This window comes from Pseudarthrobacter sp. MDT3-1 (genome assembly GCF_054510755.1).
Genome location: NZ_JBTNDX010000011.1, coordinates 1 through 56,783, shown reverse-complemented (window position 1 = coordinate 56,783; position 56,783 = coordinate 1). Strand labels below are relative to the sequence as shown.

Here is a 56,783-nt window from a genome sequence, read left to right as displayed (position 1 = left end):
GGCGCGGGCGAGCCCGCGCTTCTCCAGAGCCGCCGCTGCGGCCCGGGCCGTGTCGATACTGGTCCAGCTGATGTTCTGGATATCGGATACCCAGATTGCTCCGCCCGCGGTTCCCCAGTCCTCGTTGCCTGCTCCGATGTAGAAGGAGTCATCGAGTTTGCCCCGCACGATTCCGACGGCGGGAAGGTAGCGGCTGACCCCGGTGGCGTCAGCATGAGCGAAGAAGAAGAACCGGTAGCCGCCCAGCAGATGCTGCACGTTGTGTTTTGTCGTGGCGAGCAGGGCATCAATGCCCGCTCCCTCCATAAGGTCCTCGAGGTACTGCTCATCGAAAGGTACCGAAACTGCCATTGGATACTCCAGACTTCGTTTTGTTATTCGTCGCCGATGCGACCAATTATGTGAGGGAACTCGTGGACATCCCCGGGCCGGCATCCGCCGCCTGAACAGCGTCTCTGGCGCTGCCCACGGCGCCGCGGAATGCGTCGGCGAGGAGTTTGGTGGAGTTGAAGAGAATGATCCTGGCGCCGCGTTGTGCCCAGGAGGCTGCCTCTTCGGTCGAGTCCGCGATGACGCACAGGGCGCAGTCCGCTGAGCTGGTGACATTGTCGGCTATGCGCTCGATGGCGGCCGCGACGACCGGGTGGGCGGTCTGGCCCGGCAGTCCGAGGGACATGGACAGGTCGCTGGGGCCGATCCAGACGGCGTCCAGGCCCGGGACGGCGGCGATGGCGGCACTGTTGGCGGAGGCTTCTTTGTCTTCTGCCTGGGCGACGACGAAGGTCGTTGCCGCCGCCGCGTCGAGGTGGGTCTTCAGCGGCACCGTTCCGTGGTGGCCGGCGATGGTACTGACAGCCAGGCCCCGTGTGCCCATGGGCGGATAGTGTGCGGCGGCGACCGCGGCAGCGGCTTCCCCGGCGGTGGATACGTGGGGAACGACGACGCCGGTGGCGCCGGCATCGAGGGCGCGCAGGATCAGGAGCGGATCATTGTGGCCGAGGCGGACAAGCGTTGACACGCCGGCCAGCCTGGCCGACCGCAGATGGTTTTCCAGCGCCGAATCATCGGCCATGCCGTGTTCGGTGTCGATCATGACCAGGTCGAAACCGGTATAACCGGCCATTTCAACCATGGGCTGATTCGGCATTTTTACAATGAGCCCGTAGAGGCAGTCTCCGGCGGAAATTCTGTCCCGGAGGGAATGGTCTGCTGTCATAATCCTTCGATTCTTCAACGCGCGGGGGCGCCGTCGTGATGCACATACGTTTGGATGGAGATGATTTCCCGAAGGGCGTTACCCGCTCCGGATGCTGCCGGTGTCGGTCCGTTCGGGCTGTGCGCCTGCGGCCACGCAGTGCCGGGCCGCTCACATCGAGGACCCGGCACTGCGCGTACTCCGTTTCCGGGTTACTGGAAGGAGGTGAACTTTTGGGCGTTGTCCTTGGTGACAACCTCGGTTCCGGTGTCGATCCGGGCTTCGACCTTGTCCCCGCGCGCGGCAGCAGCGGCCGTCGTCACAGCCGTGGTGCCCATCTTCTTGGGGAACTGGGCAATGCTGGCCGTCTGCGTGCCCGCCAGAATGGCCTTTGCTTCATCGGGAAGGGCGTCGAAACCGACCAGAAGCAGGTTCTCCTTGAACGGGTCGGACTTTTTGCGGGCTTCGATGGCGCCCAGGACGGGCGGGCCGCAGGCGCTGTAGATGGCGTCCACCTCAGGGTTGGCGGATCCGAAGGCCTGCATTACGTCAACGCCCTTGGTCTGGTCACAGTTGGTGGAGAGGGTGTTGACGACCTTGATGTCGGTCGTTTTGAGGACGTCGAGGACTCCGTTGACGCGGGCGTCCAGTGCGGGTACTCCGGGGACGCCGGACATAATGGCGATCGTGCCCTTGCCCTTGAGCTGTTCGTTGATGTAATTGCCGGCTTTGGTGCCGCCGGCCAGGTTGTCGGTTCCGATGTAGCTGGAGGCGCCCTTCCAGCCCGGGAGGTCGTTGTCGATCAGGACGATCTTCACGCCCTGCGAGACGGCACGGTCCAGGGCCGGCTGGACCTGGGGCCCGATGGGTGCGATAGCGATGGCGTTGGCGCCGCGGGTGACCATGCCTTCAATGGCGGTGATCTGTGGCTGCGCGTCCTTGCCGTCGCCGGGGGCCTCCACGCCCAGGAAGTCGATGCCATCCTTGGGCATGGCGTTGATGCCATCGCTCATGGCGTTGAAGTACGCGTTGGCGGTCTTGAGGATGACGCCGACTTTGGGTTTGCTCTCTCCGCCGGGGCCTGCGGGACTTCCGCCGCAGGCGGTCATTGAGAGGGCGAGGGATCCGGCCAGCGCACTGGCGGCAAGCCATTTAAGTTGTTTCATGTGATTCTCCTGCTGACTAGTTGGTTGAGTCTGATTTTTCGCGGGCAGCTGTTGCATCAGCGCCCCCGACGATGAGGGAGACGAGCCGTTCATGGGTGGCGGCGCTGGGTATTTCTTCGCCGACGACCCGGCCCCGGCGCAGGACGATGGCGCGGTCGGCGACTTCGATGACGTCGTCGAGCTGGTGGGAGATGAGGATGACGGAGATACCGCGCGCGGGAAGGGTCTTGATCAGATCGAGCACCTTTCGGGTTTCGCGGAGGCCCAGTGCGGCGGTGGGTTCGTCGAGCAGGACGACCTGTTTGGCGAAGGCCACGGCCCGCGCCACGGCGATTGCCTGGCGTTGTCCGCCGGACATGAGCCCGACCGGCATGGTCATGCTGGGGATCCTGACTTTCAGTTCCTCGAGCAGCTTGGTGGTTTCGGCCTGCATGCCGCGGTTCTTCAGGAACCCCCAGCCGCGGGAGAACCGGCCGGGGCCGACGAGTTCCCGGCCGGCGTAGAAGTTCGCCGATGCGGGAAGGTTGTCGAAGAGGGCCAGGTCCTGGTAGACGGTTTCGATCCCGGCTGCCCGGGCGTCGGCGCTGCTGCGGAAGGACGCAGGCTCACCGTTGATGAGGATTTCACCGCCGTCGATCTGGTGCGTGCCGCTGATGCTTTTGACCAGCGTGGACTTGCCGGCTCCGTTGTCGCCGAGCAGGGCCAGGATCTCGCCGCGGCCCAGCGTGAGCGAGGCCCCGTCAAGGGCAACGACGTTGCCGAAGCGCTTGACGGCGTTGCGGACTTCGAGGACGGGGGCTTCGGTGGTGTTCATGCGCTGACTCCTTTGTCGGCCAGGATTGATTTCTCGGCCAGAATGGCCCGGAAGCGTCCTTCGGCGCGGGTGCGGTAGACATCGAGCAGGACAGCCAGGACGATGGTGACGCCGATGATGACGATCTGCAGGAAGGGATCGACGCCGAGGAGGTTCAGCCCGTTGCGGATGACCGCCAGAGTGAGCGCCCCGATGAGGGCGTTGCTGATTCCGCCGCGGCCGCCGGTGAAGCTGGCGCCGCCGATGATGACGGCTGCGATGGCGTCAAGTTCGGCCAGGGACCCGGCCGTCGGGTAGCCGGAGTTGGTGCGTCCGGAGACGATGATCGCTGCCAGCGCCGCGGACACTCCGGCAAAGACATAGACCGAGATGAGCACTTTGCGGACGGGGATTCCGACTCGGCGGGCCGCTTCCTCATTGCTGCCGATCGCGTAGATCCACCGGCCCCAGGTCATTTTGCGGGTCAGAACATATACGGCGGCTGCCAATGCGGCGACGAACAGCAGGGATACCGGGATGGGGCCGATGAAAGCACTTCCGAGCCAGTTCACCTCGTCCGGTACGCCGATGATCGGCTGTCCGCGGGAGATGGACAGGGCCAGTCCGCTGGCGACGCTTAGCATGGCCAGGGTCACGATGAACGGGCTGGGTATCTTGCCCAGCACGAACACCGCACCGTTAATCCATCCGGCCGCGGCGCCGACGAGGATCATCACGCCCATCACCAGCAGGCCGTTGCCGAGGCCGGTGACGAAGGCAGTGGCCCCGACGACGCTGCTCAGGGAGAGTATTGAGCCGACCGAGAGGTCGATGCCGCCGGTCAGGATCACCAGCAGCATGCCCAGGGCGAGAATGGCAATGGAGGCGGACTGCATCGAGAGATTCTGCAGGTTCCGGGCCGAGGCGAAGACGGGGTTGGCTATGGTCATTCCGATGGCCAGGACCACCAGGATCAGGACCGGGCCCAGTTTCATCAGCCACAAGGCTGCTGAAATGGCCGAACCGCCCCCACTGGGCCGTGTAGCCCTTGGCGGGGATATCGCTGTGGTATTGCTCATGACGCTCCTACAGATTCCGGTGGCCGGGTTGTCGTTCCCCACGAGGGGAATGTTGATTTGCGTGGCATAAATCACAGCCTACGCCCCAATGGTTCACCGGTCTACCATTTGCTCGAAATTGGTTAGCCATTGCAGAAATTAATGGTCGACCGGTTGCCCATTGCCTCGGATCGGCCTAGCATGAAAGCGTGTACGGGCAGCTGCCCGGCATGTTCACTCGACGAAGAGGCAGACCCATGTCCCACGAATCGCTTGTTTCACGTCTCGGACGCCGCGTCCGTTTCGGCATCATCGGAGGCGGCCTGGACTCCGTCATCGGTGAAACCCACCTCCTGGCCCTGCGCGTGGACGGCCTGGCCGACATCGTCGCCGGTGCGATGAGCATCGATCCCCAAGTTGCCGATGCGTCTGCCGCAGCGCTGCTGATCGACCCGACGCGGCGGTATCCCACCTGGCAGGACATGCTGGCCTCGGAGCTGGCCCGCGAGGACGGCATCGAAGCGGTCGTGGTCATCACCCCACCCCAGTTCCATGCCGAAATTTCCGCCGCTTTCCTGGAAGCCGGGATCCACGTTCTTTGCGAAAAGCCCCTGACCTCGACCCTGGAACAGGCCGAAAACCTCGCCCGCGTTGCGGAGGAATCCGAAGCGATGTTCACGGTCACGCACTGCTACACCGGCTACCCGATGGTCCGGGAGGCCCGCGAACTCATCCGTTCCGGCGCCCTCGGACGCATCACGCTCATTGAAGGCCAATTCGCCGCCGGCGACCCCGGGGTCCTGCGCGAGCCGGAGGATCCGACCAAACGCCACTGGCATTTCAAGCCATCATCCATGGGGAAGGCCGTTGTGCTCGGGGAGGTGGGCTCGCACGCCCACAACATTGTCGAGTACGTCACCGGCCAACGGGTCACCGAAGTATCGGCCCAGCTCACGACCGTCGCGGAGCGCCGCGAAATCTATGACAACGCCTATCTGACCCTGCGGTTCAGCGGCGGCGCCGTCGGCCGGCTGTGGGCAAGCTTCGTGGCCGCCGGCAATGACCACGGTCTGGCCTTCAGCATTTACGGGGACGAGGGTGCACTGAAGTGGGAGCAGGAATCGCCGGAATACCTGTGGCTGTACCGCCCGGGTCAGGCGGCGACGCGTATCGCACGCGCCCTGGACAGCACCAGCGAGCAGTCCCGGGGGGCCACCCGCATCCGCCCCGGCCACCCGGAGGGCTACCTGATGGCCTTCGCGAACATTTACCGCGACTTCTTCAGCGCCGTCCTGCTGAAACTGCTCGGCGAAGACCCGGGCGCCGCCCTCCAGGCGCTGCCTACTGCCCAGGACGGGCTCAGCACGATGCGCCTCATCGACGCTGCGGTCCGGTCCCACGACCAGCAGGTCCCCGTGACCTTCAATACCCAGCCGCTCACCGCCTCATTGGAGAACTGAACATGACTAAGACGACTGTGCGGGTCGGGCAACTCGGTGCCGGCTTCATCGGACAAATGCACTCCCTCGCTTTCAGCAACGCCGGATACTCGCGGCTGCAGCCCGAGGTGCGCGCCGATCTCGTGGCCATCGCCGACGTGAACCAGGCCGCAGCAGCCGACATCGCCGAACGCTACGGATGGGCCGCCACCCACAACGACTGGAACGACCTCCTCGGCGAGGACCTCGGCCTCTTCGTCAACGCCGGACCCAACGACCTGCACTCGGCGCCCACCATCGCCGCGGCACAGGCCGGAATCCCCGTTTTCTGCGAGAAACCCCTCGCGTCCTCCGGCGACGTTGCCTACAAGCTGTGGAAAGCCGTCGCCGCAGCCGGCGTCGAACACCGGTGCGCATTCATGCACCGGTTCATCCCCGCCGTCCAGTTCGCCCGCGAACTCATCGCCTCAGGCGAGCTGGGCGAAATCCGGCACTTCCGCTCCCGCTTCCTGATGAACATGCTCGCCCCCGACGGCTCCGTCAGCTGGCGCTTTGACCGCGGCCGCTCAGGAGCCGGCGCCATCGGCGACCTGGGCTCCCACCACATCGACCTCGCCCGGTTCCTGGTCGGAGAGGTCCAGGAAATCGCCGCACTCACAGGCACCTGGACCGTTGACCCGGCACAGCTGATCACCGACGTGAACGATGACTCGTTCATCGCCATCGGCCGGCTCGAAAACGGGGCAACAGCATCATTCGAGGCATCACGCGTCGTCGCATCCCACGCACTGACCGGTGAATTCGAGATCGACGGCACCAAAGGCTCGATCGCCTGGAACATGGAACGGCTCAACGAACTCACGATCCGCCGCCCCGGCCAGGGACCCATGACACAGATGGTGAGCCGCCCCGGACACCCGCTGGAAGGATTCTGGCTTCCCGGCGGCGTCCAGGGCTCCCACCCGCTCGGATGGAACGAATGCTTCGCCCACCAAGCCCACGACATGCTCGGACTGGCCAGCGGCCAACTCACCGATTCCGTCGCAGCAACCTTTGAAGACGGCTACCGGGTCGCCGAAATCGTCGACACCATCGAACGCGCCGCAAAAGAACGGCGCACACTCCCCGTCGCATTCAGCGCATAAGAAAAGCGGTGGAGGACCTTCAGGTCCTCCACCGCTTTTTCTGTCATTTCTACACTGGGAAACTGGCCTTCAGACGCTTGGTCGCCCGTTCCATATGGGCCGTCATGGCCGCGGCAGCCGCTTCCGGGTCCGAAGCCTCAATGGCCCTCAGAATGGGTTCATGCACGGCATACGAGGTCCGGGTTTCCCCCGCCGTCCTCAATACTCGCGAAGCCCAGGCCTGCAGGAGCGACCGGATATTCTCCAGGACCCCGCAGAGAACGATGTTGTGACTGGCACGGGCGATCTCCAGATGAAACGCGATGTCTGCCTGGACATAGGTGTCGATGTCATCCTCGGCAAGGCGCATCGTTTCAGCCAGGGCCTGGATGGTTGCCAGCTGCTCGGGAGTCCTGCGCGTGGCGGCGAGCCCCGCCAGCTGGACCTCTAGGATGAACCGCGCTTCCAGCAGATCATCAAAACGCTTCTCGCCGAGAAGAAGACCCCACTCGATGACCTGTGGCAGCAGATCCGAACTGGACTTGCTCAGGTACGTGCCGTCCCCGACCCTCTGCTCGAGCAGGCCGAGCAGGCTCAACGACTTGATCGCCTCCCGGATCATCCCCCGCCCGACCTTAAGTTCCTCGGCCAGCGTCCTCTCCGACGGAATTCGCGAACCGGGGGCAACATCCCCGGAAAGCAACGCATCCAGGAGGCGCTTGACTATTTCCTGGCTCGCCGGCTGACGGACCGGGGTATCCCTGCCCGCACCTTTCTCCGCAAGTGAAAAACTCATGCCTACTCCTCAGCCGACGGTCCCCAGTCTAATGGCAGACCGGTGAACCAATCCTATGTCGGATTAGCCATATTCCCAACACTTCCGGCCGTGCAATTTGGGTGAAGCCAGCATATACGGGCCCAATCTTTTCCTCGGCCTGGCCCGGATGTTTGCAGCGTTTCGACAATGCTCGACGCGCGGCACACAACTTTGGAACCGCGACGGCTTGCTGGTCACCAACCGCCCGCCTCCTGAACCGCGGACACTCACGTCACGTGCCGTCGCAAAAGAACTGGCCCAGGGGAACGCGATTCATGCCGCATGTCACCCAGCGGCAGCGGCTTTACCGGCTGGCGGCGGGGACCAGGACCCAGAGAACTTCGACGGCCTCGTCGGTGGGATTGACCCACGTATGCGGTTCGCGGCCCGGGAATGTCACGGTGTCGCCGGTGCTGAGCTCGTATTCCTCATTGGTCAGGATCAGCCGGATGCGCCCCTTGATCACATGGAGCACATCCACGTCGCAGTCCACGGCGTAAAGCTCAGCCTCGCCGCGGCCATGCGGCTCGATGACGGCCTGGATGATCTGGATGCGCCGTTCGGAACGGGCAGTCAGCAGCCGCTCCACGATGCCTTCGCCGCCCAGGGAGATCCGTGGGCCTTCGTCCCGCTTGGTCAGGTGGGTTTCCGGGGCCACAAACAAGTCGCCGATCGAGATGGACAGGACCTGGCACAGCGTCACCAGGGACGCGACCGACGGCGACGTAAGGTCACGTTCCACGCGGCTGAGGAAGCCCTTGGTCAGGCCGGTGGCGTCGGCAACCTGCTCGATGGTCAGCCGCTGCGACTGCCGGGCGGCACGGATTCGGGAACCGATGGCAACGGGAACGTTGCTCGGCTCAACTGGCAGTGCCTTCATGTGCAGACCTTTCGTGGCCGGCGGTGCGGCCCCACCTCTGGAGCAATCCTAATGGCCAGCCGGCCCGTGTGACGTGGCGGGCGCCGCGGCGAACAACAGATACTACGGCCGACCTTGACTGTTGCGTCGGTCACAGCATACGATTCTGGGCAACAAGTGTTGCCTGTGAGGCAATATTTGAGGAACTCTTCCTCCCAATTCCACAAGAGCAGCAGAATACCGGCTTCCCCAGCAGCGCCGCCGGGATTCCAGACACACTGCAGATCAGCTCCAAGGAGCCCCAAATGGACGCCAACTTCGTCAACATCGCCATCGTGGTGGTGTACCTCATCGCCATGCTGGCCTTCGGCTGGTGGGGCAAGTCCCGCACCAAGAACAACAGCGACTTCCTGGTTGCCGGCCGCCGCCTCGGCCCCCTGCTCTACACCGGCACCATGGCCGCCGTCGTCCTGGGCGGTGCCTCCACCGTCGGCGGCGTCGGCCTCGGCTACAAGTTCGGCATCTCCGGCATGTGGCTGGTGGTCGCCATCGGCGCGGGCGTGCTCCTCCTGAGCCTGCTCTTCGCAGGCACCATCCAGCGGCTGAAGATCTACACGGTCTCCCAGATGCTCAGCCTGCGCTACGGCCAGCGCGCCACCCAGACCTCCGGCATCGTGATGCTGGCCTACACCCTGATGCTCTGCGCCACCTCCACCGGCGCCTACGCCACCATCTTCGTCGTCCTGTTCGACTGGGAGCGCTGGCTCGCCATCGCAGTCGGCGGCGCCATCGTCCTGGTCTACTCCACCATCGGCGGCATGTGGTCCATCACCCTGGCCGACCAGGTGCAGTTCATCATCAAGACCGTGGGCATCTTCGCCCTGATGCTGCCGTTCACGCTCAACGCCGCCGGCGGCTTCGACGGCATCCGCAGCCGCGTTGACGCCAGCTTCTTCCAGCTTGATGGCATCGGGATGCAGACCATCATCACGTACTTCGTGGTCTACACCCTGGGCCTCCTGATCGGCCAGGACATCTGGCAGCGCGTCTTTACCGCCAAGACCCCCACCGTGGCCCGCTGGGGCGGCGCAACGGCCGGCGTCTACTGCATCCTGTACGGCGTCGCCGGTGCCCTGATCGGCCTGGCCGCCCGCGTGGCCCTGCCCGACATCGACGTCGCCAACCTCGGCAAGGACGTTGTCTACGCCGAAGTCGCCACCCAGATCCTGCCGATCGGCATCGGCGGCTTGGTCATGGCCGCCGCAGTCGCCGCCATGATGTCCACCGCCTCCGGTGCCCTCATCGCCGCCGCCACGGTGGCCCGCGCCGACGTGGTGCCGTTCGTCGCGAGCTGGTTCGGCAAGACGATCAACACCGACGACACCGAAAACCCCGAGCACGACGTCAAGGCCAACCGTTACTGGGTCCTTGGCCTGGGCATCGTGGCCGTGCTGATCTCCATGGCGGCACAGGACGTCGTCGTGGCACTGACCATCGCCTACGACATCCTGGTGGGCGGCCTGCTGGTGGCCATCCTCGGCGGCCTGGTCTGGAAGCGCGGCACCGGCATCGCAGCCGCCTGGTCCATGGCCGTTGGCTCGGTCCTGACCCTGGCCCTGCTGATCATGTACGCCGTCGGAGTCATCCCCAGCGTTGACGGCGTCTACGCCAACGAACCCATCTACTGGGGCCTCGGCGCCTCGCTGGTTTCGTACATCGTGATCTCGCTGCTCACGCCTCCCACGGACCCCGAGGTCCGCGAGGCTTGGGAGAAGCGGGTCGCAGGAGCGGTCACCGAAGAGCTGCCCATGGAGGCCCACCCGGTCGCCAGCCACCCGAGCCACTAATCTCGACAGGCTCGATCACCGGAGATAACAGGCTCAGTCACCGGCGGCCACTGAGCCCGCAGCTTCACTGAGTTAAGTACGACGGCGGCATTCCCCTTCGCTTCCCCGCGAACCGGAGTGCCGCCGTCGTTCGTTCTATTCGGTTCCGCGGAACTCGTCCTCGTCGAGTGGAACCACGCGCTCCTCGGCGTCGACTGCCACCGGGGGCGTGGGAACCACCACCTTGTCGGCGTCCAGGAATTCGTCCTCGGCGTCCCAGTCGTCCACGCTGATGGGGACGTCCTCGGCGTAGTCGTAAGCGGGATCCGATTCAACAGATTCCAGGTGCGGCATGTCCGGGTGCTGTCCGGTGGTGCTCATGATTCGACCTCCGTTTGTTCGCCTGACGTGCTTTGTTGATGGGCGCCGCCGGTGGGCGCGGGCGGACGCCACTCCTTCATCACAGCACCGGCGGTGGGCCCGGTCAAGAGCCGGCGCAACCCGTCCGGGCACACGCGGCAGACCGCCGAATTTTGAGGGAAACCTAAACTCCGCAGTGAGGGCAGCCAGCCGAAAATCCGCGGAATTCCGCGGTAGGCTGGGCGGTGCAATGGGGCCGAACCATGCCCATCCAGCACAGGAGCCTTGCGTGTCTCAGCACCCCAATCCCAGCCAAGCCCGGCCCGCGGAACCCAATCCATCCGCGCCGCAGCCCACACAGGCCGACATCCGCCGGTGGCGCCAGTACTTGGCGGACGAACGGGCAGAGGCCGCCGTCTACCGCGATCTCGCCCAGAACCGCGACGGCGAAGAGCGCGCCATCCTGCTGGCCCTCGCCGAAGCCGAAGGACGGCACGAGGCCCACTGGCTCACGCTTCTAGGCGACCACGCCCAAAAATCCCGGCCGGCGTCCCTCCGCAGCCAGTTCCTGGGCTTCCTGGCCCGCCACTTCGGCTCCGTTTTCGTTCTGGCCCTCGCCCAGCGCGCTGAAGGCCGCTCCCCCTACGCCTTGGATCCCAACGCCACGGATGCCATGGCAGCGGATGAACAGATCCATGAGGAAGTGGTCCGAGGCCTGGCAACCCGTGGCCGCAACCGGCTCGCCGGGACGTTCCGTGCCGCCGTTTTTGGCGCCAATGATGGCTTGGTCAGTAACCTCTCACTCGTTGTGGGCATGGCCGCTTCGGGAGTGGCGAGCGGGGTGGTGCTGCTCAGCGGTGTGGCAGGGCTCCTCGCCGGTGCCATGTCCATGGCCGCGGGCGAGTTTGTCTCCGTGCGGTCCCAGCGCGAGCTCCTGGCGGCCACGCGTCCCACCCAGATCACCCTCGCGGCGGCCCCGAAACTGGACATCGAACACAACGAACTTATGCTCGTCTACCTGGCGCGCGGGATGTCCCACGAAGCGGCCGCACACCGTGTGGCCGAACGCATGGGGCTGCTGAGCTGCGACTGCGATCCCAGCCTGTCGCTCCAGCCCGAGCTGCCGGAGGCAGTGGACCAGCACGAGGCCGTGGGCACCGCGTGGGGGGCGGCGCTGTCCAGCTTCTGCTTTTTCGCGTCCGGCGCCGTGGTCCCCATCCTGCCGTTCCTGTTCGGCCTGACCGGGGTGACCGCACTGGTGGTGGCAGCGGTGCTGGTGGGGCTGGCGCTGTTGGCGACCGGCGGAATCGTGGGCCTGCTGTCCGGGACGTCGCCGCTGACGCGCGGGCTGCGCCAGCTGGGCATCGGCCTGGGCGCCGCCGCCGTAACCTATGTGCTGGGCCTGGCCTTCGGCACCGTGGTGGGTTAGCAACGGCCGGACGCCGGAATAGTCAGCCGCCCAGCACCGCGAGCGCCTCGTCCACACTGTCCACCAGGAAGATCCGGTCCTCCATGGCCCGTCCGGCAGCCAGCCGCCGGAGCATGGGCCACGCGGGATACTCGTGCTCCCAGTGCTGCCGTCCCACCAGCACCATCGGCGTCACGGCTTCGCGGGCGCTGTAGTAGTTCTCGCAGGCGTCCTGGAAAATTTCCTGCACGGTACCGGCCGCTCCCGGCAGGAAGATGATGCCGCCGTCGCACAGTTCCAGCAGGATCGCCTCCCGGATGGCGTTGGCGAAGTACTTGGCGATGTGGGTGGCAAAGTAGTTCGGCGGCTCATGCCCGTAGAACCACGTGGGGATGCCCAGCGACGGCGCTCCGCCCGGATGGCGTTCGACGACGGCGGCCGCCTCGCGTGCCCACGCGGACACCGAGGGGCGGAAGCCGGGGACGGCTCCAAGGCCGGCGAGCGCCGCCGTGAACTCGGCGTGCGGAACGCGGCTCAGATACGCGCCGAGGTTTGCCGCTTCCATGGCACCCGGGCCGCCGCCGGTTGCCACGATCCGCCCGCTCTGCGCCAGGAGCCTGCCCAGCTCGGCTGCCTGAGCGAAGTCCGGGGTTCCCCGCAGGGCGGCATGCCCGCCCATCACGCCCACGGCGGTGCGGCCGGCGTAGGGGTCCGAGTGTGTGAACTCGTCCAGGGCGTCGCCGATGGCGTGGTCATGCAGCGCCGAGGCCAGTGTGGCGTCCAGCCGGTTGCGTTGCCCCGGGCGGATGCTCCACTGGTACACCAGGGCGTCAGGCAGCTCCTCATAGGGTGAGTTTTCCAGGCCGGCGTACAGTTCCTGCGGTGTATAGAGCCGGGCCCGGTAGGGATCGAACGGCACACCCTGCAGCCTGGGGAAGATCAGTGCGCCGCGGCGACGAAGCCCGTCTTCAACGCCCTGGTCGAAGGTGCAGCCCAGGAAAATGGCACCCTCCACGTCCAGCGTCTCAAGCGCTGCCTTGCGGCCGCGCAGGTCCAGTGACTGGGCGTGCCAGCCGTGCATGGCCACCGCGCCGGCGGCGACCAGTCGGTCGAAGGCGTCCAGGCTCTCAACCTCAAGGGTCCGAGGGCTGGGGACCAGGCCGCCGGAGGGGTTCATAGTGCCAGCCTAGACTTCGGCCGAGGCTCCGGCACGGCACTGCACGGCACGGCACGGCACGGCACGGCACGGCACGGCACGGCACGGCACTGCACGGCACGGCACGGCACGGCACGGCACGGCACGGCACGGCACGGCACGGCACGGCACGGCACGAGGGCACCCCCGCCGGAAAACCGGAGGGGTGCCCGTGCCTGGGTCTGGTTCCCGGTCAGGAAACCTGGAGGCCGCCGTTGATGTCGTAGGTGGCGGCGGTGATGTAGCCCGAGTCCTGGCCCAACAGGAAGGCGATCAAGGCTGCCACTTCCTCGCGGGTGCCCACGCGGCCCATCATGATGCCCTCGGACAGCTGCGCTTTGCGCTCATCGGTGAGGGTTCCACCCATGATGTCGGTGTCGATCGGGCCGGGGGCAATCGCATTGACCGTGATGCCGAACTCGCCGACTTCGCGGGCCAGGGCGCGGGTAAACCCGAGGATCCCGGCTTTGGTAGCGCTGTAGGCCACCTTCGAGAACGTTCCGCCGCCGCGCTGGGCGGAGATGGACGAGATGCTCACGATCCGCCCGAGCTTGCGCTCGATCATGCCCTTGAGGACCCGCTGGGAAACGATGAACGTACCGCGCATGTTGATGGCGAAGACGTTGTCCCACTCCGCCACGGTGGTTTCCATGAACGTCGTCGGGGAGCTGATCCCGGCGAGGTTGGCGAGCGCAACAATCGGGGGAAGAGCGTCTTCGATCTCGGTGATGGCCCGGTCAACGGACGCCTCGTCGGACACGTCGGCTCCAATGCCAATGGCCTTGACCGCACGGTTGGAGCCGATCTCCGCGGCGGCGGCCTTGGCGTCCTCCGCATTGATGTCGAGGATGGCGATTGACCATCCCTCGCTGGCCATCCGGTCAGCGGCGGCGCGGCCAATGCCGCGGGCCGACGCGGCGCCGGTCAGGACAACTGTGCGTTCGGAGGGGAAGTTGCTGGTGGTCATGAGGTTTTCCTTCAGTGATTTCGAGATCAGGAGATTTTGGCGGCGTGCGTGGAATCAGGGGTCACAGCGGCAGTCGCGGCAACTGCGGGATCCAGCGCGGCATCGCCTTCGGGGCGCTTGCGTGCGTAAAGGTAGGTGGCAACCGCCGTGACGCAGAGGCAGAAGGACAGGAACAGCAGGCCGCTCTGGTTGTTGCCCGTGGCGTCGTTCAGCAGGCCGACAGCGTAGGGGGCCACAAAACCGCCGAGGTTACCCAGTGAGTTGATCAGGGCGAGGCCGGAAGCAGCAGCTGCCCCGGTGAGCGCCGCGGACGGCATGGACAGGAACGGCGCGATGGCCCCGTAGATACCCATGGCCGCGGCGGTCAGGGCAATGAGGGCCAGTATGGGGTTGACCGGGAGCATGTAGCCTGCAGCAAGGAGGCCCATGCCGGCAAGGACCATGCTGACCGCACTGTGCCAGGCCCGCTTTCCGGTCTTGTCCGCACGCTTGCTCCAGAAGTACACAAAGACTGCGGCCACGGAGTAGGGAATGAGAACGATGAACCCGACCTGGGCGGTGGAGAACTTGCCCAAGGCGGCGACGATGGTGGGCATCCAGAGACCCAGTCCGTAGATGCCGCAGACCAGGCCGAAGTACAGGGCCGAGTAGGTCAGGGTGCGCTTGTCCTTGAGGCCGGATAGGAAGTTGTGGCTGCCGGAACTGGACTTGACGGCCAACTCTTTGTCCATGGTGGTGGCAAGCCATTCGCGCTCGTCCGGGTTGAGCCACTTGGCATCCCGCGGGCGGTCGGTCATGAGGATGGGGGTGAGCAGGCCAAGGATGATGGCCGGGATACCTTCGATGATGTACAGCCACTGCCAGCCCTGCAGGCCCATGACGCCGTCCATCTGGAGCAGCAGTCCGGAGACCGGGGCGCCGAGGGCGTTGGAGATGGGCTGGGCGAGGATGAAGATGCCCAGTACCGTGACGCGCTGAGCGGCGGGGAACCACAGCGTCAGGTAGAAGAGGATGGCCGGGAAGAATCCAGCCTCTGCCGCCCCCAACAGGAAACGGATGATGTAGTAGGTGGTTTCACCGTTCACCAGGCACATGGCCGTGGCGAAGATGCCCCACGTAATCAGGATCCGAGCCAGCCACTTGCGTGCGCCGAACCGGTACATGCCTGCGTTGCTGGGCACCTCGAGGAGCGCATAGCCGAGGAAGAAGATGCCGGCGCCGAGCCCGTAAGCTGCGGCATTCAGGCCTATGTCCTCGCTCATGGTGAGCTTGGCGAAGCCCACGTTGTTGCGGTCAAGGTAGGCAACGAAATAGAGCAGGACGATCAGTGGCATAACCCGGCGGCGGACCTTGCGGAGCGTACGCTCGCCAAGCTCGCCGAGCCCTGCGGATTTTAAGGAGAGTGAAGTCATCTTCGACCTTCTGTCTAACGGAGTCCGGCACCTGCGGTGGTGGCGGGAATCCGTGCGGATATCTTGGGAGGCCCAATCCAAATGGAACCGGGATCAATGCGATTTGAGTCAGATGTCAGACATCTGACCGAACAACTGAGAAAAAGCATAGATTAGTGATGCGGATTACGTCAAGACCGGCTTGGTGCGGGCTGCAACGTCAGGATGCTGCGTGGTGCACGTAGCGTTCGTAGTCCCGGTATGTCTGGTCCATATGCTCGTCCATGGTGCGGCGGGCCAGCTCGGCCTCGCCGCTGAGGATGCTCTCCATGACCTTTTGGTGGTACTCAATGGCGTGCAGTTGGATCTCTTCGACGGCGGACGTTTCACGCCGTTTTACGTATAGGAGCTGACCCAGCTGCGCGAACAGCGCCCGGACAAATGGATTGCCGGAAGCCTTCAACACGGCGTCGTGGAAGGCGATGTCTGCCGCCACGAAGGCATCGAGGTCGCCGGAATCATGGAAGCGCTTCATGTCCGCAATGCACTCGCGCATCTGCTGCGCATGCTCGGGTGTATGGCGTTTGGCCGCGAGCGCAGCGGCGCCGGTTTCCACCATGCGCCGCATCTCGATCAACCCCACTGCGACCTGCTCCGCCCCATTGTCGTGCGAAGCGGCCTTGAAGATCGCATCCAGACCGGTCCAGTTGTCGGTCGGGTTGACGAAGGTCCCGCGGCCGGCTTTAACGTAGAGGATGTTCTGTGCCCGCAGGGCCTTGAGTGCCTCGCGCACCGTGAGGCGGCTGACGTCGTAGGCTTTGGCGATGTCGGCTTCGGGCGGTAAGGCTACGTGGGGCTGCAGTTTGCCGTCCAGGATATCTTCGAGCAGGCCGTCGACAAGGTCGTCAACAAGTGTCCTGCGGCCCATCGCGCTTCCCACCTTTAGTCTTACCCCGTACTCCGGGTGCCATCCACATTACAGAAGCCGCCGTACGGACCGGGACCCCCGCCATCCTCACCGCCCGTTGAAGCGGCGTCTCAGGAAAGAAGCGGCGTCTCAGGAAATGCCTGTGTTGCCGGCCTCGCGCCGACCGGAGGCCGCAACGTAGGCCTCAAGATTGGCCAAGGTCTTTTCGATGCTGGCGGGGTGGCGGCGCAAGTAACCTGCCAGCCGAAGGAAAAACTTCCCACGGACCGCCCTAGCGTCCCATTGTTCGGTCACGCGCGTGCCGGCAGTACCGTCGGCGCCGGTGGCCGGTTCCAGGATGTAGCGCCAGATGTGGCCATAGAAATGGCGCCAGGCAATGTGCCGGCCTTCCTCGAATTCGGAGACCGTGTTCAGGATCTTGTAGTCCACGGCCATGTTCATTTCCATGCCAAAGCGGGCTCCGAGGCTCAGCCGTTCCGGGCCGCGCGGCTGGGCACCCTTCACGGTGCCGGAACCGTCGATCGCACTGTGCAGCGCCGGAGTGGCCAGGACTTCAAAGATCACTTCGGGCGGGGCAGCGATGAAGCGTTCGCGGGACACGAGGTATCGGTTGTTCATCCCCCCAGCCTAGGACCACGGGCACGAATGGCGGTGCGCCCGCCAGTGGCAGCCTTGACCGCTTAAGTTCGGCTGATATTATCAACAAAGGCAGTATGTCCTATCAAGCGAACATAGTAGGACATGGATTCCCTCCCGGGCCTCGGGCGGGTACCAGCTTCCGGCACGGAACGAGGAATATCTAATGGCGAATCAACTTGGTCTCATCATCGACCGCTCCTCGCCGGTGCCCCTGTACCACCAGGTGGTACAGGGTATCGAGGCTGCCATTCACAGCGGAATCCTGGAACCCGGCAGCCGGCTGGAAAACGAAATCGATCTCGCGGCCCAGCTGAACCTGTCCCGGCCCACCATGCGCAAAGCCATGGATGAACTGGTCCGCTCGGGGCTGCTGGTCCGCAAGCGCGGCGTGGGCACCCAGGTGGTCTCCAGCCAGGTCCGCCGCCCCCTGGAGCTCTCCAGCCTGTTCGATGACCTCTCCAATAACGGCAAGAAGCCCACCACCCAGGTGTTGACCTTCTCCCACGTGGAGGCCGACGCAGCGACGCTCGCCACCCTCGAATTGCCTGCCGGCTCCAAGGTCTACCACTTCACCCGCCTGCGGAAAGTGGGTGGCAAGCCCCTTGCCCTGATGGAGAACTGGGTCCGGGACGACATCGCGAGCATGGACGAAGCCATGCTCGCCGCTGAGGGCCTCTACGCCATTCTCCGCCGCGGCGGCGTCAACTTCCGCCTGGCCTCGCAAAGAATCGGCGCGATGATCGCCAACGACTACCAGGCGCGCCTGCTGGAGGCCGAGGTCAGTTCCGCCCTGGTCACCATGGAGCGCACCGCAACAGACGACGCCGGCCGACGGGTGGAAACCGGACACCACGTGTACCGGGCGGATTCGTACAGCTTTGAAATGACACTCGTACAGCGATAGCACAAGGAATACATCAATGACTAACTGGGTCTACCCACAGGGAACCGCCAACGACGGCGACTGGGATATCTCGCTCGGAACCTCCGATTCAACCCTGGCCGTGGACGGCTGGGCCCATACGGGCCTGAAGGTGGCTACCTTAACTGCAGGTGCCGCCGTCGTCCTCCCGGCAGCGGAAGAGGAGCGGATAGTGGTCCCGCTCAACGGCTCCTTCACCGTATCCGTGGACGGTGAAGACTATGTCCTGAAGGGGCGGGCGTCCGTGTTCCACGGCCCCAGCGATGTCCTGTATTCGGGCACCGGCAAGTCCGTCACCATCAGCTCTGCGGACGGCGGCAGGTTTGCCGTTGCCACAGCTCCGGCCAAGGCCTCCTATCCCACGCGCCTGGTCACGGCGGCGGAGACACCTGTGGAACTGCGCGGGGCCGGCAATTGCTCCCGCCAGGTCCATAACTTCGGCACGCCGGCGGCCCTTGAGGCTGACCGTTTCATCGTGTGTGAAGTCCTCACGCCCGCCGGAAACTGGTCCTCCTACCCGCCGCACAAGCACGATGAGGAAAAGGACGGCGAAACGAACCTCGAGGAGATCTATTACTTCGAGACGCAGGTGGCTGCGGGATCCGGGGCACCCGCCGACGCCGACGCCATCGGCTACCAGCGCGTCTACGCCTCGGATGAGCGTCCCATCGACGTTGCCGCCGAGGTCCGCACGGGCGACGTTGTGCTGGTCCCCTACGGGTGGCATGGCCCCGCCATGGCGGCCCCGGGCTACGACCTGTACTACCTGAACGTGATGGCCGGACCCGGCCCGGTCCGTGAATGGCTCATCAGCGACGACCCGCACCACGGCTGGGTCCGCCAAAGCTGGGACGGCCAGGACATTGATCCCCGGCTGCCGTTCGGCGCTTAGAGAGCAAGCGCTAGAGATCAAGAAAATGCCCCTCCGGAACGGATTCCGGAGGGGCATTTTTCATGGCAGCGGTATGCTCACCTGGCTAGGCTGATGGCCACCCTGACGGGGACGCCTGTGGCCAGTGATTCCTGGGCGGCGTCCGCCACGCGGGAGGCGGCCACGGCGTCCTCCGGGGTGCACGGATTCTCCCGGCGGCCCAGGATCAGCTCCACAAACGCGGCCATTTCGGATCGGTACGCCTGGTCGAAGCGTTCGGCGAAGGTCCTGTGGGGTTCTCCGGCGGGGAAATCAATCACGGCTTCGGCCGACGCCATGGCCGTGTGCTCATCGAGCCCAACCATCAGCGAACGGCTGGAGCCTTGGATTTCCAGGCGGACGTCGTGGCCGGCGCCGTTGTAGCGGGTGGCTGAGACGGTACCGACCGTGCCGTCGTCGAACGTGATCAGTGCCAGCGCCGTGTCCACGTCTCCCACTGCGCCGATGGCCGGGTCTCCGTTGTTGGAGCCCTTGGCGTAGACCTCCACGATCTCGCGGCCGGTCAGCCAGCGGAGGATGTCGAAGTCGTGGACGGAGCAGTCGCGGAACAGGCCGCCGGAACTGGCGAGGAACTCCACGGGCGGCGGCGCCATGTCGCAGGTGACGGCGCGCAGGGAGTGGATCCAGCCCAGCTCGCCCGCTTGGTAGGCACGCTTGGCCTCAAGGTAGCCGTGGTCAAAGCGGCGCTGGTGGCCGATCTGCACCACGCCGTTGTTGTCGCGGATATAGTCCAGCACCGGCAGGGCGTCCGCCACGTTCATGGCCACCGGTTTTTCGCAGAAGACCGGGATTCCGGCGTCCACGCCCGCCTTGATCAGTTCGGGGTGGGTTGCGGTCCCCGTGGCGATGACGAGTCCGTCCACGCCGGCGGCGATGAGGTCCTCCACCGAGGGCAGGAAGCCGGCACCGAGGCCGGCCGCAATGCCCTTGGCGTGGTCCTCGGCGACGTCGGTGAGCAGAAGCCTGACGTTGATGCCCTCCGGGTTGAGAACTCCGTTGAGCGCGGCGATGTTGTTCGCGTGCATCACGCCGATGCGCCCCACTCCGACCAGACCGAGAATGACGTCCTTCATAGTTCCCTCGCATGCAGTAGCGGCCCCGGAATCCGGGCAGACAAACAATGTTGGAACGTTCCATCATTGTCTTGCTAGAGTAGGTGAATCCGCATTCGGAGTCAACACTTTGTATTAACAAACTGGAGGACACTGTGACTGCCCCTGAACGCAAACGCGCGGCCACCATCCTGGACGTGGCCGCCGCCGCGGGTGTGTCCAAATCGGTGGTGTCCCTCGTGCTGCGTGGTACGGGCTACGTCAGCGCGGCCAAGCGCACCGCCGTCGAGCATGCTGTCCTGGAACTCGGCTACCGGCCGAACGCGGCCGCCCGGGCCCTCGGCGAATCGCGGAGCCGCACCGTGGGCGTGGTACTCAACGACATGCGGAACCCCTGGTTCGTCAGCGCGGTGGAAGGGCTCAACAGCACCCTCAACGAGCGCGGCCTGCAGATGCTGATGGGCGACTTCCGCCTGGACAGCCGCAGCGGCGAATCCCTGCTGAAGAAACTTCTGGAGATGAACATCGAGGCCCTGGTGCTGGTGGGGACCATGCCGGAGAGCCCCGGCCTGACGGCAGCAGCCTTGCAGGTGCCAACCATCGCGCTGGGAGCGCCCACCGGCCCGGGTGCCAACGTCACCGTCGTGACCAACGACGACGACGCCGGGGCGCGCCTCGCGGTGGCTCACCTGATTGCGCTGGGGCACCGCCGCATCGCCCATGTGGGGGCACCGGCCACCGCAGTCGGGATTGCCCGCCGTCGGGGCTATGAGGCTGAGATGCGGGCCGCCGGCCTGGCGGAGTTCATCCGGACGGTGCCGGGAGACCTGAGCGAAGAGGGCGGCCACCGTGCCGCCCTCGAGCTGCTGTCAGGTGGCGACCGGCCCACAGCGGTGTTCGCTGTCAACGACATGGCGGCACTTGGGGTTCTCTCGGCTGCCGAGGAATGCAGGCTCGCCGTTCCTGCCGATCTTTCGGTGGCCGGCTACGACAACACCCCGCTGGCGCGGTTGCGCCGGATCAGCCTGACTTCAGTGGACACGGCCAGTTTTGCCGCTGGGCAGCGGGCGGCCGAACTCCTGATCGCACGACTGGAGCCGGGCAGCACGCTGCCCCCACACGAACTGTTGGTGCCGACGCTGGAAGTGAGGGGCAGCACCGCCGCCCCTCACCCCTGAACGGCACGCCTATGCCGAGGCGATCTGGACGCTGGCGTCCTGCACCGTGAACGCCGCCCGGAAGGCCGCAAGGGCTTCCTCGTCGTCACCGCTAGCCCAGGCTTCCATACCCACCGTCCCCTCGTAGCCTGCGTCCGCGAGCGCCTTGGCCACGGCCCGGTAGTTGATCTCCCCGGTTCCGGGTTCGCAGCGGCCCGGTACGTCGGCAACCTGGACTTCGCCGATGTGCGGCAGCGCGGTCCGCACGAGCTCGATGAGGTTCCCCTCGCCCAGTTGTGCGTGATACAGGTCCAGCATGAGCTTCACGTTGGGGTGCCCGGCTGCTTCCACCAACGCCAGGGTGTCCTTGGCGCGGGCGAGCGGGATGCCGGGGTGGTCCAGGACCGTGTTGAGGTTTTCCAGGCAGAACGTCACGCCGTATTTCCCGCCCAGCCTGCCCAGCCGTTCCAAGGTCCGCGCCCCGGTGCTCCACATGCGGCCGGTGGACCGGTAGAGGGGGCGGGCCGCCTGGCCATCGATGAGCTCCGCGGAGTGCACCACCATGCGGCTGACGCCGAGCTCCAGAGCGGTCGGGATCAGCGACTCGGCCGTCCGCACCACGTCGTCGGCCGTGTCGGGGTCCACGAGGCTTCCGGAGGTGTACCCGGTCATGGAGGAGAACACCGCGCCGGTGGCCTTGAGCGCGGCCAGGTCCTTGCCCCTGGAGTCCCACATCTCGACGTCGAATCCGGCGTCGTGGATCCGCTGCACCCGTTCCACAAACGGCAGGTCCGTGAAGACCATTTCCGCGCAGACGGCCAGCCGCATCAGACGCCGGTCCGGGTGTGGTCACGGAGCGCCGGTACAGGGGCAGCAGCCACAGCCACCGGACCGCCCTGTTTGACCGCTTCGATGCACGCCAGCGCCATGGCCAGCGCGCGGCGGGCGTCTGCGGCGCCGGGGGTGAGGGTGAAAGCGCCCGACGGCGGCGGTGTGCCGTCCCGCTGCGCACGAACCGTGGCGGCGAAATCGGCGAGTTCGTCCGTGTAGGCCTGCCGGAAGAGTTCCACGTTGAGGCGAGGGGTGTCCGCGGACAGTCCCTCCGCCGTGTAACGCCGGGCCGCCGTCTCGGTGGCACGGCCGGCCTGGACCATGCCCTTGGAACCGAAAACCTCTCCGCGGATGTCGTAGCCATAGAGGGCGCTGAAGTTTGCTTCCGCCACGGCGATGGCGCCGTTGCTGTAGCGGATGGTCACCACCGCTGTGTCCAGGAAGCCCTGATCGCGCAGCTCCGGTTCCACGAGGGCGTCCGCCACGGCGTAGACCTCTACGGGCTCGGCACCTTCGTTGAACCAGTTGAGGGTGTCGAAGTCGTGGATCAGGGTCTCCAGGAAGACAGTCCACGCGGGGACTCTGGCCGCGTTCGGGATGCTTCCGTTGCCCGGATCGCGGGTCAGTGAGCGCAGGAGCTGGGGCTGGCCGGCGATGCCGGCCGCTAGGTCTTTCTTGGCGGCCTGGAAGTCATCCGCGTAGCGTCGGTTGAAGCCGATCTGGAAATGCACCCCCGCTTTTTCAACGGCGGCCAGCGCGGCGTCGAGTTCGTCCAGGCCTTGGCCCGCGGGCTTCTCGCAGAAGACGTGCTTGCCCGCGGCGGCAGCCTGGGTGATCAGGGCGGAATGGAAGCGGGCCGGGCTCGCGATCACCACGGCGTCGATCTCCGGATCGGCCAGGATGTCTGCGGCGTCGGCCGTGACCTTTCCGGTGCCCAGCGATTGGGCAAGGGCCTGCGCGGATTCCACATTGGGGTCGGCGATGGCCGCCAGGATAGCGCCGGGGACGCGGCGGGCAATGCTTTCGGCATGGAACGCCCCCATCCAGCCGGAGCCGATGAGCCCGATCCGGACGGGCGCAGGAACACCAGCGGGGTTTTGAGTAAGGTAGGCCATGAGCCGGTCCTTTCGGTAGTTGTATGCAGATGGATGAATCAGGGTCGGGCAGCGGCTTCGCCCGGCAGGGCAGCTTCTCCGGGGAAAACCACGCCTAGCTGCCGGCGGATCTCATCGGCAACCTCCAGGGTGCGGATGGAGGCCGCCAGGGTCCGTTGGCTGGCCTGGGTGCGGCCGGCGGCCACGGCACGCGCCACCGCGGCGGCCTCATAGTGCAGGCCCTCAAAGTGCGCACCGTCCGCTTCCTCGTACCGCACCCGGGTCCCGTCCTGGTAGCGGATGTCGAAGCCGCCCGGCATGTTGAAGGGTCCGTCGATGGTCAGCGTGGCGTCGGATCCTACGATCGTGGCGCCGGTGGGTGTGAAGTTGTGGACATGGGTGTTGACTACGGCCTGGGCGCCGCTGGCGAACTGCATCACGGCAGAGAGCTGGGCGTTGACCCCGGACGGGTGCGGCTGTCCGATGGCGTACAGCCGTTCGGGCCGGCCCAGGACCTCGGTGACCAGGGCCAGCGGGTACGTGCCGAGGTCCAGCAGGGGGCCGCCCGCCAGTTCCCGGTCGAAGATGCGGTGGGTGGGCTCGAAGTATTCACCGTATTCCGCGACTACCGTGGTGATGGCGCCCAGGGTCCCGGCGTCCAGGACCTGCCGGATCACATCGAACTTTGGCAGGAAAAAGCTCCACATGGCCTCGGCGGCAAAAACGCCCGCCTCTTCGGCACGAGCGGCGATGTCCCGTGCCTGTACGGCGTTGAGTGCGATGGGCTTCTCGATCAGCACGTGCTTGCCAGCGTCGAGTGCCAGGACCGCCGCCTGGTGGTGTCCGGTGTGCGGAGTACACACGTAGACGATGTCGATGCCCGGATCGGCCGTCAACTCCTCGTAGCTGCCGTAGGCCGTCGGAATGCCGAAGGATTCGGCGAAGGCCTTGGCGCGGCTGAGCGAGCGGGACGCGACGGCGGCGATCACCTGCTCCGTGTGCGCCTGGACCGACTCGGTGAACCGTTCGGCAATCCAGCCGGGCCCCATGATTCCCCAGCGCAGCACCGGGGCATCCCGGGAGGCGGGCACGGCGGACGCCGGCAGGTTCCGGACGCTCACGCGTAGCTGACCTTGGTGTAGGCGCCGTCGCCGTGCATGGAGCGGATCATTGCGTGCGCCACGAGCGAGGCGTGGAGGCCATCCATTGCCCCGGCCAGCGGCGGCTGATCACCCTGGCCGAGCGCCGTGATCCACGCCTGCAGCTGCAGCCTGTAAGCATCGGCAAACCGCGGCCGCCAGTCCGCGGGCACGGCGGTCCGCCGGATGCCATCCTCTTCGACACCCAGCAGAGCCGCGTCCATCAGCCCGGTGACACCGCGTTCGGAGACGACTTCGCAGCGCGTCGTGTAACCGTATTGGGCGTTCAGGAACAGCTCCAGGGTGGTCAGGGTCCCGTCGGCGGTGCGGAGCAGCATGAAGGCTGGATCCTGCAGGCCGCCTTCAGCGTTGCGGGAACTCTGCCCCGCCTGCCATGAGACTTCCGTGATGGGAGAGCCCAGCAGCCAGGGAATGATGTCCAGCTCGTGGACGGCCGAGTTGGTGATGGCCGATTCGGCAGTGGTACCCGGGCCGGCGGCAGCATTGCGGCTGGTGCAGTGGACCATCAGCGGTTCCCCCTGGGCGCGGCCCTGCACAGACTGGCGCAGCGCCACGTAGCCAGGGTCGAAGCGCCGCATGAAGCCTAGCGACAGCAGGGACGCCCCGGTGGCGGCGACGATGTCGGCGTCGGCCGCCACAACCTCCCGGCTTTCCAGCAGGGTGGGAGCCAGCGGCTTTTCACACAGCACGGGCGTCATCGCCTCGAAGCACTCCAGCACAAGTCCGGCGTGCGTGGAGTCATGCGAAGCAATAACGACGGCGTCCACCTCGCTGGAGTTGATCAGCTCCGACGGTTCCGTGGTGATGCGGGCGGCCGGCGGCGCAGCTGCTGCGGCACGTCCGGCGTCGAGGTCTGCCACGAAGGTCACCTCGGCGCCGCCGATGGTACCGGAGAGGTTCCTGATGTGGTCGGCACCCATGATTCCGGCGCCGATGACGCCTACCCGGATCGGCATACTGTCTTCCCGTCTACTTTTCGCTATCTTTGCCGTGACCTTCGCGCCGTGGCACGGCGGGCGGGGCCCGTCCGTTTTCCGGCGGGCCCCGCCTCGGTCCTGTTACACGTGCCGGGGGCTGCTTTCCGTTGACGTCTCTCGGTTGTGAGTAACGTCAGCGACCTCTGCCTGCACTTCCTTGACCACGTCGCCGTGTCCGCCGAGCTGCTCGAGCTCGTGGGCGAGTTCCGCCAGTTCCGCACCGCCGGCCATCTGGGCGGTGAGCTCGTCCAGGGTGATGTCCTTCTTGTCGTAGTAGCCGATCGACTTGCCGCGCTTGAGCAGGAGGAACCGGTCCCCGACAGGGAAGGCGTGGTGCGGGTTGTGCGTGATGAAGATGACGCCGAGTCCCCGGTCGCGAGCCTGCAGGATGTAGCGGAGCACGACGCCGGACTGCTTGACGCCCAGCGCCGCCGTCGGTTCGTCCAGGATCAGGACCTTTGCGCCGAAGTACACGGCGCGGGCGATCGCGACACACTGGCGCTCACCGCCGGACAGCTGGCCGATGGGCTGTTCCACGTCGCGGAGGTCGATGCCCATCTCGGCAAGTTCCTTGAGCGTGATGGCCTTCATCTTCTCGACGTCCATGCTTTTGAACGGGCCGAAACCGCTGGTCAGCTCCGAACCGAGGAAGAAGTTCCGCCAGATGGGCATCAGGGGCACCACCGCGAGGTCCTGGTAGACGGTGGCGATGCCCACGTCAAGGGCGTCACGGGGCGAACCAAACTTCCGTTCCTCGCCCATGATGTTCAGCACCCCGGCGTCGTGCTGGTGCAGTCCGGCGATGATCTTGATCAGGGTGGACTTGCCCGCACCGTTATCGCCCAGTACGCAGGTGACACGGCCGTTGTCCACGGCCATGGTCACATCGGAGAGGGCGATGATGTTGCCGTAGTGCTTGCCTACTCCGTCGAGGGAGAGCAAGTGGACGGGGGTGTGGGTGAGGGGATCTTTTTCATCCTTGAGCAGGGTCTGTTGGTCGATCTCTTTGGCGTTCATTTCTCCGGCCCCTTTACTTGAGTTCCGCGCGGCGCTTGACGATGAGGTTGATGATGGTGGCCAGCAGCAGCATCAGGCCCAGGAAGAACTTGAACCAGTCGGGGTTCCACTGGGCATAGACGATGCCCTTGTTGGCCATGCCGAAGATGAACGCGCCGATCGCGCCGCCCACCGCCGAACCATAGCCGCCGGTCAGGAGGCACCCGCCGATCACCGCGGCGATGATGTACAGGAACTCGTTGCCCACACCCTCACCGGACTGCACCGTATCGAAAGCGAAGAGGTTGTGCATGCCCAGGATCCAGCCGCAGAAGCCCACGCCCATGAACAATCCGATCTTCGTGGCCTTGACCGGCACACCCACGGCGCGGGCCGCATTCTCGTCCCCGCCGACGGCGAAGATCCAGTTCCCCACCCGGGTCCGCATCAGCACCCAGGTGGCCACGGCGACCAGCGCGATCCAGATGAACACCGTGATCTTGACATCGATGCCGCCGATGGAGACCGAGGACGCGAACACCGCGCGGGCGGAGGCGAAGCCGTCCATGCTGGAGATCGACGGCGACGACACGGAGCCGCCGATCAGCCGGGTCAGGCCCAGGTTCAGGCCGGTCAGCATAAGGAACGTGGCCAGGGTGACGATAAAGCTGGGCAGCTTGGTCTTCATCAAAATCCAGCCATTGATATAACCGATGCCCACGGAGACCACCAGGGCCAGGAGAACCCCGACCCAGATATTCGTGCTGAAGTACCAGCTGAACATCGACGCCGTCAGTGCCGATGAGATCACCGCGACACCGGTGGAAAGATCGAACTCCCCGCCGATCATCAGCAAAGAAACCCCCACCGCCATGATGCCGATCGTGGAACTGCCGTACAGAATGGTCGCCAAGGCATTGGGCTGGGTAAACGTCGGGGAAACCAACGCGAAGAAGACGAACAGGACCACCGCTCCTACAAGCGCGCCGACTTCGGGACGGCCCAGGAGCGTCTGGAGCGGGTTCCGCCGCCCAATTCTCTCATCGCCACGTGGCCCGGCTGCTGAAGCCGGTGCCGGGGGCAGGGTTGCTGTTTTTGCCATAGGAAGAACTCCTTGTTGGTCAGGCCGTGCGGCGGTTGCCCGCCGCACGGCCTGAGTCCCGGATCTAGCGGACGCCCTGCTGGGCGAATTTGAGAACGTCGGAAGCGTTGGACTGGTCAACGATGGTGGGACCGGTCAAGACCGGCTGGCCGCCGCCAAGCTTGAAGCCGCCACGCTTGGCCTGCCACAGCGAGTCGACCGACATGTAGCCCTGGGCCCACGGCTGCTGGTCCACGGTGAAGATCACGTCACCATCCACGATCTTCTGGGCGAGCTCTGCGTTCAGGTCGAAGCTGGCAACCTTCGCAGAGCTGCCGGCGTCCGCGACGGACTTGAGCAGCGTGAGGGTGATCGGTGCGCCGAGGCCAATGATGACGTCTGCATCCTTGGCTGCCTGGAGCTTCGCGGTGGCGGTGGACTGGACGCCGGTCATGTCCTTGCCGTCGACGTAGAGAATCTCCGCACCCGGAACCTTGGCCTTGACGCCTGCGCACCGTGCTTCAAGGCCAACGTGGCCCTGCTGCTGAATGACGCAGACCGGGTGCTTGAAGCCCTGTTCGGCGAGCTTGGTGCCCACCGCCTGGCCGGCAAGCTGCTCATTCGAGCCGAAGTGCGTAAATGCGCCGAGCTGCGCCGACACGGACTCGCCGGCGTTGAGGCTGACCACCGGAATGCCGGCATCGGTGGCCTTCTTCAGGACGTCCTTCAGGGCCTCCGGGGTTGCGAGGGTAACGGCGATGCCGTCGACTTTCTGATCGATGGCCTGCTGGACGAGCTGGGCCTGGCGTCCGGCCTCCGGGTCACTGGTGTAGAGCAGTTCCACGTTGTCTTTCGCTGAAGCCTCCTCGGCACCCTTGCGGACTATGTCCCAGAAGGTGTCGCCTGCCGCGGCGTGGGTGATGAGAGCCACCTTCATGCGGTCTGTGGTGGCCACCTGACCGCCGCCGGCGGCGCCGCCGCCCTCAACCGGCTTCCCGCCCGTGCTGGAGCAGGCGCTGAGTGCCATCATGGGAACAACTGCCGCCACGAGAGCCGCCTTGCGCCAAGAAAAATTAGCCACGTTAATCTCCTTTGATCTCAGGGTCCGGGCTGCCACTCTGCAACTGCCGGAGCACTGTCTACCTCGATCATGGTGATTCAACTCACGAATGTCAATAGTTTGTCCTGACATTAGGATGTTTTTACGTTAGGAGCCTACTGCGGCCGCCCTAAAATGCCGGCCGCGCCGTGGTCCCGCGAACAACCAGGGCCGGCTCAATCAGCTTGCGTTGCGGGCCAACCGCGGCGTCGCGAATGCGTGCAAGCAGCGCCTTGGCCACATCCACGCCCACCAGATCGCTTCGGTTGTCTACTGAGGTCAGCTCCAGATACCGCGACTTTGCCAGGGTTGAATTGTCGTATCCGATCACGGAGATGTCCGCAGGGACCGCAAGCCCGCGCGCCTTGATGGCACCCAAGGCACCCAAGGCCATGGTGTCATTGGCGGCGAAGATGGCAGTGGTGTCCGGATAGTGGTCCAGCAGCCAGCACGTCGAGGCGTAGCCATCCTCCTCGGACGTGCCGCCCGACTCCCCCGCAATCCGAAGTTCGGCGCCGGACACCCGGAGCCGGCTGAGGAAGCCCGCGCGCCGGTGCGCAGCGGCACCGCCGGATCCGGAAAGGTGGCCTATCCGGATGTGGCCGAGCCCCAGAAGGTGGCTGGCCGCCATGCCGCCGCCACCGTCGTCGTCGTTGGTAATCAGATCAGCGCCGGCCGGCACACCATCGCGCCACCCAGCCACGACCGTCGGAACCCCCGCCCCAGCCAACATTGACGCGCTTGGCTCCGCCGCTATCACCAGCCCGTCAACGTGCATGGCAAGCAAACCGTCGGCAGCTTCCTGGATGCGGTTCTCCCCGGGGCGGGAATCAGCCAGCATGACCTGGTAGCCATGTTCCGTCAGCGCAGACTCCATCCCCCGCAGCAGATCGACGAACCACAGGTTCCGGTAGTCGTCAATCACCAGCCCAATGCTCTTCGTGCGACTGCTGGCAAGCGTAGTGGCGGCGCGGCTGGGGCGGTACCCGAGCTCCGAGATGGCCGCCTGGACGGCTTCGCGGCGCTTCTCGCTCACCCTCGCGGGATTCTGCAGTACGAGTGAAACCAGCGACGGCGAGACGCCCGCCTGCTTCGCCACGTCATAGATCGTCGGGCGTCGTGCCTTGGGGCTGTGCAACGTCATCGGAGGTGCCTTTCGTGTCTGCCCTTGAGGATATCCGCCAGTTGATTGACAGGACATACATACATGGATACGCTCAGATCCAGTGCACTAAATTGTAGCGCTACAAAATGCCGTTGGAACTTCCCGCCGCGGCTGAATTTCAAAGGAGAAATCAATGGCTGAAAGCCTAGGCGTCGCCGTCATCGGTGCAGGCATGGCCGGCAAAGCCCACGCTGCTGCATACCGCACCGCGTCTGCCCTCTACAGCCCGGTACTTCCCCCGGTGCGCCTGGTCTCGATCGGCGACGTCAACGCCGAATTCGGCTCGTTGGCCGCCCGCCGTTTCGGATACGAACGCAACGACACGTCATGGCAGGCAATCGCCGAAGCCGATGACATCGACGTCGTCAGCGTGGTCATCGCCAACTCGCTTCACCGCGAAGTGGTGGAGGGCCTGCTCGCGGCCGGCAAGCACGTGCTGTGCGAAAAGCCGCTGAGCGACTCCCTGGCAGACGCCCGCGCCATGGCCGAGGCAGCCCGCGCGGCCGAGGCCGGCGGAACGATCGCCCGTATTGGCTTCACGTTCCGCCGCACCCCCGGCATCGCCTACATCCGGGACCTGATCCGCAACGGCGTCCTCGGTAATGTCCTGCACTTCAGCGGCCGCTACTGGACCGATTACGGCTTCAGCCCCTCCGCTCCCATGAGCTGGCGCTACAAGGGCGGCCCCGGCTCCGGTGCGCTCGCCGATGTTGGAAGCCACCTGACGTACATTTCCGAGTTCCTCTGTGGCGACATCAAGTCGATCACCGGCGGCAGCCTCAGCACCGTGATCGACAAGCGGCCCCTGCCGCTCGCGGCCGTTATGGGCCACGACCATGCTGCCGTCAGCGACACCTTCGAAGCCGTCGAGAACGACGACTACGCAGCCTTCAACGCGGAGTTCGGAACCGGCGCCGGCAGTTTTGAGGTCTCCCGGGTTGCGGCCGGGCACGCCAACAGCCTGCAGTTCGAGGTGTTCTGCGAGAACGGTGCCGCCAAATTTGACCAGCGCCGCCCGGCCGAGATCCAGCTGTTCCTCAACGACGGTTCCGGCAACGAGAACGGTTACCGCCAGGTCATCCTCGGCCCGGGGCACCCCTACATCGCCGGGGGTCTTGCCATGGACGCCCCCGAAGTCGGCTTCGGCCAGAACGACGCCTTCGGCTACCAGGCCCGCGCGTTCCTCGAAGAGGTCGCCGGTCTCAGCGAAGAAGAGTCCCTCCCCCGCTGCGCCACGTTCGACGAAGGCGTGCGCAACATGGAACTGCTCGGCGCAGTGGCCGAATCCGCCCTCAACAACGGAAAGAAGATCACGCTATGAGGCTCGGTATCTACAACGCAGTCCTGCATGACCGGCCACTTCCCGAAGCACTGAAGGTCATTGCCGAGCTTGGCCTCACCGGTATCGAGATCAACACTGGCGGCTTTCTCCCCGCCGTGCACGTCCCCACCATGGACCAGATCCTGGAAAGCGACGCCGCCCGCGACGACTACCTGGCCCTTTTCGAGGGCACCGGAGTTTCCATCGCAGGACTCAACTGCAACGGCAACCCGCTGCACCCCAACCGTGAGATCGGCGAGAAGCACGCCGAAGATATTCGTCGCTCCATCCGTCTGGCCAGCCGCCTCGGCCAGGACCGGGTAGTTACGATGTCCGGCCTGCCCGGCGGAGAGCCCGGAGCCACCACCGTCAACTGGGTGGTCAACGCCTGGAACTCGGCAGCATTGGACGTCTTGGACTACCAGTGGGGCGTGGCCGCAGCGTTTTGGAAGGAAACCGACCGCCTGGCCGCTGACCACGGCGTCAAGGTGGCTCTCGAACTGCACCCGCAGAACCTCGTCTTCAACACCGCCGACGTCCACAAGCTGATCGAGCTGACCAACGCAACGCATGTCGGCGTCGAACTGGATGCCTCCCACCTGTTCTGGCAGCAGATGGACCCGGTTGCCGTCGTGCGCGAACTCGGACCGCTCGTCTTTCAGGCGGCGGCGAAAGATGTCCGTGTTAACACCGAAAACGCTGCGCTGTACGGCGTGCTGGACAACAGCTTCCGCCGGCTCGCGCCGGAGGAAAACCGCACCAACCTCGGCGGCGACGAGTGGGCCAACGAGTGGCCCAAGAACTCTGCCTGGGACTTCGTGGCTCTGGGCCGCGGGCATAACACCGCCTATTGGACAGAGTTCCTCCGGGCCCTGCACGAGGTAGACCCGGAGATGCTGGTCAACATCGAGCACGAGGACGTCTCACTGGGCCGGATCGAGGGCCTGCAGGTGGCGGCCAAGGTGCTGCGGGATGCTGACGCCGCGCTCAGGTCTTCGCTGAACCTGACGGCTTAGCCAACCAATTCGTCAGGCAAAGGCCTGTGAACAGCAAGGGGGCGGCGCATATGCGTCGCCCCCTTGCTGTGACCGGAGGCAGGCCATCCCTAAAAGAGAAGGAAACGAACATGCGTATTGGCATTGTCGGATAGGGAGCAGGCGGCAGGTACTTCCATGCCCCGTTCATTGAAGCGGCCGAGGGAGTCGAGCTGGTGGGCATTGTGGCCCGTTCGGAAGCGAAACGGGCGCAGGCGGAAGCGGACTTCCCGGGCCTGCCTGTTTATGGGAGTCTGGCCGAGTTGCTCGACGCCGGCGTGGACGCGGTGACCATCACCACGCCGCCCCACACCCGCCGTGACCTGGTTATGGAAGCCATCACAGCGGGCGTGCACGTTGTGGCCGACAAACCCTTCGCCCCGAATGCGGAGGCTGCGCGTGAACTCGCCGAGGCCGCCTCCCGGGCCGGCGTTGTCCTGAACGTCGACCACAACCGGCGCCGCGACGCGGATATCCTTACGTTCGCCAACGTGCTGGCCTCAGGGGAACTGGGCGAGACGTGGCGGGTGCATTCGACCATGGACCAGGACAACGCCGACAGCCTTGAACTTGGTGCCAGCGGCGGGCTCCTGCGGGACCTGGGCAGCCACCTGGTTGACCAGATGCTGTGGCTGCTGGGGCCAGCGAGCCACGTGCACGCGACCCTGGACTGGACCGATCGTTTCGGCGAACGGACGGACTGCGGCTTTGTTGTCACCATGACGCATGCGTCGGGAACCGTCTCCACGGTGTCCGCCAGCAAACTCAACCATTCCACCACGCGGGAACTGCGGGCCTACGGCAGCAGGGGAAGCTACGTCACCTCCGGCGCCGACGTTCAGGCGGACGCCCTGATGTCGGGACGCCGTCCGATCGAGGAACCGGCAACGTGGGGCATCGACTCGGCCGAAAACTGGGGCACCCTGTCCACGAGGGACGGCCGCAAGGCCATTGCCTCGGCACAGGGGAACTATGCCGGCTTCTATACAGAGTTCGCCCGCGCAGTCCGCGGTGACGGACCCGAGCCCGTACCGGCAACCGAAGGAATCCGCACCCTGGAAGTGCTGGATGCGGCCCGCCGCAGTGCGCTGGAGAACGCGGTGGTCGCGCTCTAGCACCCTCTCTCACTTCCTGCGCGTTTTCCCGGATCCCTCTCTCACCTGGTGAGAGAGGGATCCGGATTTTCCTGCAGGAAGTGAGAGAGCGTCCATGGCCCCGCACCCGCTGGACGTAAAAACGCCCGACGCCGGCCGGCGTCGGGCGTTTTTGTGTCACCTTGGGGTGCGGCGTCACCTTAGACAGACACGCCTGAGCGCTGCTTGAACAGGTGCTCGAGCTCCTCCAGGGATTTATCCTTGGTCTCCGGAACGACGCGCTTGACCCAGACAATGGCACACAGCTGCAGTGCCACGAAGATGAAGAACGTCGCCGAAACCCCGATCCACGAGACCATCTGCGGGAAGAAGAACCCGATCAGGAAGTTGATCATCCAAAGCACAAAGACGCAGATGCCCATCGCGATGCCGCGGACGTGCATGGGGAAGATCTCGGACATGGTGAGCCAGGTGACAGTGCCGATGCAGCCCTGCATGGAAGCCAGGAATGTCACCATGAACAGCAGCACTAGGTAGCCGCGCAACGTGCTCTCCGGCAGGAGCATGGAGACGAGCGCGATGGCCGTCAGGGACGACGCCGTGCCGCACAGTCCCACGATCAGCATGGGCTTGCGGGGCACCCGCGTCATCAGATACATGCCAACGACGACGGCCGCCACCGACGTGACGCCGTTGAGGACGTTGGCGATCAAGGCGCCCTGGTCGCCGAATCCGGACGAGGAAAGGATGGACGTCCCGTAGTACATGATGGCGTTGACGCCGCTGATCTGGTTGATGATCGCCATGCCCAGGCCCACCACGAAGATCCTGCGGATCCACGGAACGGTGAGATCCTTGAACGTGCCCATCCTGGCCTGGTAATCCTCCCGGGCTGCCTGCCGTACCTCGTCGAACTCCGCGGAGACGTCGCCGGCGGCGCGGGTGGAGCGCAGCACCTCAAGGACGGCCCCGAAGCGGCCGGCCGACGCCAGCCAGCGCGGGCTCTCCGGCAGGACCAGCATGCCGAACCACAGGACCACGGCCGGGAGCGTGGCGATAACCAGCATCCAGCGCCACACGTGCGTTTCTTCGGGGAAAGCGTTGCCGAGTACTGCATTGAAGGTGAAGGCCAGGAACTGGCCGGTGACGATCATCAGCTCGTTTTGGGTGACGATGCGGCCGCGTTGGGCCGCCGGGGACATTTCCGCGAGGTACACGGGGACAATCACGGAGGCGCCGCCCACGGCCAGGCCCAGGAATGTCCGGGCCGCGATGAGCAGCTCCGTGTTCGGCGAGATGGTGCAGGCGATGGTGGCCATGACGAAGATCAGGGCCAGTCCCATGATGGTCTTACGCCGGCCGAAGCGGTCCGAGAGCCGGCCTGCGCTGATGGCGCCGAAGGCCGCGCCGAACAGGAGCGTGGACGTGACCAGCCCTTCGGTGAGCGGCGTCAGTCCGAGGTCCCGCTGCATAAACGGCAAGGCGCCGTTGATGACGCCGGTGTCGTAGCCGAACAGGAGCCCGCCGAACGTGGAGAAGAGCGCCACCTTCCGCATGAACTTCTTCGGATTTGCCGGTTTGGCCGGGTTGTTCGGCTTGGTGGTGCCGGGCGCGTCGGATTGGACTGTGCCGGGATTCGTCATGGTTCCGTTGCTTTGGTCCGTCTTCCCCACCACTACTTGGCCTGAGCGGCGTAGTTGCGCATTGTCTCCAGCTGGTAGCGGGACACGTCCTCGGCGTTGTCGTCTTCGGCGAAGACACTGGACACCATGACGGTGTTGTCCTTGTCCAGGAAGCCGATTTCCTTGAGCCCGCCGAAGAACTCGTCCCAGTTCACGTCGCCGTCGCCGATCTTCAGGTGCTGGTGCACCCGCACGGCGTTTCCGGGCGGATTCGTGATGTAGCGCAGGCCGTGGGAGGCGTGGTGGTCCATGGTGTCCGAGACGTGGACCAGGCGCAGCTTGTCCCCCGCTGCCCGCATGATTTCAAGGGGCTTGTTGCCCATGTGGAACGAGTGCGAGGCAACGTAGACCATGCCGATGTTGGGCGAGTTGATGCCACGAATGACGCGGATGGCGGCCAGGCCGTCTTCGACGAAGTCGTCCGGGTGGGGGTCGATCAGGACATCCAGGCCTTCACGCTCGATGATCGGCAGCAGCTCTTCCATGGAGCGGTAGAAGGCGCGCTCGGATTCTTCGGCCTTTTCGGGGCGGCCGCTGAATTCGGTGTTCATGGTGCTGACGCCAAGGTCCACGGCAATTTGGATGGCGCGCTTCCAGTAGCGGACCGCTGCCTCGCGGGCATCCTCGTCCGGACCCGACCAGCGCAGCACGGGAAGCACCGACGCGATTTCGACCCCGGCATCCTTGCAGGCCTTGTTCATCTGGGCCACAAGCTCATCGTCGGCTTTGGGGTGGTTGTAGAACGGGATCATGTCCGCATGCGGGGTCAGCTGCAGGTACTTGTAACCGAGATCGGCGGCCACGCGCGGAAATTCCAGCAGGCTGTGGCTGTGGTGGAACGGGGTGGGGTCCAAGGCGATTTTCATGGTCACTCCTTTGTGAACGAGTCAGTGATCTAACTGAGTTTTTGTCCAGATAATGCGCCGAAAGGGCCTCAAAGTCGCATTATCTGGACAAAAACTACGGGAGCGGGCGGGGCTTTAGCTGTAGAGGTCCGGCTTAGCGTTCAGCTGGACCTTGACCTTTTCGCCCGACTTCTGGGCCTCGACGCCGGCCTCGCAGCAGGCTGCGGTGGCGTAGCCGTCCCAGGCGGTGGGGCCGCCGATTTCGCCGCGGCGGGCAGCGTCCGCCCAGGCCTGGACCTCGACGTCGTACGCTGCGCCGAAGCGCTCCTCGAAGCCGGGGGTGACGTTCCCGCCCCAGCGGCCGGCGCTGCGGGTGTAGGGTCCTTTGTCCCCGCCGATGCTAACGATGCCGTCCTCGAACGAGGCCTGGGTGGCCACTTCGTAGCCGAACTTGGCGTTGACGTAGATCTCGACGTCGGCCAGGACGCCGGATTCGGTTTCGAGCAGTACGTGCTGCGGATCGTGCTGGCCGCTCGGGGCGTTGCGGGTGGCCTTGCCCAGGCGGACCTGCACGGAGGTGATTTCCTCGCCGGTGAAGAAGCGGATGGCGTCGAACTCGTGGACCACGGAGTCGTTGATCAGCATCTCGTTGGTGAAGCCGGCAGGCGTGGTGGGGTTGCGGTGCTGGTGGTGGAGCATCAGCAGCTCGCCCAGTTCGCCGTCGCGGATGACGGAGCCCAGGGCGGCGTATTCGGCGTCGAAGCGGCGCATGAAGCCCACCTGGATGCGCTTGTGTCCCAGCGCCGTTTCGGCCTGGACAACTTTCCACGCACTTTCGGCGTCAGGGGTGAGCGGCTTTTCGCACAGGATCGGGAAGCCCTTCTCCAGTGCCTTGTACAAGATTTCCTCGTGGAGGAAGCCCGGCGTGGCGATCAGCACGGCGTTGACGTCGCCGTTGTTCAGTGCCTCGTCGGCGCTGGCCAGGGCCACGGCGCCGTCGATCCCTTCGATGGCGGCCTGCGCCCGGGAGAGGTCGACGTCGACGACGGCGGCCACTTCGGCGCCGTGGATGCGGGTGCTGAGCCGCTTGATGTGGTCGGCGCCCATGCGGCCCGCGCCGATAACGGCAACGCGGAGAGTATCAGTCATTGTTCTGTCCTTTAGGTATCAGGGGGTACTAGCTGACCCTGGTGCGGGAGCCGCACGAGAGCAGGTAGTTGCGGGTGCGCTTGGCAATGGGCATCGGGACGTCGAAGGCCACTGGGTACATGTCCTGTTCCACGATGCCGAAGATCGGACGGTTGAGTCCTTCGACCGCCTCGATGACCGCACGCAGGTCCGGAAGACCGTTGGGCGGTTCGGTCATGACGCCGGCCAGGTTGGCAGCGGCCCACGTCATGTTTTCCGCATTGACCTTCTTGAGGATGTCCGGGTTGATCTGCTTCAGGTGCAGGTAGCCGATGCGGTCCGGGTAGTTCTTGATCAGCTCAAGGCTGGACGCTCCGCAGTACTCGGCGTGGCCGGTGTCCAGGCACAGATTCAGGTATTCGGGGTCCGTTGAGGCCAGCAGGGTCTCGATGTCCTGCTGCGCGCCAACGTGCGAATCGGCGTGTGAGTGGAACTGCTGCTTCAGGCCGAAGTCCTCCAGCAGGACTTTGCCCATGCGGTTGTGGCCGGCGAAGAGGTCAGCCCACTGTTCCTGTGAGAGCTCGCCGTTCTCCACTGCCTCACCGGTGACATCGTCGCGCCACATGGCGGGAATGACCACAATGTGCTCGCCGCCCATGGCTGCCGTCAGTTCGGCCACCTTGCGGGCCGGCTCCCAGGCTTCGTCGTATTGCTTGGCGCCGCGGTGGAATGCCGTGAAGACCGTCCCTGCGGTGACCTTCAGATCGCGGGCCTTGAGCTCCTCGGCCAGCCGCGTGGGATCGTTCGGCAGGTAGCCGTAGGGGCCCAGTTCGATCCACTTGTAGCCGGATTCGGCCACTTCGTCGAGGAACCGTTCCCACGGGGTCTGCTTGGGGTCGTCGGCGAACCAGACGCCCCAGGAGTCCGGCGCGGTGCCGATGATGAGTTTGTTCTCTTTGTCTGTCATGACAGCGTTGTCTTTTCTGTGTTGTCGGGCCGGTAGGGTCGGGCGTGGGTCAGTCCCGCCGTCCGCGCCCTTCGGAAGCATCGTCGGCCCGTCCAGGGACGGCGTCCTCTCCTACGGCCAGCTCGTCAGGGAGTCCCTCCGCGATTCCATCGTGCCGGACTTGGTGGCTGTCGTCGGCGTGGGAGGGAAAGTTGTAGGAGGCGCCGGAGGCGTGGCTGGCTTCAGGCCAGCGTGACGTGATGACTTTGCCGCGGGTGTAGAAGGAGACGCCTTCGGGGCCGTAGATGTGCTTGTCGCCGAAGAGTGAGGCTTTCCAGCCGCCGAACGAGTGGTAGGCGACCGGTACGGGCAGGGGCACGTTGATGCCGATCATGCCGACGGTGACGGAGCGCTGGAATTTGCGGGCGTTGGCGCCGGAGGAGGTGAAGATGGCGGTGCCGTTGCCGTATGGGTTGGCGTTGATCAGGGCGATGCCTGCGTCCAGGTCCTCCACCCGGACCACGACGAGGACGGGGCCGAAGATTTCCTCCGTGTAGGCGGTCATTTCGGTCTTGACGTGGTCCAGGACGGTGGGGCCGACCCAGAAGCCGTCTTCATGGCCGGGGACCACCAGGTCGCGGCCGTCCACCACCATCGCCGCTCCCGCAGCTTCGGCTTCGGTGACGATCCGGACGATGCGTTCCTTGGAGTCCGGGGTGATGACCGGGCCCATTTCGGCGTCGGGAGCGGTGCCGTTGTTGACCTTCACGGCGAGCGCGCGCTCCTCGACCTTTTTCACGATCAGGTCTGCGGCGTCCCCGACGGCGACGGCCACGGAGATGGCCATGCAGCGCTCCCCGGCGGAGCCGAACGCTGCGGCGGCGAGGTGGTCTGCCGCGTTGTCCAGGTCGGCGTCGGGCATGATGATGGCGTGGTTCTTCGCGCCGCCCAGGGCCTGGACGCGCTTGCCGTGCTTGGTGGCGGTCTCGTGGACGTACTGGGCGATCGGGGTGGAACCCACGAAGGAGATGCCATCCACGTCAGGGTGGGTCAGGAGACCCTCGACGGTTTCCTTGTCGCCGTGCAGGACCTGGAAGACGCCGTCGGGCAGGCCGGCCTGCTTCCACAGCTTCGCCAGCAGCATCGACGCGGAGGGGTCCCGCTCGGAGGGCTTGAGGATGAAGGCATTGCCGGTGGCGATGGCCATCGGCGCCATCCACAGCGGCACCATGACGGGGAAGTTGAACGGGGTGATGCCGGCAACCACACCGATCGGCTCGCGGAACGAGAAGACGTCGATGCCGGTGGAGACCTGGTCGGAGTAGTCGCCCTTGAGCAGTTGCGGGATGCCGCAGGCGAACTCGATGACCTCCAGGCCGCGGCCGATCTCGCCCTTGGCGTCGGAGAGGACCTTGCCGTGCTCGGCGGTGATCAGCTCGGCGAGCTCGCCAACATGGGACGCGACGAGCTCGCGGAACTTGAAGAGCACTGCGGTGCGCTTGGCCAGGGAGATGTCACCCCAGGAGTCGGCGGCGGCACGGGCAGCGGCAACAGTGGCATCGAGGTCCGCCCGGTTGGCCAGCCGCAGCTCGCCGGAGACGGCGCCCGTGGCCGGGTTGTAGACCGGCTGGGTGCGGGTGCCAACGCCGGCGGTCTCTGCCCCGTTGATGAAGTGGTTGATGGTGGTGGTGACGGTCGTCGTTGACATGGTGTTGGACTTCCTTTGGTCTGTGGGGTCTAACCGAGCAGTTTGCGCTGGCGGTTCTTGTGGTCGGTATAGGTCTTGAAGGCCTGCTGCGTGGAGTCGAGGTTCGAGACCTGGGAGACGGGAACGTCCCACCAGGACTCGGAGCTGGGCGCGTCCAGCAGCGGATCGGATTCGACGTGGATCAGGATGGGCCCGCTGCGTTCAGGCGCGGCCTTGGCGTCCCGGATGGCCTGCTCGAGTTCGGCAATGACCTTCTCCCCCGGTTCGATCCGGATCACCTTCACGCCGAGGCTTTCGGCGTTCAGGGCCAGGTCCACCGGCAGGGTCTCGCCTTCGTCGAAGCTGTGCTGCTCCTCGTTCAGCGCCCGGTACTGGGTGCCGAACCGCTGCGAACCCAGCATCTCGGACAGGGATCCAATGGAGGCGTAGCCGTGGTTCTGGATCAGGACCACAATCAGCTTGATCCGTTCGGCGACGGCGGTCACCAGTTCGGTGTGCATCATCAGGTAGGAACCGTCCCCCACCATGACCACAACGTCGCGCTGCGCCCCGCCGCGCGCGGCCTCTGCCAGCGCTGCACGCTTGACGCCTAGCCCGCCGGGGATTTCGTAGCCCATGCAGGAGTACGCGTATTCCACGTGGTATCCGAAGGGGTCCCGGACGCGCCACATCTTGTGCAGGTCACCGGGCAGGGAGCCTGCGGCGCAGATGACGACGTCCGCCGCGTCCATGGCCCGGGACGTGGCGCCGATGATCTCGTTCTGGGCCGGCAGCGGGGTGAAGCGGGTGTCGAAGGCTTCATCAACGGTGGCGTCCCAGCGCTTCTTCTCCGCGGCGATCCTCGCTTCCAGGTCCGCTCCGACGCGGTAGCCACCCAGGGCCTGATTCAGCTTGACCAGGGCCTTGCGGGCATCGGCGACGATCGGCAGGGAGGTGCCGTGCTTGTACGCGTCGATGGGGGCGACGTTGATGTTGATGAACCGCACGTCCGGGTTCTGGAACGCGGTCCGGGACGCCGTGGTGAAGTCCTCGTAGCGGGTACCGATGCCGATGATCAGGTCCGCCTCGGCAGCGATGGCATTCGCCGCCGTCGTCCCTGTGGAGCCGATCGCACCGAGCGAGAACTTGTGGTCCCATGGCAGGACGCCGACGCCGGCCTGGGTGTTCCCCACAGGGATGCCCGTCAACTCAGCGAATGCAGCGAGTTCCTCGTTGGCGTAGGCATACAGGACGCCACCGCCGGCGATGATCAGCGGGCGCTTCGCGGCACGGATGGCCTCGGCGGCGCGGCGGATGTCCTCGTCGTCGGCCTCGGGACGGCGGATGCGCCACTCGCGTTCGGCCAGGAACTCCTCAGGCACGTCGAATGCCTCTGCCTGGACATCCTGCGGCAGCGAGATGGTCACGGCACCGGTTTCGGCCGGATCCGTCAGGACACGCAGGCCGTGGTGGAACGCCGAGAACAGCTGCTCCGGGCGGGTCACCCGGTCGAAGAACTTGGACAGCGGCCGGAACGCGTCGTTGACGGTGATGTCGTACGCGTAGGGCTGCTCGAGCTGCTGCAGGACCGGGTCCGCGGCACGGGTGGCAAAGGTGTCGCTGGGCAGCAGCAGCACGGGCAGGCGGTTGGTGGTGGCTAGTGCGGCTCCGGTGAGGAGGTTCGAGGATCCCGGACCGATGGAGGTGCTGATGGCAAACGTCTGGCGGCGGCGGGTGTGCCGGGCGTAGCCCACGGCCTGGTGCACCTGGGCCTGCTCGTTGCGGCCCTGGTAGTACGGCATGATGGACGGGTCCGCGGCCTGGTACTGCTTCAGGGCCTGGCCGACGCCGGCAACGTTCCCGTGCCCGAAGATGCCGAACGTCCCCGGAATCAGCCGCTCCCGGTAGTCCTCGGTGCCGATGCGGTCCACCGTGTACTGCTTGGAAAGGTACTCGACGACGGCCTGGGCGACTGTCATTCTGCGTGTTGCTGTTCCTGTACTCATTGAGACGTTACTCCGATACTTTCGCTGATGACTGCAGCACCGGCGACTTGAGCAGCGAGGCGGCGGTGGCGACGGCGCCTGCCACATCGCCGTCGGCCGGGTACAGCAACGTCCGCCCCACGGTGAGGCCCTGGACGCCGGGCAGGGCCAGGGCGGCCTGCCAGCTGGCGAAGACCTCGTCCTGGGTGCCTTCCGGGTCCCCGCCGAGGAGCACGGTGGGCAACGTGGTGGCCGCCATGACGCGTTCCATCTCGGCCACTACGGGCAGCTTCATCCAGGTGTAGGCGCTCGTGGAGCCCAGACCCTGGGCGATCGCGATGGACTTGATGACCCCGTCCGGGCTGAGGTCGTTGCGGACCTTGCCGTTCTGCCAGATCGAGAGGAACGGTTCCACCATGGCGATCAGCTTGCGTGCGGCGAGGGAGTTGACGGCCCGAGCCGTGGCTTCCAGGGCGGAGGCGGTGTCCGGGTCGCCGAGGCAGATGCGGGTCAGCATCTTGCCGCCGTCGGCGCCCAGGGCTTCCAAGGCTGCGGCCGTGTGGCCGGTGAAGCGGTCATCGATTTCGTTGACGAGCCCGGCCAGGCCACCGCGGTTCATCGAGCCGAAGACCAGCTTGCCTTCGAGCGCCCCCAGCAGGAGCAGGTCGTCCATGATGTCCGGGGACGCGAGGACACCGTCGACGGCGGGATTCGCCAGGGCGATCTGCAGGCGGTCCAACAAATCGCGGCGGTCCGCCATGGCCACCGGATCGTTCCCCACGGAGAGGGCTCCGCGGGCGGGGTGGTCGGCGGCAACGATGAAGTTCTGCACACCGTACTTCAGCCCCGGATGGCGCCGGCGGGTGGCTGCCGCGCGGGCAACGGCGTCGGGGTCTTCGAGCCGGAGGGCGCTCAGGTGCTGGTAGCGGCGGGGATCATCGTTGGCGCTCAAGACGCTGCTCCTTCGGAAACTGTGGTGTGGGACGGGCGTGAGGCGGCGGCACCGGCCAGGGCGGGTACCAGGCGGCCGCGTTCGGCCAGCAGCGAGGTGACTTCCTCCGGCGTCGGCATGGCGTCGGCGCAGGAAAGACGGGAGGCCACAATGGCGCCGGCGGCGTTGGCGTAATCGAGGACCTGGGCCAGCGGCCAGCCGGACAGCAGTCCGTGGCAGAAGGCTCCACCAAACGAGTCGCCGGCACCAAGGCCGTTGAGGGTTTCCACCGGGACCGGCGCGGAGACAACGCGTTCGGTGCGGGTCTTTGCCATCACACCTTCCGGCCCAAGCTTGACGACGGCGATCTCGACGCCGGCGGCCAGCAGCCGGTCGGCCTGTTCGTCAGGGGTTCCTTCGCCCACGGCAACGGCGCATTCCTTGTCGTTGCCGATAGCCACCGTGACGTGCGGCAGGATCTTTGCAACCTCGGCCCGGGCTTCCTCTTCGGAAGCCCAGAACATGGGCCGGTAGTCCAGGTCCAGGATGGTGTACTGGCCTTCCTTGAGACCGGTCCGGGGACGGGCAGCATGGGCGGCCAGGTGGGCCTCGCGGCTGGGCTCCTGGCACAAACCAGTCACCGTCGACCAGAAGATCCCGGCCTCGCGGATGGCTACCAGGTCCAGCTCCGCGGCCTTGATCTGCAGGTCAGGCGCCGTGGGGAAACGCCCATAAAAGTAGAGCGGAAAATCATCCGGCGGCATAATGGCGCAGAACGTCACCGCGGTGGGCCATTCCTTCACCGGCGTAACGAATGTATCGTCCACGTTGAACTTGCGCAGTTCACGGTGGAGGTATTTTCCGAAGGCGTCGTCGCCGGTGCGCGTGATGACGCCTGCGTTGCGGCCATGCCGCGCCGCGGCCACGGCCACATTGGACGGGGAACCTCCGAGGTACTTTCCGAAGGACGTCACGTCCTCCAGATCCACCCCGATGTCGTTCGGGTATATATCAACGCTGATGCGCCCGATCGTGAGCAGTTCGTGGGTCACGGTAATCGCGGACCTTTCTGGTTTGAGCTCCATACCCCTGTACTGCAAGAGCTAGAGCTCGGGTTCCTGGCCGGGCCCCCGTGAGCGGGGCCACAACCACTACCTTGCCCTAGAATCATTGTCCTGTCAAAGGTTTGTACTGACATATTTACAACCTGCACAAGGCGCCGAATTGGCGCCGTCGGGATCACTTCCGGGGGACGGCCAGTTCACCCGTGACGTACTGCGCCCGCCCGAAGCCGAACGACCAGTCACCGGCGGCATTCTCCACATATCCGATAAACACGTCCTCACCGGCAACATCAAGTTCCGCCAGCCGGTCGGCGATCGCCGCAAAGAGGGATTGCTTGGCGGCCTGGCTCCGACCGCCTTGCGTAAAGATCTGGATCATCACCACGTTGGGGGTGCGCTCGAAGCCGAGCCCTGCATCCTGGGCGACAATCTGGCCCTGCGGGTGCTCCGTGAGAACGTGGAAGTAGTCGCGCTCCGGGATGGCATACTCTGCGAGGATGGCATCATGTATGCCCCGGCTCAAACGCTGCAACTGTTCGGCGCTGCGCCCTTGGTTAACATCGATTCGTACCAGCGGCATTTTTCATCTCCCTGAAGTTTGTCCTGACATACTAACAAACTTCCGAGAGGATCGGCAAGGAAAATCCCCAGATAGCCCTTCCGCCCCGGCGAGGCCGGGAGTATGGTTAAACAACCAAATGGTTGATCAATGATTTAGTTGATTAATAATCCAGAAAGGCCTGCACCACGATGAACCCCGACGACGGCACCCTGGACTCGGCCTTTATGGCCCTGGCCGACCCCGTGCGGCGGCGGATCATCGCCCGGCTCAGCCGCGGGCAGGCCACAGTCAACGAATTGGCGGAACCCTTCGCGATCACCAAACAGGCAGTCTCGAAGCACATCCAGGTCCTCGAGCAGGCAGGGCTCGTCACCCGCAGCAGGGAAGCCCAGCGCCGGCCCGTCCACCTGAATCCCGCACGGCTGGAGGCTCTCACAGCGTGGATCGACCAGTACCGGCTGGTCCGCGAAGAGCAGTTCCGCAGCCTGGACGCCGTGCTCAGATCCAATGCCGCAACCGGCGGCAACCACCTAAAGGAATCATCATGAGCAATCCGCTGAACCTCACCATTCCTGAAGGACTCCCCTTCATCGACTACGACCGCGAATTCGATTTCCCGGTTGCGGACGTCTTCCGCGCGCACAAGGACCCGGACCTTGTCATCCAGTGGCTCGGCCCGCGTGGCATGAAGATGGAAATCAACCATCTCGATTTCCGGACCGGTGGCAGCTACAGCTACTTGCACACCGGGCCCGACGGCGTCGCTTACAAATTCAGCGGCGTCTATCACACCGTCCGCGAGAACGAATTTGCCATCCAGACCTTCGAATTCGGCGGCTACCCTGACGTTGTCAGCCTCGAGTTCCTCACCTTCGAAGACCTCGGCAACGGCCGGTCCCGCGTCCGGGGCCACTCCGTCTACCCCACCCAGGAGGCCCGCGACGGCATGGCGCAGTCCGGCATGGAGGGCGGCATGTCCGAGGGCTACGAGCGGCTCGACGAACTGCTCAGCGGCGCCAAGGTCTAGAACAGCCCTTAAACAAGTACGACGGCGGCCGGTCACCTTCCTGGAGAAGGTAACCGGCCGCCGTCGTACTCGTGGTCGAGCCCGTCGAGACCCGTCGCTGCACCGGTGGTCGAGCCGGGGCTTGAGGACCAATGCTCGGGAAAGTCACGCTAAGCCGATCTCCGGCGGTAACGATGGTTGCCTCGGTTCGTTGAGCCTGTGTGGCTAAACATAAATATTTGACTGCGGCCGAGGAGGCCTCGTACGGGCGATTCGAGGCGCAGGCCCCGGAACAGGCGGTGTTGGAACGGTTCTTCTTCCTGGACGACGCCGATCTGGACCTCGTAGCGAAACGGCGCGGTGATCACAACCGGCTCGGGTTCAGTCTCCAGTTGGTGACCGTCCGGCGCCTGGGCACGTTCCTGGAAGATCCTCTCGACGTACCGACTGCGGTGGTGGATTATGTGGCCGGACAAGTCGGGGTGGCCGATCCGTCGTGCGTGAAGGGGTACTTGGAGCGGCGGCCGACACGGTTTGAGCATCAGGCAGAGATCGCCAAGGTATACGGTTACGTTTCCTACGCCTCGGCGGAAGCGGAGTTGATCGGCTGGTTGGACGGGCAGGCGTGGACGACCGGTGATCAACCGAAGCCGCTGTTCTACGCAGCGGTGGGATGGCTACGGGCGCGGAGAGCACTCCTGCCGGGGGTCACGACGTTACGGGACGAGGTGGCCAGCGTCCGTAAAAAGGCCGAAACCAGGCTGTACGCCGCCCTGGCGCGGGCCGTGACCGGCGGGCAGGCCCTTGAGCTGGAGAAACTGCTGCAGGTGCCCGGGGGTAGCCGTTGGTCGCAGTTGGAGATGTGGCGCAAGGCGGGTAAGAACACGACCGGGCGCGGCATGGTCATGGCGCTGAACCGGGTATCGGAGATCGCCGGGATGCACCTGGGCGAGGTGGATGTGGCCGGGGTGCCCAAGCGGCGGTTGATCGCCCTGGCGAAGGAGGGCAGGAACGAGACGGCGACCAAGCTTGACCGGTTGCCGTACGAGAAGAAGATCGCCACGCTGCTGGCCACGGTGCGGTGGCTGGAGGTGAGCGCCACCGACGATGCCCTGGAACTGTTCGACGTATTCATGTCTAACGAGCTGATCGGGCGGGCAAACAAGGCCGCGGAGAAGGCCACCATAAAGCGGGCGCCGATGGTCGCCCGGCACGCCCGGATACTCCAGTCGGTGGTGGAACTTCTGCTCGAGGCCGAGGATGCGAGTGAGACGATGCCATTGGGCATGGTGTGGGCGATGATCGAGCACCAGGTGGGCTCCCGGGCACAGATCGCTGCGGCGGTGGAGGGAATCCGGGAGATCATCCCGCCGCCGCAGGCCGAACCGGAGGGGCAGTGGCGGGAGGCGGTCGTGGAGCGGTACGCCACGGTGCGCGGCTTCGCCAAGATGCTGTGCGAGGTAGTCGGGTTCGCGGCGACCGCCGACGCACACAAGATCCTGGGGGCGATGCAGGATCTGGCGCATCTGCTGGACCTGCGGGAGACGGTGAAGGTGCCCAAGGGCTACCTGGATGCCCGCAAGGTCGACCTGTCGGTGGTGCCGAAGGGCTGGTGGCAGAAGCTGGTGTTCCCCGCCGGCAGGCCCGGGGGCACGGTGGACCGCAACGCCTACGTGTTCTGCGTTCTGGAGCAGTTCCACACCGCGCTCAAGCACCGCGACATCTTCGCGGCCACCTCCGACCGCTGGTCAGATCCCCGGGCCCGGCTGCTATCTGGCCCGGCGTGGGAGAACGCGAAGGGCCCGGCGCTGGGCGCGTTGCTGCTGCCGGAGCAGCCCGATTCGCTGCTCGCCGAGCATGCCGGGACCTTGGATGCGGCGTGGCGAACGGTGTCCGGCGGGATGACCGCCGGCGGGGACATCACCGTGGACACCGACGGCCGGATGCACCTCGGCAAGGACGACGCGTTGGAGGAGTCGCCCAGCCTGAAAGACCTGCGCACCCGTGTAGCGGGCATGATTCCGCGCGTGGACCTGTCCGAACTGGTGCTCGAGGTGATGGGCTGGCACCCGGACTTCACCGCCTCCTTCACCTCCGCAGCAGGCGTGTCCTCCCGGCTGACCGACCTGCACGTCTCGGTCGCCGCGCTGCTGACCGCGCACGCGCTCAACATCGGGTTCGGACCGGTGATCGCCGACGCTCCCGCGCTGACCCGCGACCGGCTCTCCCACGTCGACCAGCACTACCTCGGCTCGGACTCCTACGCCGCAGCCAACGCGGTGCTCATCGAGGCCCAGGGCGCCAGCGACCTGGCGCAGGAGTGGGGCGGCGGGCTGGTTGCCGCCGTCGACGGGATCCGGTTCATCGTGCCGGTCCGCTCCGTCGACGCCCGCCCAAACCCGAAGTACTTCCACCGAAAGAAGGGCGTGACCTGGCTGAACATGATCTCCGATCAGTCCGTCGGGCTGGCGGCCAAGGTGGTGTCGGGCACGCCGAAGGACACCCTTCACTTCGTGGACCTGCTCTACAACCCCGACGGTAGCCACCGGCCCGAGGTGCTGATCACCGACCAGGGCTCCTATTCCGACATCGTGTTCGGCCTGGTCACCTTGCTGGGATTCGACTACCGGCCGGTGCTCGCGGACCTGCCCGACGCCAAGCTGTGGCGGATCAACCGGTCAGCCGACTACGGCAGGCTCGACAGGACCGCCCGGGGAAAGATCGACATCGAGAAGGTCCGTCGGCACTGGCCGGACATCTGCCGGATCGCCGCCTCGATCCACACCCGCGAGGTCTCCGCCCACGATGTGATCCGTATCCTGCAACGCGACGGACGACCGACTGATCTGGGCGAGGCGGTGGCACACTACGGGCGGATCTTCAAAACCCTCCACATCCTCACCTTCGTCGATGACCCGGCCTACCGCCGGGAAATGAAAGCGTTGCGCAACCTCCAGGAGGGCCGCCACGCCCTGGCCAGGCACATCTTCCACGGCCGGGAGGGCAAGCTCCACCAGGCGTACCGTGACGGGCAGGAAGACCAACTCGGCGCCCTGGGCCTTGTCTTGAATTGTGTGACGTTGTGGAACACGGTCTACCTTGACCACGCCCTGACCACGCTGCGGGAACAGGGCTACCCGGTGCTCGATGCCGATGTCGCCCGCCTGTCGGCGTACGTGCGCCGGCACATCAACGTCCACGGTCACTACTCCTTCCAACTTCCCGACCTCGCCGGTGGCCGGCGCACTCTGCGCGATCCCGACCACCGCGACAGCAACGAGGAGTAAGAAGAGCCTGAGAGGCAACGGAAAGAAACCGGGGCATTAAGGGGTGTCGGAAAACGATCATCTACCGACACCCGGTCACTGCCGGCGTGTGATTGTTAGCCGAGAAAGGCGGTTAATTCGCGGGATGAGTTGCCGGTTTCGGCGTCGGTCATGCGGAAACTTGAACGGGCGCTCGAGGGATTAGAATTTCGGGCCGGTCAGGAGCTCGGCAGTCGGTCGCGCCCCTCCATAAGATACGATTCGTGGAGTCTAGAGCCCCGGCTTTAGGGATCGAAGGGTATCTTTGGCGCCATGGTCATGGAGGCCCGTCAGGGCGTCGGAGTAGGCCATGACAAACCGTTCATCATCGATGAGGGCGCCGAAGACTTCGCGGTCCGAGATGAAGGACAGCGGGTCCTGGCGCTGCCGGGCGGCGGCGGCCATCAGGGTATCTTTCAGGCGGTCAACTACTTCGATGGGGTTGCCCTGCTCGTCGGTGCCTTCGTCGTACCGCGCCCAGCTGGCCACAATTGCTGCAGAGCGATGGATTTCGCCGTTGTTTGCCAGATTGATGCGGATCACCGGCAGGAGCCACTTGGGAATACGGTCTGAGCTCTCGGCGCACAGCCTGGCCAGGGTGTCGCGGACGTATTCATTGGAGAAGCGCTCGATGAGAGTGTGCTTGTAGGCGTCGAGGTCGATGCCCGGAACGGGCTGCAGGGTCGGCGTGGCTTCCTTGTCCATGTAGTCGAGCAGGAACTGGGAGAACAACGGGTCCTGGCAGACTTCATGCGCGTAGCGGTAGCCGGCGAGGTAGCCAAAATAGCACATGCCTTGGTGGCTGGCGTTGAGCAGGCGCAGCTTCATGAGCTCATAGGGTTCCACGTCTTCCACCAGCTGGACCCCGACGTCTTCGAAGGGCGGACGGCCGAGGCTGAAATGGTCTTCGAGCACCCATTGTTCGAAGGGCTCACAGACCACGGGCCATGCGTCTTTCACCCCGAATTCCTCCTCAATGGCGCCTCGGTCCTCGTCCGTGGTCACGGGGGTGATTCTGTCCACCATGCTGTTGGGGAAAGGCACGTTTTCCTCGATCCACCCGCCAAGCTCGGCATCTTTGAGAGATGCGAAGGCGGTAAACATTTTCCGTGCGACGTCGCCGTTGCCCTGAATGTTGTCACAGGACATCACCGTGAATGGCTCCAAACCCCGTTCGCGGCGCCGGGCAAGGGCCTCGGTGACCAGCCCGAAGGTTGTCCGCGGTGCGGCTCCGGGCTGGAGATCGTGGATGACGTCCGGGTTCTCGGTGTTGAATTCCCCGGTGACGTGGTGGAAGTTGTAGCCGCCCTCCGTCACGGTGAGCGAGACGATGCGGACGGCGTCCGAGGCCATCTTTTCGATAACAGCATCCGGGTCGTCGGGGGCGAAAAGGTATTCAATGATGGAGCCGATGACCCGCGCCTCCCGGGTGCCGTCCGGGTTTTTCACCACGAGGGTGTAGAGGCAGTCCTGGCTGTCCATTACCTGCTTCATGCGGGCGTCGCCGGGCAGGACCCCAACGCCGCAGATCGCCCAGTCAAGTGCGTGGCCGGTGCTCATCAAGCGGTCCAGATACATGGCCTGGTGTGCGCGGTGGAAGCCGCCGACGCCGAAATGGACAATTCCCGCCGTCAAAGCTGAGCGGTCATAAGAGGGTTTGCCCACAGCAGCGGGGAGTTCCGGGAGAGTTGAGCTGGTGAGTGAATGCATGTGTTTAGCCTTTCAGAATGTGCTGGTCGATCGGCATGGAGCCCGGTTCCCGGGCCCATGGCGGGCTGGCCTCTTCCCGGAAACAGCCAATGATTCTTGCCTTGCCGGGAAGGACAGAAAGTGCGTTGAACGTGTCCGGGATGGAGCCGCGCCTGCCGTTTTCGGCTGAACGCCCGGTGGAAGAGCTTCAGGTGGTGGCATTTACTGCCTCCTTGCTTGTGCAGGGGTCAGGACCACGGGATGATCCGGTCTGCCGCATGGCGGGTGGCTTCGATCAGCTGGGCGTTGGTTTCGTCGGAACCGGCCGCCCACGCTTGCGCTGCGGGGCGGTCTTTGCCGAAGAGGATGTGCCTGTCCACGAGCCGGGAAAGGCGCAGGTGCCGGGGTGTATCCAGGAACCACACCTCGTCCAGCTGCGCCCGGACCTGCTGCCACGGGGGCAGTTCCGCGAGGAGGTAGTTGCCCTCGGTGATGACGAGCGGTACGGCTGCGGGTACTTCAATGGACGCGGCCACCGGTTCGTCGATGGTGCGGCGAAAATCGGGCGCATAGACCACGTGCTCGTCCCGCCGTGCGAGGCGCTGCAACAGGGAGAGGTATCCGCCGACGTCGAACGTGTCGATGGCGCCTTTGCGTTCCCTGAGCGGTGTGCCGTCGATGATCTTGTTTCCCAAGTGGAAGCCGTCCATCGGCACCACGACGGCGGACCCGGCTCCGAGAAGTTTCTGCAGGCAGGCGGAGAAGGTGGACTTACCCGATCCGGGGGCTCCCACGATACCGAGCAGCATTCTGTTCCCGTCGGCGAGGCGAAGCCGGAGATCCGCCACGGCCCGTTCCGCCTCCGGTGACCGGGGCCCCCGGGTCCCCGGCAGTCCGGTGTCAGCGAGGTCCATCAGCGGCCCGGGTAGACGACGGCTTTGAGCTGGCCGGGCTGCTTGCCGGCTTTGAGCGCTTCCTCGGATTCGGCGAGGGCGAACTTGCCGGTGACCAGGACGTCCAGATCCACCTTGCCGTCGGCTATCAACTGGATGGCCAAAGGCCACGTGTTGGTGTAGCGGAACACCCCGGAGAGCCAGATCTCCCGGTTCTGGATGAACGAGACGGGGAGTTCGACGTCGTCGGCCCCAAGCCCCACCAGGATGACCCGGCCGGCCGGCCCCACGGCCTTGATGCCGGAGCGGACGGCCTGCGGCGCGCCGGAGGCGTCGATGAACGCATCGACGTCCAGGCCCTCCACGCTGTCGGTTTTGGCGTTGAGCGCGTGGGTCGCGCCGTGTTCCAGGGCGAAAGCGAGCCGGTCTTCTGCGATGTCGGTGATGTAGATTTCGGTGGCGCCGAAGGCCCGGGCTGCCTGGGCGGCGATAATGCCTATCGGGCCGGCGCCGGCGATCAGCACACGGCTGCCGGGCCTGATCTCGGCGCGTTCGCAGGCCCAGAGCCCGACGGAGAGCGGCTCGATCAGGGCGGCTGCCTCGTCGCTGACGCTCTCCGGGATGTCGTAGGCGAAGTCGCTCTGGATGCTCACGTATTCGGCGAACGCGCCGTCGATCGGCGGGGTGGCGTAGAACTCGATGTCCGGGCACAGGTTGTACCGTCCCGCTTTGCACTGCTTGCATGTGCGGCAGGGCCGCTGGGGCTCGACGGCGACCCGCTTGCCGATGCGGGACGGGTCAACGGCGCTTCCGACGGCGGCGATCCGGCCGGAGAGTTCATGGCCGAGGATCAGCGGGTGGTCCACAATGTAGTCGCCGATCCGGCCGTGCTCGTAGTAGTGCACGTCGCTGCCGCAGACGCCGACGGCCGCGACCTTGACCAGAACCTGATCGGCTTCAAGCTGCGGGACGGCCAGGGTTTCCAGGGCCATCTCGCCCTGGCGTTTCAGGACGGAGGCCCGCATCGTGGCCGGCAGTTCGGGGTGCGCCAGGGTGCGGGACTGTGCGGTGGGTGTTGTCATCGGAGTAATCCTCTAAGAATCGAAAGTGGTGAGGGCCGGCTACTTGACGGCGCCGAGGGAGAGGCCTTGGACGAGTTTGTCCTGGGCGGCGAAGCCGGCGAACAGCACCGGCAGGGAGATCACGACGGCGGCCGCGCAGACTTTGGCGAGGAACAGTCCCTGGCTGGAGACGAAGCCGGTCAGGAAGACCGGGGCGGTTCCCGCCATCACGCCAGTGAGGACGCGGGCCAGGAGCAGTTCGTTCCAGCTGAAGATGAAGCAGATCAGGGCGGTGGCGGCGATGCCGGGCATCGCCACGGGAGCGACGACCTTCCGGAGGGTGAGGAGTAGGCCGGCGCCGTCGATCTGGGCGGCTTCAAGCATTTCCACCGGCACTTCGGCGAGGAAGGAACGCATCATCCACACGGCGATGGGCAGGTTCATCGAGGTGTACATCAGGACCAGGAACCAGATGTTGTCCAAAGCGCCGACGTTTTTGGCGAAGAGGTAGAGCGGCAGGATCGCTGCGACCACGGGCATCATCTTCGTGGAGAGGAAAAAGAACATCACGTCGGTCCACTTTTTCACCGGCCGGATCGACAGCGCATAGGCGGCCGGGATGGCCAGGACCAGGACCAGCACGGTCGAGAGGATCGAGGCAGTGGCCGAGTTGATCAGCGGCGGCCAGGGGCTGACTCCCGAGCTCGCCCCGAAGAACTCCTTGTAGGCGTCGAGGGTGAGGTTGGCAGCGAGGGACGGCGGATTGGTCGCGGCGTCAGTTTCGGAGTGGAACGAGGTGAGGATCATCCAGAGGACAGGCGTCGCGAAGAGCAGGGCCAGCAGCCATGCCGCGATCCCGGCAGCCGTATTGTTGCGGGTGGGGTCCATCCGGGACTTGCCGCGACGACGCGAACCGGTGTTGAGGGCGGTCGGTCCGGGGACGGATTTCCGGGGTGCGGCCGGGGTGAGGGTGCTCATCGTGCTGCCTCCTTCTTGAAGAGCGAGAATACGGTGCGGAGCGCGAAGGTCGCCACGATGATCGTGCCGATGACCACCACGACGCCGGCGGCCGACGCCAGGCCATATTCGTTGGCGAAGTAGAACGTCTGGTAGATGGCGTACGGCAGGTTGGCTGTTCCCAGGCCGCCCGAGGTGAGGGTGAAGACGGCATCGAAGTTCTGCACGATGTAGATGGCCCCGAGCAGGCCACCGAGTTCCAGGTACTGGCGCAGGTGCGGCAGGGTGAGGTGGCGGAAGATGCCCCAGGGGCTCGCGCCGTCCATCTGGGCCGCTTCGACGGTGTCCATGGGACGCGACTGCAAACCTGCCAGCAGGATGAGCATCATGAACGGCGTCCACTGCCAGACCAGCGACACGATGACGGCCATCAGGGGCGCTTGGGACAGGAGGTCCGGCTGGGGCGCGTTTTCGCTGCCGAACAGGGACCAGATCCAGGTCAGGATCCCGTTGATCAGCCCGTAGGTGGGGTTGAGGAGGGCATGCTTCCAGATGAGGGCGGCGGCCACCGGAACCACGAGGAACGGTGCGATCAGCAGGGTACGGGCCAGTCCGCGGCCGATGAACTTCTTGTCCAGGAGCAGTGCCAGTCCCAGGCCGATGACGAGGCTGGCCAGGACCACGGAGACCGTGAGGACGATGGTGGTGAAGATGGCTTGGCGCAGGTCGGCGTTGGTGAGGACCTGAACGTAGTTGTCGAAGCCGGCGAACCCGGTCTGGTCCGGGCGGAGGCTGTTCCAGTTCAGGAACGAAATGATGAGGGTCACCACGAACGGAAGCTGGGTGACGATGATGAGGAAGATCAGGGCCGGCAGCAGCGGCGCACGCCGTGCCCAGGCCAGTGCGCGTTCACGCGACCTGGCGTTCTTGGAGGTTTTGGATGCGCTGTGTCCGGGACCGGAGACGCGCGCTGTTGCTGTAGTCATGATGTTCTCCTGCGGTTCTGTGGCCCGCCGTCAGGCGGGCCACAGAACCTTTGGTGGGTTGCTGGTTACTTCTTGTACTTGTCGCCGATTTTCTGAGCGGCTTCCTGGCCCTTGGCCAGTGCATCCGCTACAGATCCCTGGCCGGCAATGGCGGAGCTGACACCTTGGGAGACAGTGGTGCCCAGGTCAGCAAACTCGGGAATGCCGACGAACTGAACACCGATGGCGGGACGCGGCTGGACACCGGGGTTCTTGGGGTCCGCGTTTTCGATGGCGGTCCGTTCGGCCTTGAAGAACGGGGCGGACTTCTGGAAGTCGGCGTTCTCATACGTGGAGATGCGCTTGCCGGACGGAACCTTCGCCCAGCCCAGCTTCGAAGCCACCAGTTCTTCATACTTCTGCGAGCTGGCCCAGGCGATGAACTTCCCGGCAGCATCCTGCTTCTTCGACGCTGCCTGCACGCCCCAGGACCAGGTCCACAGCCAGCCCGATGACTTCGTGTTCTTCACCGGGGCCTGGGCGTAGCCGATCTTGCCCTTCACCGGGGAGGAATCCGCCTCCAGTGAACCGGCAGCAGACGTGGCGTCGTACCACATGGCGACCTTGCTCTGGCTCATGTTGGTCAGGCACTCCGTGAACCCTGCCTGCGCGGCACCGGCTTCACCGTGCTTGCGGACCAGGTCCACATAGAACTCGGTCGCCGCGGTGAATTCCGGGGAGTTGACCTTCGCGTTCCAGTCCTTATCGAACCAGGTGCCGCCGAAGGTGTTGACCACGGTGGTCAGCGGGGCGAAGACCTGGCCCCAGCCGGGCTGGCCGCGCAGGCAGATGCCCTTCATGCCGGGCGCCGCACCGTCGGCCTTGGCTGCAAGGTCGGCCACCTCGTCCCAGGTGGGCTTCTCCGGCATGGTCAACCCTTTGGCGTCCAGAATGTCCTTGCGGTACATCAGGAACGAGGACTCTCCGTAGAACGGTTCACCGTAAAGCTTGCCGTCCTTGCCCGTGAGGGATGCCGTGTAGGCCGGCAGGATGTCCGCCTGGTTGAACTCCGCGTCCTTCGCGACATTGTCGAGCGGTGCCAGCCAGCCGTTGGCTGAATAAAACGGGATTTCGTAGTTCGACAGCGACGCAACGTCGTACTGCCCGGCCTGGCTGGAGAACTCCTGGCTGATCTTGGCCCGGACATCGTTCTCCGGCAGCACCGTGTAGTTGACCTTGATGCCGGTGTCCTTGGTGAAGTTATCTGCAGTCAGCCTTTGCAGGTCCTCCATCTGGGGGTTGTTGACCATCAGGACGTTGAGGCTGTTCTGATCGCCTGCCGCCGAGCCGCCACCGGCGCCGGAACAGGCCGACAGGGCGAGGGCAAAAGTAATAGTGCCGGCCGCGACTGCGGCCAAACGGGACTTGGGTCGCATTAGGACTCCTTTGTTCTTATGAGGTCGGGATACCGCTGTCTGAGCCGTCTGCAGGCTTCTGCGTGGATTCCAGGACCCAGATGTCGGGGCATCCCCGCCCCGTTCAAAACACTATGTGCACATCTGAGCGACCCGGAACCGCTCATGTGTTAAGTGACTCTAGTCATATATACTCATTTGAGCAATAGCCCGGACTCAAACGTTAAGTCGGTGGAAAGAGCAACGACATGCCCGAACAATCTCATGAGGAGCTTCTGGCGCGCATCGGAAGGGAGTACTACCTGGAGAACCGCCCCAAAGTGGAAATTGCGGCCAACTACGACCTCTCCCGGTTTCAGGTCGCACGGCTGCTGACCGAAGCCCGCGAGAGGGGCATCGTGGAGATCAAGGTTCATTTTCCGTCCCACCTCTCGAGCGCGGACGTGTGGCGAATTGAGACTTCCCTGAACGTGCGCCAGGTCATCGTCGTGGACGCGGTGGGTGAAGAAATCCAGGCCCGCGGGATCCTGGCAAAGGCCGCGGCGGTGGAAATCTCACGTCAGGCGCCCTCCGGCGGGACCCTCGGTATTTCCTGGTCCCGCACCCTGGACGTTGCCTCCCGGCTGGTCGGAGAACTTCCCCGGTGCGACATCGTCCAGCTCGCGGGTGCCCTCCCGGCCGAAGCAGACAGCAATCCGCTTGAGCTCATCCAGCGGCTGTCACATTTGAGCGGCGGACTGGCCTGGCCCCTGTGGTCACCTCTGGTGGTTGAGGATCCGGCGACGGCATCGGGTCTGCTGCGTCAGCCGGAGATTGCCGGGGCGCTGGCCAAGGCGGATTCCCTCGACCTGGCTGTGGTGGCAATCGGCGCCTGGAAACCCGGCTGCTCCACGGTCTGGGAACGGGCGGATCCTGCGGTGCGCGAGGAAGCGGTGCTGGCCGGCGCCGTAGCGGAATGTTCAGGGCGGCTGCTGAACTCAGCGGGAGTTCCGGTCGAATCCGGACTGGACGAGCGCATCATAGCCGTCACCATCAAGCAGCTGCAGCGGACCCCGAAGGTCATTGCCATAGCGCAAGGGAAGGCACGGGCAGACGCCGTGCGGGCCGTGGCCAGGGCCGGCTTTGTCACCACCTTGATCGTTGATGAGCCGCTGGCCAAAGCCCTGAATGACCAGATCGATAAGGAAAATAGTCAATGAGCGTTGTCATCGGAGTGGATTCCTCCACCCAGTCCTGCAAAGTCCTCGCCGTGGACGCCCAAAGCGGAGACGTCATCTCTTCGGCAGTGGCCCCGCACCCCGACCGCACATCGGTGAACCCCGAAATCTGGACCTCCGCCCTGCGTGAAGCATGGCAGGCAGCCGGCGCGGACCGCCTGGGTGGCTCCGTCGCCGCCGTCAGCGTTGCCGCCCAGCAGCATGGAATGGTCGCCCTCGACAGTTCCCGAAAACCCGTGTATGACGCGCTGCTGTGGAATGATACCCGCAGTGCAGCGGATGCGGCGCGCCTGCGGGATGAACTGGGACCCGAGGGGTGGGTCGACGCCGTCAACCTTGTCCCGGTCGCTTCGTTCACCATCACCA

General features: G+C 65.2%; 51 protein-coding genes and 2 pseudogenes (1 of these 53 running past the window's edge). 16 read left to right on the top strand and 37 right to left on the bottom strand.

What is annotated here, in order from left to right:
* The 5 genes from ACX80X_RS10590 to ACX80X_RS10570 all read right to left on the bottom strand — a co-directional run.
* Positions 1-351, bottom strand: partial view of a M24 family metallopeptidase gene (locus ACX80X_RS10590; protein ID WP_252599392.1) — the 5' end (the start) only. Its footprint begins 822 nt before the window's first position; the window shows 351 of its 1,173 coding nt (coding positions 1-351); its start codon is at positions 349-351; its stop codon lies beyond the left edge, outside the window.
* Positions 352-397: 46 nt separating this feature from the next.
* Positions 398-1,216 carry an HpcH/HpaI aldolase family protein gene (locus tag ACX80X_RS10585; RefSeq protein ID WP_256470834.1) on the bottom strand — a complete coding sequence of 273 codons (819 nt, stop codon included), beginning with the start codon at positions 1,214-1,216 and terminating at the stop codon, positions 398-400.
* 191 nt (positions 1,217-1,407) lie between these two features.
* The gene (locus ACX80X_RS10580) at positions 1,408-2,361 is read right to left on the bottom strand and encodes a sugar ABC transporter substrate-binding protein (RefSeq protein WP_459311934.1); all 954 of its coding nucleotides are present in this window, start codon (positions 2,359-2,361) and stop codon (positions 1,408-1,410) included.
* Between the two features lie 16 nt (positions 2,362-2,377).
* Positions 2,378-3,175: an ATP-binding cassette domain-containing protein gene (locus ACX80X_RS10575; protein WP_252599395.1), complete on the bottom strand. Its 798-nt coding sequence runs from the start codon at positions 3,173-3,175 to the stop codon at positions 2,378-2,380.
* Positions 3,172-4,149 (bottom strand): ABC transporter permease, encoded by a 978-nt coding sequence (locus tag ACX80X_RS10570; RefSeq protein ID WP_252599396.1) that lies wholly within the window; start codon positions 4,147-4,149, stop codon positions 3,172-3,174. The genes ACX80X_RS10575 and ACX80X_RS10570 overlap by 4 nt, the downstream gene beginning before the upstream one ends.
* A 320-nt stretch (positions 4,150-4,469) precedes the next feature.
* Between ACX80X_RS10570 and ACX80X_RS10565 the strand changes: the two genes are divergently transcribed.
* Positions 4,470-5,672 (top strand): Gfo/Idh/MocA family protein, encoded by a 1,203-nt coding sequence (locus tag ACX80X_RS10565; RefSeq protein ID WP_459311931.1) that lies wholly within the window; start codon positions 4,470-4,472, stop codon positions 5,670-5,672.
* A 2-nt stretch (positions 5,673-5,674) separates the two neighbouring features.
* Positions 5,675-6,796 (top strand): Gfo/Idh/MocA family protein, encoded by a 1,122-nt coding sequence (locus tag ACX80X_RS10560; RefSeq protein WP_252599398.1) that lies wholly within the window; start codon positions 5,675-5,677, stop codon positions 6,794-6,796.
* Between the two features lie 49 nt (positions 6,797-6,845).
* On the opposite strand, the gene ACX80X_RS10555 is transcribed toward ACX80X_RS10560, so the two are convergent.
* Together ACX80X_RS10555 and ACX80X_RS10550 are read right to left on the bottom strand one after the other, a co-directional pair.
* Positions 6,846-7,571: a FadR/GntR family transcriptional regulator gene (locus ACX80X_RS10555; RefSeq protein WP_252599399.1), complete on the bottom strand. Its 726-nt coding sequence runs from the start codon at positions 7,569-7,571 to the stop codon at positions 6,846-6,848.
* 325 nt (positions 7,572-7,896) lie between these two features.
* Complete coding sequence (locus tag ACX80X_RS10550) at positions 7,897-8,472, bottom strand: helix-turn-helix domain-containing protein (RefSeq protein WP_058929916.1); 576 nt, start codon at positions 8,470-8,472, stop codon at positions 7,897-7,899.
* A gap of 284 nt (positions 8,473-8,756) precedes the next feature.
* Here ACX80X_RS10550 and ACX80X_RS10545 point away from each other — a divergent pair, with 284 nt between their 5' ends.
* A complete protein-coding gene (locus ACX80X_RS10545) occupies positions 8,757-10,298 on the top strand; it encodes a sodium:solute symporter family protein (protein ID WP_248762230.1) in 1,542 nt (513 codons plus the stop codon).
* 135 nt (positions 10,299-10,433) lie between these two features.
* Here ACX80X_RS10545 and ACX80X_RS10540 read toward each other — a convergent pair whose 3' ends face one another.
* Positions 10,434-10,658, bottom strand: a complete 225-nt coding sequence (locus tag ACX80X_RS10540) for a hypothetical protein (protein WP_252599401.1) — start codon at positions 10,656-10,658, stop codon at positions 10,434-10,436.
* Positions 10,659-10,926: 268 nt separating this feature from the next.
* Between ACX80X_RS10540 and ACX80X_RS10535 the strand changes: the two genes are divergently transcribed.
* Positions 10,927-12,066 carry a VIT1/CCC1 transporter family protein gene (locus ACX80X_RS10535; protein ID WP_252599402.1) on the top strand — a complete coding sequence of 380 codons (1,140 nt, stop codon included), beginning with the start codon at positions 10,927-10,929 and terminating at the stop codon, positions 12,064-12,066.
* A 22-nt stretch (positions 12,067-12,088) separates the two neighbouring features.
* On the opposite strand, the gene ACX80X_RS10530 is transcribed toward ACX80X_RS10535, so the two are convergent.
* From ACX80X_RS10530 to ACX80X_RS10510, 5 genes are all read right to left on the bottom strand, one after another.
* On the bottom strand, positions 12,089-13,222 hold the full coding sequence (locus ACX80X_RS10530; protein WP_252563908.1) for an LOG family protein: 1,134 nt from the start codon (positions 13,220-13,222) through the stop codon (positions 12,089-12,091).
* Between the two features lie 211 nt (positions 13,223-13,433).
* On the bottom strand, positions 13,434-14,207 hold the full coding sequence (locus ACX80X_RS10525; protein ID WP_252599403.1) for an SDR family NAD(P)-dependent oxidoreductase: 774 nt from the start codon (positions 14,205-14,207) through the stop codon (positions 13,434-13,436).
* 26 nt (positions 14,208-14,233) lie between these two features.
* Positions 14,234-15,619 (bottom strand): MFS transporter, encoded by a 1,386-nt coding sequence (locus tag ACX80X_RS10520; RefSeq protein ID WP_252599404.1) that lies wholly within the window; start codon positions 15,617-15,619, stop codon positions 14,234-14,236.
* A 199-nt stretch (positions 15,620-15,818) separates the two neighbouring features.
* On the bottom strand, positions 15,819-16,526 hold the full coding sequence (locus ACX80X_RS10515) for a FadR/GntR family transcriptional regulator (protein WP_104062788.1): 708 nt from the start codon (positions 16,524-16,526) through the stop codon (positions 15,819-15,821).
* Positions 16,527-16,655: 129 nt separating this feature from the next.
* On the bottom strand, positions 16,656-17,144 hold the full coding sequence (locus tag ACX80X_RS10510; RefSeq protein WP_459310084.1) for an SRPBCC family protein: 489 nt from the start codon (positions 17,142-17,144) through the stop codon (positions 16,656-16,658).
* A gap of 184 nt (positions 17,145-17,328) precedes the next feature.
* Here ACX80X_RS10510 and ACX80X_RS10505 point away from each other — a divergent pair, with 184 nt between their 5' ends.
* Both ACX80X_RS10505 and iolB read left to right on the top strand, forming a co-directional pair.
* Positions 17,329-18,069 (top strand): GntR family transcriptional regulator, encoded by a 741-nt coding sequence (locus ACX80X_RS10505; protein ID WP_252563916.1) that lies wholly within the window; start codon positions 17,329-17,331, stop codon positions 18,067-18,069.
* 16 nt (positions 18,070-18,085) lie between these two features.
* Positions 18,086-18,979, top strand: a complete 894-nt coding sequence (iolB, locus tag ACX80X_RS10500) for a 5-deoxy-glucuronate isomerase (protein WP_252563918.1) — start codon at positions 18,086-18,088, stop codon at positions 18,977-18,979.
* Positions 18,980-19,056: 77 nt separating this feature from the next.
* Here the strand turns inward: iolB and ACX80X_RS10495 are convergent, their stop codons facing one another.
* Positions 19,057-20,091, bottom strand: a complete 1,035-nt coding sequence (locus tag ACX80X_RS10495) for a Gfo/Idh/MocA family protein (protein ID WP_252563921.1) — start codon at positions 20,089-20,091, stop codon at positions 19,057-19,059.
* Positions 20,092-20,225: 134 nt separating this feature from the next.
* Here ACX80X_RS10495 and ACX80X_RS10490 point away from each other — a divergent pair, with 134 nt between their 5' ends.
* Positions 20,226-21,248: a LacI family DNA-binding transcriptional regulator gene (locus ACX80X_RS10490; RefSeq protein ID WP_459310085.1), complete on the top strand. Its 1,023-nt coding sequence runs from the start codon at positions 20,226-20,228 to the stop codon at positions 21,246-21,248.
* 9 nt (positions 21,249-21,257) lie between these two features.
* On the opposite strand, the gene ACX80X_RS10485 is transcribed toward ACX80X_RS10490, so the two are convergent.
* From ACX80X_RS10485 to ACX80X_RS10450, 8 genes are all read right to left on the bottom strand, one after another.
* Complete coding sequence (locus ACX80X_RS10485; protein WP_459311926.1) at positions 21,258-22,055, bottom strand: TIM barrel protein; 798 nt, start codon at positions 22,053-22,055, stop codon at positions 21,258-21,260.
* On the bottom strand, positions 22,055-23,173 hold the full coding sequence (locus ACX80X_RS10480) for a Gfo/Idh/MocA family oxidoreductase (protein WP_459311924.1): 1,119 nt from the start codon (positions 23,171-23,173) through the stop codon (positions 22,055-22,057). Before ACX80X_RS10480 ends, ACX80X_RS10485 begins: the two co-directional genes overlap by 1 nt.
* Before the next feature lie 38 nt (positions 23,174-23,211).
* Positions 23,212-24,273, bottom strand: a complete 1,062-nt coding sequence (locus tag ACX80X_RS10475) for a Gfo/Idh/MocA family protein (RefSeq protein WP_459311922.1) — start codon at positions 24,271-24,273, stop codon at positions 23,212-23,214.
* Positions 24,270-25,268, bottom strand: coding sequence for a Gfo/Idh/MocA family oxidoreductase (locus tag ACX80X_RS10470; RefSeq protein ID WP_459311920.1), 999 nt, complete (start codon positions 25,266-25,268; stop codon positions 24,270-24,272). The genes ACX80X_RS10475 and ACX80X_RS10470 overlap by 4 nt, the downstream gene beginning before the upstream one ends.
* A 102-nt stretch (positions 25,269-25,370) precedes the next feature.
* Positions 25,371-26,306 carry an ATP-binding cassette domain-containing protein gene (locus ACX80X_RS10465; protein ID WP_058929933.1) on the bottom strand — a complete coding sequence of 312 codons (936 nt, stop codon included), beginning with the start codon at positions 26,304-26,306 and terminating at the stop codon, positions 25,371-25,373.
* A gap of 13 nt (positions 26,307-26,319) precedes the next feature.
* Positions 26,320-27,387 carry an ABC transporter permease gene (locus ACX80X_RS10460; RefSeq protein WP_058929934.1) on the bottom strand — a complete coding sequence of 356 codons (1,068 nt, stop codon included), beginning with the start codon at positions 27,385-27,387 and terminating at the stop codon, positions 26,320-26,322.
* 64 nt (positions 27,388-27,451) lie between these two features.
* Positions 27,452-28,447: a substrate-binding domain-containing protein gene (locus ACX80X_RS10455; protein WP_205630641.1), complete on the bottom strand. Its 996-nt coding sequence runs from the start codon at positions 28,445-28,447 to the stop codon at positions 27,452-27,454.
* 148 nt (positions 28,448-28,595) lie between these two features.
* On the bottom strand, positions 28,596-29,609 hold the full coding sequence (locus ACX80X_RS10450) for a LacI family DNA-binding transcriptional regulator (protein WP_459311918.1): 1,014 nt from the start codon (positions 29,607-29,609) through the stop codon (positions 28,596-28,598).
* Between the two features lie 154 nt (positions 29,610-29,763).
* Here ACX80X_RS10450 and ACX80X_RS10445 point away from each other — a divergent pair, with 154 nt between their 5' ends.
* From ACX80X_RS10445 to ACX80X_RS10430, 4 genes and pseudogenes are all read left to right on the top strand, one after another.
* The gene (locus ACX80X_RS10445; protein ID WP_252563944.1) at positions 29,764-30,951 is read left to right on the top strand and encodes a Gfo/Idh/MocA family protein; all 1,188 of its coding nucleotides are present in this window, start codon (positions 29,764-29,766) and stop codon (positions 30,949-30,951) included.
* Positions 30,948-31,967 (top strand): sugar phosphate isomerase/epimerase family protein, encoded by a 1,020-nt coding sequence (locus tag ACX80X_RS10440; protein ID WP_252563947.1) that lies wholly within the window; start codon positions 30,948-30,950, stop codon positions 31,965-31,967. Before ACX80X_RS10445 ends, ACX80X_RS10440 begins: the two co-directional genes overlap by 4 nt.
* A gap of 146 nt (positions 31,968-32,113) precedes the next feature.
* A pseudogene (locus ACX80X_RS10435) lies at positions 32,114-32,425 on the top strand (Gfo/Idh/MocA family protein); the annotation flags it as partial.
* A 51-nt stretch (positions 32,426-32,476) separates the two neighbouring features.
* A complete protein-coding gene (locus tag ACX80X_RS10430) occupies positions 32,477-33,100 on the top strand; it encodes a Gfo/Idh/MocA family oxidoreductase (protein ID WP_459311989.1) in 624 nt (207 codons plus the stop codon).
* 179 nt (positions 33,101-33,279) lie between these two features.
* Here ACX80X_RS10430 and ACX80X_RS10425 read toward each other — a convergent pair whose 3' ends face one another.
* The 9 genes and pseudogenes from ACX80X_RS10425 to ACX80X_RS10385 form a co-directional block, all read right to left on the bottom strand.
* Positions 33,280-34,722: a sugar porter family MFS transporter gene (locus ACX80X_RS10425; protein WP_252599412.1), complete on the bottom strand. Its 1,443-nt coding sequence runs from the start codon at positions 34,720-34,722 to the stop codon at positions 33,280-33,282.
* A gap of 32 nt (positions 34,723-34,754) precedes the next feature.
* Positions 34,755-35,627 carry a sugar phosphate isomerase/epimerase family protein gene (locus ACX80X_RS10420; protein WP_252599413.1) on the bottom strand — a complete coding sequence of 291 codons (873 nt, stop codon included), beginning with the start codon at positions 35,625-35,627 and terminating at the stop codon, positions 34,755-34,757.
* Between the two features lie 114 nt (positions 35,628-35,741).
* Positions 35,742-36,755, bottom strand: a complete 1,014-nt coding sequence (locus ACX80X_RS10415) for a Gfo/Idh/MocA family protein (protein WP_252563952.1) — start codon at positions 36,753-36,755, stop codon at positions 35,742-35,744.
* Positions 36,756-36,783: 28 nt separating this feature from the next.
* Positions 36,784-37,701, bottom strand: coding sequence for a sugar phosphate isomerase/epimerase family protein (locus ACX80X_RS10410; RefSeq protein ID WP_252599414.1), 918 nt, complete (start codon positions 37,699-37,701; stop codon positions 36,784-36,786).
* A gap of 178 nt (positions 37,702-37,879) precedes the next feature.
* Positions 37,880-39,388 (bottom strand): annotated as a pseudogene (locus tag ACX80X_RS10405) (CoA-acylating methylmalonate-semialdehyde dehydrogenase); the annotation flags it as partial.
* 29 nt (positions 39,389-39,417) lie between these two features.
* Positions 39,418-41,346: a 3D-(3,5/4)-trihydroxycyclohexane-1,2-dione acylhydrolase (decyclizing) gene (gene iolD / locus ACX80X_RS10400; RefSeq protein ID WP_252599415.1), complete on the bottom strand. Its 1,929-nt coding sequence runs from the start codon at positions 41,344-41,346 to the stop codon at positions 39,418-39,420.
* A 34-nt stretch (positions 41,347-41,380) separates the two neighbouring features.
* Positions 41,381-42,304 (bottom strand): Cgl0159 family (beta/alpha)8-fold protein, encoded by a 924-nt coding sequence (locus ACX80X_RS10395; protein ID WP_252599416.1) that lies wholly within the window; start codon positions 42,302-42,304, stop codon positions 41,381-41,383.
* Positions 42,301-43,335 carry a 5-dehydro-2-deoxygluconokinase gene (gene iolC, locus ACX80X_RS10390; RefSeq protein WP_058932781.1) on the bottom strand — a complete coding sequence of 345 codons (1,035 nt, stop codon included), beginning with the start codon at positions 43,333-43,335 and terminating at the stop codon, positions 42,301-42,303. Before iolC ends, ACX80X_RS10395 begins: the two co-directional genes overlap by 4 nt.
* A gap of 187 nt (positions 43,336-43,522) precedes the next feature.
* Positions 43,523-43,927, bottom strand: a complete 405-nt coding sequence (locus ACX80X_RS10385; protein ID WP_252599417.1) for a tautomerase family protein — start codon at positions 43,925-43,927, stop codon at positions 43,523-43,525.
* 170 nt (positions 43,928-44,097) lie between these two features.
* Here ACX80X_RS10385 and ACX80X_RS10380 point away from each other — a divergent pair, with 170 nt between their 5' ends.
* The 3 genes from ACX80X_RS10380 to ACX80X_RS10370 all read left to right on the top strand — a co-directional run bounded on the left by ACX80X_RS10380 (position 44,098) and on the right by ACX80X_RS10370 (position 48,202).
* Positions 44,098-44,457, top strand: coding sequence for an ArsR/SmtB family transcription factor (locus ACX80X_RS10380; RefSeq protein ID WP_252599418.1), 360 nt, complete (start codon positions 44,098-44,100; stop codon positions 44,455-44,457).
* Positions 44,454-44,936, top strand: a complete 483-nt coding sequence (locus ACX80X_RS10375; RefSeq protein WP_252599419.1) for an SRPBCC family protein — start codon at positions 44,454-44,456, stop codon at positions 44,934-44,936. Before ACX80X_RS10380 ends, ACX80X_RS10375 begins: the two co-directional genes overlap by 4 nt.
* Positions 44,937-45,154: 218 nt before the next feature.
* The gene (locus ACX80X_RS10370; RefSeq protein ID WP_252599420.1) at positions 45,155-48,202 is read left to right on the top strand and encodes a Tn3 family transposase; all 3,048 of its coding nucleotides are present in this window, start codon (positions 45,155-45,157) and stop codon (positions 48,200-48,202) included.
* A 249-nt stretch (positions 48,203-48,451) separates the two neighbouring features.
* Here ACX80X_RS10370 and ACX80X_RS10365 read toward each other — a convergent pair whose 3' ends face one another.
* The 6 genes from ACX80X_RS10365 to ACX80X_RS10340 form a co-directional block, all read right to left on the bottom strand.
* A complete protein-coding gene (locus ACX80X_RS10365) occupies positions 48,452-49,930 on the bottom strand; it encodes a mannitol dehydrogenase family protein (RefSeq protein ID WP_252599421.1) in 1,479 nt (492 codons plus the stop codon).
* 227 nt (positions 49,931-50,157) lie between these two features.
* The gene (locus ACX80X_RS10360) at positions 50,158-50,823 is read right to left on the bottom strand and encodes a nucleoside/nucleotide kinase family protein (RefSeq protein ID WP_252599422.1); all 666 of its coding nucleotides are present in this window, start codon (positions 50,821-50,823) and stop codon (positions 50,158-50,160) included.
* Positions 50,823-51,884: an NAD(P)-dependent alcohol dehydrogenase gene (locus ACX80X_RS10355; RefSeq protein ID WP_252599423.1), complete on the bottom strand. Its 1,062-nt coding sequence runs from the start codon at positions 51,882-51,884 to the stop codon at positions 50,823-50,825. Before ACX80X_RS10355 ends, ACX80X_RS10360 begins: the two co-directional genes overlap by 1 nt.
* Positions 51,885-51,923: 39 nt before the next feature.
* The gene (locus tag ACX80X_RS10350; protein WP_252599424.1) at positions 51,924-52,841 is read right to left on the bottom strand and encodes a carbohydrate ABC transporter permease; all 918 of its coding nucleotides are present in this window, start codon (positions 52,839-52,841) and stop codon (positions 51,924-51,926) included.
* The gene (locus ACX80X_RS10345; RefSeq protein WP_252599425.1) at positions 52,838-53,806 is read right to left on the bottom strand and encodes a carbohydrate ABC transporter permease; all 969 of its coding nucleotides are present in this window, start codon (positions 53,804-53,806) and stop codon (positions 52,838-52,840) included. The genes ACX80X_RS10350 and ACX80X_RS10345 overlap by 4 nt, the downstream gene beginning before the upstream one ends.
* A gap of 65 nt (positions 53,807-53,871) precedes the next feature.
* Positions 53,872-55,221 (bottom strand): ABC transporter substrate-binding protein, encoded by a 1,350-nt coding sequence (locus tag ACX80X_RS10340; protein WP_252599426.1) that lies wholly within the window; start codon positions 55,219-55,221, stop codon positions 53,872-53,874.
* Between the two features lie 227 nt (positions 55,222-55,448).
* On the opposite strand from ACX80X_RS10340, the gene ACX80X_RS10335 reads away from it, so the two are divergent.
* Positions 55,449-56,399 (top strand): sugar-binding transcriptional regulator, encoded by a 951-nt coding sequence (locus ACX80X_RS10335; protein ID WP_252599427.1) that lies wholly within the window; start codon positions 55,449-55,451, stop codon positions 56,397-56,399.
* Positions 56,396-56,783, top strand: a 388-nt coding sequence (locus ACX80X_RS10330; RefSeq protein WP_459311914.1) for an FGGY family carbohydrate kinase, incomplete at its 3' end; no start/stop codon positions are given. The genes ACX80X_RS10335 and ACX80X_RS10330, both read left to right, overlap by 4 nt.

Bases quoted from the DNA above. Each gene is read 5' to 3' on its own strand.
- ACX80X_RS10585 (WP_256470834.1), bottom strand. From the start codon at position 1,216: ATGACAGCAGACCATTCCCTCCGGGACAGAATTTCCGCCGGAGACTGC.
- ACX80X_RS10580 (WP_459311934.1), bottom strand. From the start codon at position 2,361: ATGAAACAACTTAAATGGCTTGCCGCCAGTGCGCTGGCCGGATCCCTC.
- ACX80X_RS10575 (WP_252599395.1), bottom strand. From the start codon at position 3,175: ATGAACACCACCGAAGCCCCCGTCCTCGAAGTCCGCAACGCCGTCAAG.
- ACX80X_RS10570 (WP_252599396.1), bottom strand. From the start codon at position 4,149: ATGAAACTGGGCCCGGTCCTGATCCTGGTGGTCCTGGCCATCGGAATG.
- ACX80X_RS10565 (WP_459311931.1), top strand. From the start codon at position 4,470: ATGTCCCACGAATCGCTTGTTTCACGTCTCGGACGCCGCGTCCGTTTC.
- ACX80X_RS10560 (WP_252599398.1), top strand. From the start codon at position 5,675: ATGACTAAGACGACTGTGCGGGTCGGGCAACTCGGTGCCGGCTTCATC.
- ACX80X_RS10555 (WP_252599399.1), bottom strand. From the start codon at position 7,571: ATGAGTTTTTCACTTGCGGAGAAAGGTGCGGGCAGGGATACCCCGGTC.
- ACX80X_RS10550 (WP_058929916.1), bottom strand. From the start codon at position 8,472: ATGAAGGCACTGCCAGTTGAGCCGAGCAACGTTCCCGTTGCCATCGGT.
- ACX80X_RS10545 (WP_248762230.1), top strand. From the start codon at position 8,757: ATGGACGCCAACTTCGTCAACATCGCCATCGTGGTGGTGTACCTCATC.
- ACX80X_RS10540 (WP_252599401.1), bottom strand. From the start codon at position 10,658: ATGAGCACCACCGGACAGCACCCGGACATGCCGCACCTGGAATCTGTT.
- ACX80X_RS10530 (WP_252563908.1), bottom strand. From the start codon at position 13,222: ATGAACCCCTCCGGCGGCCTGGTCCCCAGCCCTCGGACCCTTGAGGTT.
- ACX80X_RS10525 (WP_252599403.1), bottom strand. From the start codon at position 14,207: ATGACCACCAGCAACTTCCCCTCCGAACGCACAGTTGTCCTGACCGGC.
- ACX80X_RS10520 (WP_252599404.1), bottom strand. From the start codon at position 15,619: ATGACTTCACTCTCCTTAAAATCCGCAGGGCTCGGCGAGCTTGGCGAG.
- ACX80X_RS10515 (WP_104062788.1), bottom strand. From the start codon at position 16,526: ATGGGCCGCAGGACACTTGTTGACGACCTTGTCGACGGCCTGCTCGAA.
- ACX80X_RS10510 (WP_459310084.1), bottom strand. From the start codon at position 17,144: ATGAACAACCGATACCTCGTGTCCCGCGAACGCTTCATCGCTGCCCCG.
- ACX80X_RS10505 (WP_252563916.1), top strand. From the start codon at position 17,329: ATGGCGAATCAACTTGGTCTCATCATCGACCGCTCCTCGCCGGTGCCC.
- iolB (WP_252563918.1), top strand. From the start codon at position 18,086: ATGACTAACTGGGTCTACCCACAGGGAACCGCCAACGACGGCGACTGG.
- ACX80X_RS10495 (WP_252563921.1), bottom strand. From the start codon at position 20,091: ATGAAGGACGTCATTCTCGGTCTGGTCGGAGTGGGGCGCATCGGCGTG.
- ACX80X_RS10485 (WP_459311926.1), bottom strand. From the start codon at position 22,055: ATGCGGCTGGCCGTCTGCGCGGAAATGGTCTTCACGGACCTGCCGTTT.
- ACX80X_RS10480 (WP_459311924.1), bottom strand. From the start codon at position 23,173: ATGGCCTACCTTACTCAAAACCCCGCTGGTGTTCCTGCGCCCGTCCGG.
- ACX80X_RS10470 (WP_459311920.1), bottom strand. From the start codon at position 25,268: ATGCCGATCCGGGTAGGCGTCATCGGCGCCGGAATCATGGGTGCCGAC.
- ACX80X_RS10465 (WP_058929933.1), bottom strand. From the start codon at position 26,306: ATGAACGCCAAAGAGATCGACCAACAGACCCTGCTCAAGGATGAAAAA.
- ACX80X_RS10460 (WP_058929934.1), bottom strand. From the start codon at position 27,387: ATGGCAAAAACAGCAACCCTGCCCCCGGCACCGGCTTCAGCAGCCGGG.
- ACX80X_RS10450 (WP_459311918.1), bottom strand. From the start codon at position 29,609: ATGACGTTGCACAGCCCCAAGGCACGACGCCCGACGATCTATGACGTG.
- ACX80X_RS10445 (WP_252563944.1), top strand. From the start codon at position 29,764: ATGGCTGAAAGCCTAGGCGTCGCCGTCATCGGTGCAGGCATGGCCGGC.
- ACX80X_RS10440 (WP_252563947.1), top strand. From the start codon at position 30,948: ATGAGGCTCGGTATCTACAACGCAGTCCTGCATGACCGGCCACTTCCC.
- ACX80X_RS10425 (WP_252599412.1), bottom strand. From the start codon at position 34,722: ATGACGAATCCCGGCACAGTCCAATCCGACGCGCCCGGCACCACCAAG.
- ACX80X_RS10420 (WP_252599413.1), bottom strand. From the start codon at position 35,627: ATGAAAATCGCCTTGGACCCCACCCCGTTCCACCACAGCCACAGCCTG.
- ACX80X_RS10415 (WP_252563952.1), bottom strand. From the start codon at position 36,755: ATGACTGATACTCTCCGCGTTGCCGTTATCGGCGCGGGCCGCATGGGC.
- ACX80X_RS10410 (WP_252599414.1), bottom strand. From the start codon at position 37,701: ATGACAGACAAAGAGAACAAACTCATCATCGGCACCGCGCCGGACTCC.
- iolD (WP_252599415.1), bottom strand. From the start codon at position 41,346: ATGACAGTCGCCCAGGCCGTCGTCGAGTACCTTTCCAAGCAGTACACG.
- ACX80X_RS10385 (WP_252599417.1), bottom strand. From the start codon at position 43,927: ATGCCGCTGGTACGAATCGATGTTAACCAAGGGCGCAGCGCCGAACAG.
- ACX80X_RS10380 (WP_252599418.1), top strand. From the start codon at position 44,098: ATGAACCCCGACGACGGCACCCTGGACTCGGCCTTTATGGCCCTGGCC.
- ACX80X_RS10375 (WP_252599419.1), top strand. From the start codon at position 44,454: ATGAGCAATCCGCTGAACCTCACCATTCCTGAAGGACTCCCCTTCATC.
- ACX80X_RS10365 (WP_252599421.1), bottom strand. From the start codon at position 49,930: ATGCATTCACTCACCAGCTCAACTCTCCCGGAACTCCCCGCTGCTGTG.
- ACX80X_RS10360 (WP_252599422.1), bottom strand. From the start codon at position 50,823: ATGGACCTCGCTGACACCGGACTGCCGGGGACCCGGGGGCCCCGGTCA.
- ACX80X_RS10355 (WP_252599423.1), bottom strand. From the start codon at position 51,884: ATGACAACACCCACCGCACAGTCCCGCACCCTGGCGCACCCCGAACTG.
- ACX80X_RS10350 (WP_252599424.1), bottom strand. From the start codon at position 52,841: ATGAGCACCCTCACCCCGGCCGCACCCCGGAAATCCGTCCCCGGACCG.
- ACX80X_RS10345 (WP_252599425.1), bottom strand. From the start codon at position 53,806: ATGACTACAGCAACAGCGCGCGTCTCCGGTCCCGGACACAGCGCATCC.
- ACX80X_RS10340 (WP_252599426.1), bottom strand. From the start codon at position 55,221: ATGCGACCCAAGTCCCGTTTGGCCGCAGTCGCGGCCGGCACTATTACT.
- ACX80X_RS10335 (WP_252599427.1), top strand. From the start codon at position 55,449: ATGCCCGAACAATCTCATGAGGAGCTTCTGGCGCGCATCGGAAGGGAG.